This is a genomic window from Enterococcus sp. C65 (assembly GCF_040887165.1).
Taxonomy (GTDB): domain Bacteria; phylum Bacillota; class Bacilli; order Lactobacillales; family Enterococcaceae; genus Enterococcus_B; species Enterococcus_B hirae.
Map to the genome: position 1 here is coordinate 230,686 of NZ_JBFOFG010000002.1, position 57,671 is coordinate 288,356.

General features: G+C 35.7%; 50 protein-coding genes and 1 other annotated feature (1 of these 51 running past the window's edge). Of the genes, 37 read left to right on the top strand and 13 right to left on the bottom strand.

Annotation, left to right across the window (positions count from 1 at the left end; all coding sequences use genetic code 11):
* From AB3I12_RS03195 to AB3I12_RS03210, 4 genes are all read left to right on the top strand, one after another.
* Positions 1-282 carry the 3' end of an amino acid permease gene (locus AB3I12_RS03195; RefSeq protein WP_010720326.1) on the top strand. 1,542 nt of this gene lie to the left of the window's left edge, so the window shows 282 of its 1,824 coding nt (coding positions 1,543-1,824); its start codon lies beyond the left edge, outside the window; its stop codon occupies positions 280-282.
* Positions 283-441: 159 nt separating this feature from the next.
* Positions 442-1,152, top strand: coding sequence for a hypothetical protein (locus AB3I12_RS03200; RefSeq protein ID WP_063626444.1), 711 nt, complete (start codon positions 442-444; stop codon positions 1,150-1,152).
* Between the two features lie 128 nt (positions 1,153-1,280).
* Positions 1,281-2,312 carry a tRNA preQ1(34) S-adenosylmethionine ribosyltransferase-isomerase QueA gene (gene queA, locus AB3I12_RS03205; protein ID WP_010736867.1) on the top strand — a complete coding sequence of 344 codons (1,032 nt, stop codon included), beginning with the start codon at positions 1,281-1,283 and terminating at the stop codon, positions 2,310-2,312.
* 746 nt (positions 2,313-3,058) lie between these two features.
* Positions 3,059-5,695 carry a cation-translocating P-type ATPase gene (locus tag AB3I12_RS03210; protein ID WP_063626445.1) on the top strand — a complete coding sequence of 879 codons (2,637 nt, stop codon included), beginning with the start codon at positions 3,059-3,061 and terminating at the stop codon, positions 5,693-5,695.
* Between the two features lie 105 nt (positions 5,696-5,800).
* On the opposite strand, the gene AB3I12_RS03215 is transcribed toward AB3I12_RS03210, so the two are convergent.
* Positions 5,801-8,437, bottom strand: coding sequence for a putative mucin/carbohydrate-binding domain-containing protein (locus tag AB3I12_RS03215; protein ID WP_063626446.1), 2,637 nt, complete (start codon positions 8,435-8,437; stop codon positions 5,801-5,803).
* A 32-nt stretch (positions 8,438-8,469) separates the two neighbouring features.
* Complete coding sequence (locus AB3I12_RS03220) at positions 8,470-9,678, bottom strand: immunoglobulin-like domain-containing protein (protein ID WP_063626447.1); 1,209 nt, start codon at positions 9,676-9,678, stop codon at positions 8,470-8,472.
* Between the two features lie 169 nt (positions 9,679-9,847).
* Here AB3I12_RS03220 and AB3I12_RS03225 point away from each other — a divergent pair, with 169 nt between their 5' ends.
* From AB3I12_RS03225 to AB3I12_RS03275, 11 genes are all read left to right on the top strand, one after another.
* Entirely contained in the window at positions 9,848-9,973 is a 126-nt protein-coding gene (locus tag AB3I12_RS03225) for a phosphatase PAP2 family protein (RefSeq protein WP_081248796.1), read from the top strand.
* 148 nt (positions 9,974-10,121) lie between these two features.
* Positions 10,122-12,290, top strand: a complete 2,169-nt coding sequence (locus AB3I12_RS03230) for an immunoglobulin-like domain-containing protein (RefSeq protein WP_196763504.1) — start codon at positions 10,122-10,124, stop codon at positions 12,288-12,290.
* A gap of 214 nt (positions 12,291-12,504) precedes the next feature.
* A complete protein-coding gene (locus AB3I12_RS03235; RefSeq protein ID WP_063626449.1) occupies positions 12,505-13,269 on the top strand; it encodes a WecB/TagA/CpsF family glycosyltransferase in 765 nt (254 codons plus the stop codon).
* Positions 13,270-13,290: 21 nt separating this feature from the next.
* Positions 13,291-13,914 (top strand): hypothetical protein, encoded by a 624-nt coding sequence (locus AB3I12_RS03240; protein WP_063626450.1) that lies wholly within the window; start codon positions 13,291-13,293, stop codon positions 13,912-13,914.
* 18 nt (positions 13,915-13,932) lie between these two features.
* Positions 13,933-15,192, top strand: coding sequence for an O-antigen ligase family protein (locus AB3I12_RS03245; RefSeq protein WP_063626451.1), 1,260 nt, complete (start codon positions 13,933-13,935; stop codon positions 15,190-15,192).
* Positions 15,193-15,231: 39 nt separating this feature from the next.
* Positions 15,232-16,305 (top strand): glycosyltransferase, encoded by a 1,074-nt coding sequence (locus AB3I12_RS03250; protein WP_063626452.1) that lies wholly within the window; start codon positions 15,232-15,234, stop codon positions 16,303-16,305.
* Position 16,306: 1 nt separating this feature from the next.
* Positions 16,307-16,861, top strand: a complete 555-nt coding sequence (locus AB3I12_RS03255; RefSeq protein ID WP_063626453.1) for a DapH/DapD/GlmU-related protein — start codon at positions 16,307-16,309, stop codon at positions 16,859-16,861.
* A gap of 19 nt (positions 16,862-16,880) precedes the next feature.
* Positions 16,881-18,035: a polysaccharide pyruvyl transferase family protein gene (locus AB3I12_RS03260; protein WP_063626454.1), complete on the top strand. Its 1,155-nt coding sequence runs from the start codon at positions 16,881-16,883 to the stop codon at positions 18,033-18,035.
* Positions 18,036-19,547 carry a lipopolysaccharide biosynthesis protein gene (locus tag AB3I12_RS03265; RefSeq protein WP_081248798.1) on the top strand — a complete coding sequence of 504 codons (1,512 nt, stop codon included), beginning with the start codon at positions 18,036-18,038 and terminating at the stop codon, positions 19,545-19,547.
* Complete coding sequence (locus AB3I12_RS03270) at positions 19,544-20,545, top strand: nitroreductase family protein (RefSeq protein WP_063626455.1); 1,002 nt, start codon at positions 19,544-19,546, stop codon at positions 20,543-20,545. Before AB3I12_RS03265 ends, AB3I12_RS03270 begins: the two co-directional genes overlap by 4 nt.
* Before the next feature lie 438 nt (positions 20,546-20,983).
* Positions 20,984-21,175 (top strand): hypothetical protein, encoded by a 192-nt coding sequence (locus AB3I12_RS03275; RefSeq protein ID WP_063626456.1) that lies wholly within the window; start codon positions 20,984-20,986, stop codon positions 21,173-21,175.
* Positions 21,176-21,270: 95 nt separating this feature from the next.
* Here the strand turns inward: AB3I12_RS03275 and AB3I12_RS03280 are convergent, their stop codons facing one another.
* Positions 21,271-22,713, bottom strand: coding sequence for a helix-turn-helix domain-containing protein (locus AB3I12_RS03280; RefSeq protein ID WP_063626457.1), 1,443 nt, complete (start codon positions 22,711-22,713; stop codon positions 21,271-21,273).
* 321 nt (positions 22,714-23,034) lie between these two features.
* On the opposite strand from AB3I12_RS03280, the gene AB3I12_RS03285 reads away from it, so the two are divergent.
* From AB3I12_RS03285 to AB3I12_RS03305, 5 genes are all read left to right on the top strand, one after another.
* A complete protein-coding gene (locus tag AB3I12_RS03285; protein ID WP_063626458.1) occupies positions 23,035-23,622 on the top strand; it encodes a hypothetical protein in 588 nt (195 codons plus the stop codon).
* Positions 23,615-24,286: a class D sortase gene (locus AB3I12_RS03290; protein WP_081248799.1), complete on the top strand. Its 672-nt coding sequence runs from the start codon at positions 23,615-23,617 to the stop codon at positions 24,284-24,286. Before AB3I12_RS03285 ends, AB3I12_RS03290 begins: the two co-directional genes overlap by 8 nt.
* A 15-nt stretch (positions 24,287-24,301) precedes the next feature.
* Positions 24,302-25,156 carry a hypothetical protein gene (locus AB3I12_RS03295; protein WP_063626459.1) on the top strand — a complete coding sequence of 285 codons (855 nt, stop codon included), beginning with the start codon at positions 24,302-24,304 and terminating at the stop codon, positions 25,154-25,156.
* A gap of 77 nt (positions 25,157-25,233) precedes the next feature.
* Positions 25,234-25,905: a sugar transferase gene (locus AB3I12_RS03300; protein WP_063626460.1), complete on the top strand. Its 672-nt coding sequence runs from the start codon at positions 25,234-25,236 to the stop codon at positions 25,903-25,905.
* Between the two features lie 318 nt (positions 25,906-26,223).
* Positions 26,224-26,640, top strand: a complete 417-nt coding sequence (locus AB3I12_RS03305) for an Ohr family peroxiredoxin (RefSeq protein WP_063626461.1) — start codon at positions 26,224-26,226, stop codon at positions 26,638-26,640.
* 272 nt (positions 26,641-26,912) lie between these two features.
* Here the strand turns inward: AB3I12_RS03305 and AB3I12_RS03310 are convergent, their stop codons facing one another.
* A complete protein-coding gene (locus AB3I12_RS03310; RefSeq protein ID WP_063626462.1) occupies positions 26,913-28,091 on the bottom strand; it encodes a hypothetical protein in 1,179 nt (392 codons plus the stop codon).
* Between the two features lie 369 nt (positions 28,092-28,460).
* Between AB3I12_RS03310 and AB3I12_RS03315 the strand changes: the two genes are divergently transcribed.
* Positions 28,461-28,886 (top strand): hypothetical protein, encoded by a 426-nt coding sequence (locus AB3I12_RS03315; RefSeq protein ID WP_063626463.1) that lies wholly within the window; start codon positions 28,461-28,463, stop codon positions 28,884-28,886.
* Complete coding sequence (locus AB3I12_RS03320) at positions 28,874-29,083, top strand: PepSY domain-containing protein (RefSeq protein WP_223609961.1); 210 nt, start codon at positions 28,874-28,876, stop codon at positions 29,081-29,083. The genes AB3I12_RS03315 and AB3I12_RS03320 overlap by 13 nt, the downstream gene beginning before the upstream one ends.
* 101 nt (positions 29,084-29,184) lie before the next feature.
* Here the strand turns inward: AB3I12_RS03320 and AB3I12_RS03325 are convergent, their stop codons facing one another.
* Positions 29,185-29,886: a DUF975 family protein gene (locus AB3I12_RS03325; protein ID WP_063626464.1), complete on the bottom strand. Its 702-nt coding sequence runs from the start codon at positions 29,884-29,886 to the stop codon at positions 29,185-29,187.
* 208 nt (positions 29,887-30,094) lie between these two features.
* Here AB3I12_RS03325 and tgt point away from each other — a divergent pair, with 208 nt between their 5' ends.
* The 4 genes from tgt (at position 30,095) to AB3I12_RS03345 (ending at position 36,090) form a co-directional block, all read left to right on the top strand.
* Positions 30,095-31,240 (top strand): tRNA guanosine(34) transglycosylase Tgt, encoded by a 1,146-nt coding sequence (tgt, locus tag AB3I12_RS03330; RefSeq protein WP_010720296.1) that lies wholly within the window; start codon positions 30,095-30,097, stop codon positions 31,238-31,240.
* Between the two features lie 92 nt (positions 31,241-31,332).
* A complete protein-coding gene (yajC, locus tag AB3I12_RS03335; RefSeq protein ID WP_010720295.1) occupies positions 31,333-31,722 on the top strand; it encodes a preprotein translocase subunit YajC in 390 nt (129 codons plus the stop codon).
* Between the two features lie 273 nt (positions 31,723-31,995).
* Complete coding sequence (gene adhE, locus AB3I12_RS03340) at positions 31,996-34,593, top strand: bifunctional acetaldehyde-CoA/alcohol dehydrogenase (RefSeq protein ID WP_063626465.1); 2,598 nt, start codon at positions 31,996-31,998, stop codon at positions 34,591-34,593.
* Between the two features lie 360 nt (positions 34,594-34,953).
* Complete coding sequence (locus tag AB3I12_RS03345; RefSeq protein ID WP_063626466.1) at positions 34,954-36,090, top strand: hypothetical protein; 1,137 nt, start codon at positions 34,954-34,956, stop codon at positions 36,088-36,090.
* Positions 36,091-36,334: 244 nt separating this feature from the next.
* On the opposite strand, the gene fni is transcribed toward AB3I12_RS03345, so the two are convergent.
* Genes fni through mvk form a run of 4 tightly spaced genes read right to left on the bottom strand, consistent with a single transcriptional unit; the run spans position 36,335 to position 40,393 of the window.
* The gene (gene fni, locus AB3I12_RS03350) at positions 36,335-37,381 is read right to left on the bottom strand and encodes a type 2 isopentenyl-diphosphate Delta-isomerase (RefSeq protein WP_063626467.1); all 1,047 of its coding nucleotides are present in this window, start codon (positions 37,379-37,381) and stop codon (positions 36,335-36,337) included.
* Positions 37,378-38,463 (bottom strand): phosphomevalonate kinase, encoded by a 1,086-nt coding sequence (locus AB3I12_RS03355; protein WP_010720289.1) that lies wholly within the window; start codon positions 38,461-38,463, stop codon positions 37,378-37,380. Before AB3I12_RS03355 ends, fni begins: the two co-directional genes overlap by 4 nt.
* A 12-nt stretch (positions 38,464-38,475) precedes the next feature.
* Complete coding sequence (gene mvaD / locus AB3I12_RS03360) at positions 38,476-39,453, bottom strand: diphosphomevalonate decarboxylase (RefSeq protein ID WP_063626468.1); 978 nt, start codon at positions 39,451-39,453, stop codon at positions 38,476-38,478.
* Positions 39,446-40,393, bottom strand: coding sequence for a mevalonate kinase (gene mvk, locus AB3I12_RS03365; RefSeq protein WP_010720287.1), 948 nt, complete (start codon positions 40,391-40,393; stop codon positions 39,446-39,448). The genes mvaD and mvk overlap by 8 nt, the downstream gene beginning before the upstream one ends.
* Before the next feature lie 314 nt (positions 40,394-40,707).
* Between mvk and AB3I12_RS03370 the strand changes: the two genes are divergently transcribed.
* The 7 genes from AB3I12_RS03370 to AB3I12_RS03400 all read left to right on the top strand — a co-directional run bounded on the left by AB3I12_RS03370 (position 40,708) and on the right by AB3I12_RS03400 (position 48,740).
* The gene (locus AB3I12_RS03370; RefSeq protein ID WP_025480266.1) at positions 40,708-41,367 is read left to right on the top strand and encodes a deoxynucleoside kinase; all 660 of its coding nucleotides are present in this window, start codon (positions 40,708-40,710) and stop codon (positions 41,365-41,367) included.
* A 224-nt stretch (positions 41,368-41,591) separates the two neighbouring features.
* Positions 41,592-42,497, top strand: coding sequence for a magnesium transporter CorA family protein (locus AB3I12_RS03375; protein ID WP_010736889.1), 906 nt, complete (start codon positions 41,592-41,594; stop codon positions 42,495-42,497).
* A 183-nt stretch (positions 42,498-42,680) separates the two neighbouring features.
* Positions 42,681-42,806, top strand: a sequence feature (ribosomal protein L20 leader region).
* 44 nt (positions 42,807-42,850) lie between these two features.
* Positions 42,851-43,375, top strand: a complete 525-nt coding sequence (infC, locus tag AB3I12_RS03380) for a translation initiation factor IF-3 (RefSeq protein ID WP_010720284.1) — start codon at positions 42,851-42,853, stop codon at positions 43,373-43,375.
* A 71-nt stretch (positions 43,376-43,446) separates the two neighbouring features.
* Positions 43,447-43,647, top strand: coding sequence for a 50S ribosomal protein L35 (gene rpmI, locus AB3I12_RS03385; protein ID WP_002289309.1), 201 nt, complete (start codon positions 43,447-43,449; stop codon positions 43,645-43,647).
* A 54-nt stretch (positions 43,648-43,701) separates the two neighbouring features.
* Positions 43,702-44,061: a 50S ribosomal protein L20 gene (gene rplT / locus AB3I12_RS03390; protein ID WP_010720283.1), complete on the top strand. Its 360-nt coding sequence runs from the start codon at positions 43,702-43,704 to the stop codon at positions 44,059-44,061.
* Between the two features lie 1,086 nt (positions 44,062-45,147).
* Positions 45,148-45,861 carry a type II toxin-antitoxin system PemK/MazF family toxin gene (locus tag AB3I12_RS03395; RefSeq protein ID WP_178286916.1) on the top strand — a complete coding sequence of 238 codons (714 nt, stop codon included), beginning with the start codon at positions 45,148-45,150 and terminating at the stop codon, positions 45,859-45,861.
* Between the two features lie 1,058 nt (positions 45,862-46,919).
* Positions 46,920-48,740 (top strand): DUF6056 family protein, encoded by a 1,821-nt coding sequence (locus AB3I12_RS03400; RefSeq protein WP_063626470.1) that lies wholly within the window; start codon positions 46,920-46,922, stop codon positions 48,738-48,740.
* A gap of 132 nt (positions 48,741-48,872) precedes the next feature.
* Here AB3I12_RS03400 and AB3I12_RS03405 read toward each other — a convergent pair whose 3' ends face one another.
* The 3 genes from AB3I12_RS03405 to AB3I12_RS03415 all read right to left on the bottom strand — a co-directional run bounded on the left by AB3I12_RS03405 (position 48,873) and on the right by AB3I12_RS03415 (position 50,455).
* A complete protein-coding gene (locus tag AB3I12_RS03405) occupies positions 48,873-49,040 on the bottom strand; it encodes a hypothetical protein (protein ID WP_010720280.1) in 168 nt (55 codons plus the stop codon).
* Between the two features lie 132 nt (positions 49,041-49,172).
* Complete coding sequence (locus AB3I12_RS03410; protein WP_063626471.1) at positions 49,173-49,604, bottom strand: thioesterase family protein; 432 nt, start codon at positions 49,602-49,604, stop codon at positions 49,173-49,175.
* A gap of 2 nt (positions 49,605-49,606) precedes the next feature.
* Positions 49,607-50,455: an NAD(P)H-hydrate dehydratase gene (locus AB3I12_RS03415; RefSeq protein ID WP_063626472.1), complete on the bottom strand. Its 849-nt coding sequence runs from the start codon at positions 50,453-50,455 to the stop codon at positions 49,607-49,609.
* A gap of 147 nt (positions 50,456-50,602) precedes the next feature.
* Here AB3I12_RS03415 and pepV point away from each other — a divergent pair, with 147 nt between their 5' ends.
* Positions 50,603-52,021, top strand: a complete 1,419-nt coding sequence (pepV, locus tag AB3I12_RS03420; RefSeq protein WP_063626473.1) for a dipeptidase PepV — start codon at positions 50,603-50,605, stop codon at positions 52,019-52,021.
* A 1,251-nt stretch (positions 52,022-53,272) separates the two neighbouring features.
* Here pepV and AB3I12_RS03425 read toward each other — a convergent pair.
* On the bottom strand, positions 53,273-53,437 hold the full coding sequence (locus AB3I12_RS03425; RefSeq protein ID WP_368015525.1) for a YqaE/Pmp3 family membrane protein: 165 nt from the start codon (positions 53,435-53,437) through the stop codon (positions 53,273-53,275).
* A 1,626-nt stretch (positions 53,438-55,063) separates the two neighbouring features.
* Here AB3I12_RS03425 and AB3I12_RS03430 point away from each other — a divergent pair.
* The 3 genes from AB3I12_RS03430 to AB3I12_RS03440 all read left to right on the top strand — a co-directional run bounded on the left by AB3I12_RS03430 (position 55,064) and on the right by AB3I12_RS03440 (position 57,492).
* A complete protein-coding gene (locus tag AB3I12_RS03430; RefSeq protein ID WP_063626474.1) occupies positions 55,064-56,308 on the top strand; it encodes a hypothetical protein in 1,245 nt (414 codons plus the stop codon).
* An 88-nt stretch (positions 56,309-56,396) separates the two neighbouring features.
* Positions 56,397-56,726: a hypothetical protein gene (locus AB3I12_RS03435; RefSeq protein WP_063626475.1), complete on the top strand. Its 330-nt coding sequence runs from the start codon at positions 56,397-56,399 to the stop codon at positions 56,724-56,726.
* The gene (locus AB3I12_RS03440; protein WP_231105529.1) at positions 56,698-57,492 is read left to right on the top strand and encodes a hypothetical protein; all 795 of its coding nucleotides are present in this window, start codon (positions 56,698-56,700) and stop codon (positions 57,490-57,492) included. The genes AB3I12_RS03435 and AB3I12_RS03440 overlap by 29 nt, the downstream gene beginning before the upstream one ends.
* Positions 57,493-57,671: the final 179 nt, after the last annotated feature.

A 57,671-nucleotide genomic window follows, 5' to 3' on the forward strand; every position in this document is an offset into this window, starting at 1 on the left:
GAAATTGAAGCAGACTTTAAGAAACATTTTCCTGATGTCCGTTTTTCAGTTGTTCATTCTTCTTATCGTTCCATTGAAAATCCAATTATCCGCTACGTTGATCTGGTAAGTAAAAATGCCGCAAAACAAAACTATACGACGACAGTATTGATTCCACAGTTTGTACCAAACCGTCGTTGGCAAAATATCTTACACAATCAAACAAGTTTACGATTAAGACTTCGTTTATCTTGGCGAGAAAATATCGTGATAAGTACGTATAGTTATCATTTGAAGAAATAAATGTTAAAGACCAAAAAATGCTTGAGTGAGAAACTCAGGCATTTTTTTATTTATTTATTTTCTAATTACAAAAAAAATAAATAAAAAAGTGTCACTTAATTGATGTATTTTTTTAGTAGAACATGTTTATCCAATTTATTTGAAGGAGCTGAAAAGACAATGGCACAATATTATAGAAATACTGAAAATGGGAAAGTCTTGACGGAAGATCAATATAAAGAAATCAAGGATCAAATGGGCAACTTTCAAAAAGTATCTGACGATCAACTCAATAAGTCAGAAATGTTGATGGCTAAAATTGCTTCAGGGGATCTAAATGATTATTCTTCTTTTTATGAAATGGAAGATCTAGCTCTGGATCCAAACATCGAAGTAGAGCCGGAAAATACACTAATAGTGATCAACATGGCGGAAGATGTTCACTGCTTAGAAGTGTTCAATAAACTTAAAAGAAATGATCTAAAACCAGATGTTGAGGTTCAACAAGTAATGTTAGCTCAACGCGCGTTTGACGAAAGAGGATTTACAGTGATGGATTTTGAGAATCTTTCAGGCGAAAAGAATGAGTGGCGTGATAGTATTTTAGGTATTATCATTGGTTTTATCGGTGGTCCATTAGGGGCGATCTTTGGCTGGGCAATTGGCGATGTCATTGGTTTTGGGCAAGCGCATCATGCAGAGAAAAAATCTAAAAATGTTTTTCATTATATTGCTAACTGTATCCCAGAAGGACAAGAAGGGGTCTTAGCGATTGTCAAAGAAATGGATGCAAAGAAATTGAATGACTTAATCACTACGGAATTTGGAGGCACAATTGAACGTTTTGAACTCAATCATATCAATGAGGCAATCAAATCTATAAAAAAATAAAACGATCATTTGCAAGAAATCGGTTTGTTCGTTCGTTTCTCTTTCTTCTTTTTTCGAGTGCGGGTTTTGCCAAGGCAACAGTAAAAATGTTAGAATGACAAGGCAGAAGATAGAAAGTGAGTGACGATATGTTAACAACAGAAGATTTTGACTTTGATTTACCAGAAGAGTTGATCGCTCAAACACCACTAAAAGACCGTGACCATTCTCGGCTACTAGTTTTAGATCGTACAACTGGGGAAATGTCGGATAAACATTTCCATGACATCTTAGAAGAATTGCATCCAGGAGATGCGCTAGTGATGAATAATACACGTGTGTTGCCAGCTCGTTTATATGGTGAAAAAACTGAAACAGGTGCACACCTCGAAGTATTACTTTTGACAAATACAGAAGGAGATACTTGGGAAACGTTGATCAAACCGGCAAAACGAGCGAAGGTAGGTACACGAATTACATTTGGTGATGGTCGTTTACAAGCAGTTGTCAAAGAAGAATTAGAACATGGCGGAAGAATCATTGAATTTGAATACGAAGGTATTTTTCTTGAAACGTTGGAATCATTGGGCGAAATGCCTTTACCTCCTTATATCAAAGAACGTTTAGAGGATCCAGATCGTTACCAAACTGTTTATGCAAAAGAAAACGGGTCAGCAGCAGCTCCTACAGCTGGATTACATTTTACCAAAGAATTGTTAGCAGAAATCGAAGCAAAAGGGGTAGAACTCGTCTATTTGACACTTCACGTAGGCTTAGGAACATTCCGGCCGGTCAGTGTGGACAAGATTGAAGAACACCACATGCACAGTGAATTTTATCGTCTAACAGAAGAAGCAGCAAGTCGCTTAAATCAAGTCCGTCAAAATGGTGGCAAGATCATCGCCGTAGGAACGACTTCGATCCGTACACTTGAAACGATTGGAACTAAATTTGATGGTGAAATCAAAGCAGATAGTGGTTGGACAGATATTTTCATCACACCAGGTTATCAATTTAAAGTAGTAGAGGCCTTTTCAACAAACTTCCATTTACCAAAATCAACGTTAGTCATGTTAGTGAGTGCCTTTGCTGGACGAGAATTAACATTAGCAGCTTACCAACATGCTATTGATGAACGTTATCGCTTCTTTAGTTTCGGCGATGCAATGTTTGTCAAATAAAGATAAAAAAGCTGTTTCAATACGATTAAACAAAATGGCAGTAATTGCCCATTATAAATTATCAGTCAAAGAATCCTCAACTAGAAAAATGGGTTCTTTGACTGATTTTTTTCTATTCTTTGTTTTAGTTGGAATTAAAAAGTGTAGGAGACATGGATTCGTTTCTTGCAGAAGATAAATAAACTCAGGCGACAAAAAAAGCTAGGCTCTCGATAAGCCCAGCTCTTCGTATGCGGAAGGAATCAAATAAACAAAATAAGTGTAACTTTCCATGACCCATGCAAAGTACCGTGTTGAATTTCTTCTTGATAAACAAAAAATCTTGTTTTTGTTACATCTTCAACAGTTGAAACATCTCTTGATTCTATTCAGTTTTCAGATATTCATGTTCTTCTTTTTTACGTATCATGTTACTTCTGGTTTAGATACTGCACGATCTAACGCCTCATACGCATTCACTATTTGTAAAAGATTATACTTCACATGACCTCATTGGTGAAACCTGTACCTTTTAACAACTTTGTTTGCTTATACTAATCTATCGAGAAATTCTTTTGTTTATTTGATGGTATCCTCCTTCCTTACACTTATAATATAGCACACTTTGTTAGCGGTTGCAAAAAAGAAGCTCACGAGATATGCTTATTTTAGAGAAGCAACAAGCGGTATAGTTGAATAAGGCAATTTAACAATGGTATAGTAAAATAAGTACCTTTTTTGTGTGCTTAAAATAAAGGAGGAATAGGATGGATGATTTTAAGAAAACAGTGAAAGAAGTGGAGAGTGAAACAAAAACAACAATTGAACAGGGGTTAACGACCCAAGAAGCAGAAAAAAGAAGTCAAGAACAAGGGAAAAACAAATTTGAGGAAGCGCCTAAAGAGTCATTGGCAAAAAAGTTTTTACGAAGTTTATCTGATTTTACTACGATTATTTTACTTGTAGCAGCAGTCATTTCTTTTTATACTGCCTTTGCCACCGAACATGGGGATTTATTTGAAGGACTGTTGATTATTGCGATCGTAATCATTAATTCAGTATTAGCTATCGTACAAGAAGGAAATGCCGAAAAAGCGTTGGAATCTCTTCAGGATATGAACAAGCAAACTGCCACAGTCATCCGAGATGGCAAAGTTGAAAAAGTGGATGCTGAACACCTAGTTGTGGGAGATATTCTGCTCTTGGAATCTGGCTCAGCCATTGCGGCGGATGCTCGATTAGTTGAAACCTCTCAATTAAGAGTAGAGGAATCGGCACTGACTGGTGAAAGTGAAGCGGTCGAAAAAGATGCAGATTATGTGAGTCAAGAAGATGATGCCTTAGGTGATCAAATCAATATGGTGTTTAAAGGGTGTACAGTCGCAGCTGGTCGTGGGAAAGCGATTGTGACCGCTATCGGGATGAAAACCGAAATGGGTAAGATTGCTGGACTTTTAAATGACAACACTGCTCAAAAAACACCATTACAAATTCGATTGAATCAACTAGGCAAACGCATCAGTTTTATCGCATTAGCTGCTGCAGCGTTAGTGTTTATTATTGGTGAACTCCAAGGAGAACCCTTACTGGAAATGTTTATGACATCCATTTCTTTAGCCGTCGCTGCGGTACCAGAAACATTGACAGTTATCGTTACATTGACTTTAGCATATGGTGTCCAAAAAATGGCGAAGAAACATGCCATTATTCGTCAGCTCCCAGCAGTTGAGACTTTAGGAACAGCCAATGTGATTTGTTCAGATAAAACGGGAACGCTGACACAAAATAAAATGCGTGTCCGCCGAGTTTGGAGCAAAGAAGATGAAGTGACTGATGTAGAGGACTCAATGACCAACAGTGCGATGGAAATCTTGAAGATGGCTGCTCTTTGTACCGATGTGACGGTCGAAAAAGAAAATGATGAATTGATTGTCAAAGGAAACCCTACAGAAGCCGCGATCGTACGAGCGGTTGAAGAAAATTATCACACAAAAGAGGAATTAGAAGAAAAGTACCCGAGAGTGGCAGAACTACCCTTTGATTCAGACCGTAAGATGATGACAACGGTTCATCAAATGGGTGAAAAATACATTTCAATTACGAAAGGCGCTTTTGACGTCCTAGCTTCGCGTTTTACTTCAGGAGACATTGAACAGGCCACGATCGTCAATGACAGTTTTGGGAAAAAAGCTTTAAGGGTCATTGCGGTAGGTTATGCTACCTATGAAGAAGAACCGCAAGAAATCACTTCAGAAGCATTAGAAAAAGATTTACGTTTGATTGGTTTGATCGGCATGATTGATCCGCCTCGTCCTGAAAGTAAAGGAGCAATCAAACGAGCGAAAAAAGCAGGAATCAAAACAGTGATGATCACCGGAGACCATGTGGTAACGGCTAGCGCAATTGCCAAAGAATTAGGGATTTTATCGAATCCAGCCGAAGCACTGTCGGGCTCAGAACTACAAGCACTATCTGATGATGAATTAGACGAGCGTGTCAAAGACCTTTCTGTTTATGCTCGTGTTACGCCGGAAGACAAGATCCGGATCGTTAAATCATGGCAACGAACTGGTGCCGTGGTGGCTATGACTGGAGATGGCGTCAACGATGCACCCGCCTTGAAGGCAAGTGACGTAGGGTGTGCAATGGGAATCACTGGAACTGACGTGGCACAGAGTGCATCAGATATGATCTTGACCGATGACAACTTTGCAACGATCGTCGATGCGGTTAGTCAAGGACGTTCCGTCTATCAAAACATTCGTAAAGCAATCAACTTTTTGTTGAGTTGTAATGTCTCAGAAATTTTTATTGTGTTGATTGCAATGCTAGTGGGCTGGGGAGCACCGTTTACAGCAGTTCAATTGTTGTTTGTCAACGTGGTTGCTGATGGGTTGCCTGGATTTGCTTTGGGGCGTGAACCAGCAGAAAAAGGGATCATGGACGAAGCACCGATTCCTAAGAATGAAGGGATTTTTGCTCGAGGATTACTACAAAAAATTGCGATCAATGCGACTATATTTACGATCGTGACTTTGTTTGGTTATTATTTGGGAAGCTATGTCGATACCATTAGCCCTTGGGTCGATGCAGGACAAGAAGTTGGACAGACAGTTGCCTTTTTAGTGTTAGCATACTCGTCAATCCTCCATGTATTCAATGTGCGTAGCAGTCAGTCAATTTTCAAAGTGAACTTAGCAACGAATAAATCGTTATTGGAAATGGCGGTACTTTCATTGGTCATCACTACGGTCATTGCACTTTTACCGTTTACCCAAGAACTCTTTGGCTTAGTGCATGTTAGCTTAAACCATTGGTTGTTAGTAGGCTTTTTATCAGTCGTACCTGTGGCTGTGAATGAGTTGATCAAATTTCATCAATTGCCTGAAGCAGAAGAAGAGTAATATGGGCGTACAAAGAGCAAATATTCGCTTGATTCTTACTAAATAGCAAAAAACGGTCAAAACAGCTATGGATGTTTTGACCGTTTTTAGTTCGCGTTCTTTGTTTTATTTATTTAAAACAAGTATTCCGTGTTGTACCGTATAGGTATATATTCCAGAACTGTTGGATTTTAAATCTGGATGATTGACTATGAAGCGTGTACCAGCTTCTTTATGAGTGATTGTCACTGTATCGCCATCTTGCAAATGAATCGTGTCCACTTTGGCTTGCTGATAGAGATTGCCAATGTAGTCTTTATCAAAAATGATGTTGTTGCCATGTTTGATCGTAATGCGCGCATATTGTCCTGTAAAGTAGGCGTGAGGCTGTCTAGCGTTTGTGCGTAATGTGGCAATGCCGTGAGTAACATCTAAGGTAGCGAAGATACCATCGCCTAAACCTCTCAATGACAATTCTTGTAATTGGTTGAAGGCACTGGTCAATTTTTGCAAAATAGTCTGTTTTTGTGGACTCTCAGGCAAAGCATTGACTTGTTTCGTCGCATGATCAATATCTTTTTGCATAATCGTTGGTTTGATTAGCGTATCACTGTTGTTTTCAAATAACTGATTGACTGTATTTGTTACAGGAGTCAGATCATCAATCACTAGCTGTCCTTTTTCAACGCCATAATAGTATGTTCCCGAATTATTTGGTTTTAAATCTGGGTGGTTAACTGTGAAACGTGAACTAGCTTCTTTGTGGGTGATGATCACTGTATCGCCATCTTGCAAATGAATGGTGTCCACTTTAGCTTGTTGATTGATAGTACTAATATAGTCTTTTTCAAAAATAATGTTGTTGTTATGTTTGATCGTACTGTGCGCATATTGTCCTGTAAAGTAGGAGTGAGGTTCCCCAGCGTTCGTGCGTAATGTGGCAATGCCGTGAGTAACATCTAAGGTAGCAAAAACACTATCTCCTAAGCCTGACAATGACAATTCTTGTAATTGGTTGAAGGCATTGGTCAATTTTTGCAAAAGAGCTTGTTTCTGTGGACTCTCTGGCAAAGCATTGACTTGTGTCTTCACCTGATCAATATCTTTTTGCATAATTGTTGGTTTGATTAGCATATCACCGTTGTTTTCAAATAACTGATCAACTGCTACAGATGCTTCTTTAAGATAGCTAACTAAGTCGATGTTAATCATGCCATTATCTCTGACAAAGATATAAGGATTTTTAAGGTAGCCGGTAGTGGTCTCCAATTCAAGAGAGTAAACACCATTTGGCATATCGTTTAAGACAACTGGACCTTTATTTAGTGTGATTTCTTTATAAACCTTGTCACCATCCATAATACGCATTTTTACCCCGTCAAATAGTTTTTCATCAGTAAACTTTAAAGTAACATTACTTTTTAGATTTAAAGTACTTAACTCTTGATTTGTAACTAGCGATAAAACCGAACTTAATCGATTGTTTTGTGTGAGTTGTTGGATCGCTTCACTTAGTTTGTTATTGGGAACGACTTGTGCCAGGTGTGATACAAGCGCATCTCCATTTGCTTTAGCTTGTTGCTTCGTTTTTTTAGATACATTTAATCCCCATGAAGTTAAAACGGCTGAAAAATCGTATTTTTTAGGTGATCCTAGGCTAGTGACTAACAAATCTGGAAGTGAATGAGCAGCAGGATCAAATCCAGTAGTATTTGCGAGTTCACGATATTTTACGTAAAAATTCTGAAGTCCTTCATTTCCAGCTTTATCGATAATATTTGATAAAATAATCAATTTTTGTCTTAATCCTTGACTATTGAAACTTGCTGATGAACCAGTGATCGTCGCTTTTAAGCTGTTTTCAAGGTTAGCTTTATCCCCATAATCATATAACCAAGAGTGGTTATCGGCAGCTGCTTTCCCCATATGTTTGTAGTTATAAATGACCCCATAAATGTTATTCCATACTTCACCGACTGTCATCCCTTGATTCATAAAACTTCCTTGATATCCATGACCTGTTTCGTGGAGGACGCCCCAACCGTCTGATAGCCAATCAGCTGCAGATGTGCTCGTTTCAGCTGCCCAAAGTCCACCATAGTATAGTCCCCCAGCTCCATGAGCATCAGCTTTATAAAAATAGCGACGTTCAGAGGAACGGTTCAATGGATTTGGATTGTTGTCTGATAAACCAATCAATTCATTATAAAATCCGATAATGTCATTATCATATAAATCAATCAATTGATTTATATTAGTTTGATAAACTGCCATGCGGTTTTGGGCAGGTAAAAATGTTTGAAACCTTTTTCCTTGGATCAAGGCGTAGCCTTTTGTTTGATTCCAAGCTTTCTTAAATGTCTCTAAGTTTGTGTCTTTATTGTACTTCGGCAGTTTAAACGTTTGACCCTCTACAGAGAACTCAATAGTGGGTTTTTCTCCATTTGGTTGATTAAAAGGCGTATCAATGAAGGGGACTGCTAAATCTTTTGCTGTTAAAGAGACTTCATTTTTGGAAAAGTCAATCTCAGATTCTGTGTGAGAATCATTTGTTAATAAACGTAACGTCAAAGCTTCAGATAAATTTGGATTAGTCTGCTTAATAGTGATTTTTGCACCTTTGGCTAATTGTATACCCAAATCTTGACGATCATGTCCTTGTCCCATCAAGATACCGGCATTTGCAGTATTTGCTGGGTAAGGTGTTGTTTGAATGGTTTGTTTGTGGGTATCTTGTGAAACAGGAATTTCTTTAGAAGCCAATTGTTTATAATCACCATTGAACAAGATAACGACTAATTTATCTTTTTTTTAAAACCTGGTTGGTAATATTTGAATATCCCTTGAGGTAAGCCATTCATGGGAATCAATCCTTGTTTTTTTCCATTGACGATTACTTGCATATACGCTGCACCGTTTCCAGTATAATGACCAGAAATGAATTGAGATTTTCCTTCTATATAAGGATCAACCTGAGTGATTTTCACTACTTCAGGCTGTTTGATGGGAATGTTGGCTTCCCCGACCACTCGATAATCTCCATCAAATAATTCGATCGAAACCTTGTCTGTGATTTTTAAATTATTCTCGAAATAGTTAAAGGTACCTTTAGGTAAGTTATTAGTTGCCAATAATGGTTTTTTCTTACCGTTAACGATTAAGCGCATATAAGCAACTTCATCACCGGTGTAACTACCTGAGACGTATTGAGAAGTGCCCTCGATATATGAGGCAACGTGAGTGATCGTTACTTTTTCAGCGTTTTTGATTGGGATTTTTTCCGTAATCAATTGACGATAATTGCCATCAAATAATTGTAGTTCAACGGTATCAGTCGCTTTTAAATTAGTAATAAAGTACTTAAAGGTACCTTTAGATAAATTACTTATATCAATTAAAGTCATTTTCTTACCATTAACAACAAGACGCATGTAGGTCACCCCATCCCCGGTATAGGCTCCAGTGACGAAAGAGGTATTTCCTTCCACATAAGGATCGATTTTGGTTACTTTGACAGGAACCATTTTTTTAATGACGATAGCTGTTTCTGAAAGAATTTTATAAGTTGAATCAAATAGTTGCAACGTCACGTGATCAGTGGTTTTTAGTCCAGAAATATAATATTTAAAAGTTCCTTTTGGTAATCCTTTCATTGAAAGGAGAGTTTTCTTTTCCCCGTTAACGAGAATCCGAATATAGGCAGGTGCTTCGCCAGTATAAGTACCTGAGATGAATTGATTATCCCCTTCAACGTAAGGATCAATTTTGGTAACTTTAAATGATTGTTGTGACGGGATTGTTGATTGATTAGAAATAGAGGGGTTTTTTTGACTTGTGTTATTTTGATCTTTTTGATTCGTGTTAGCTAATGAGTGCGTTTCAGCTGCATAAGCGATAGCTGTACCTGAACTAACAAGACTAGAGAGTAGTAATATGCTAGTTGCAGATACTGAAATAAAGTGGTTTATTATTTTTTTTGATTTTGTTCTTTTTTGGTTAGGCATAAATATATCTCCTTTTATCGTATCTGTTTCTATTCTTTTTCTAGTTTTCAATAGGACTATCATAAAGGAAGACAATAAGATATTTTTTTATTTTTGAAGCTTTATTTTGGAACGTTATTCTAAAAAAACGTAATGTCACACACGTTGTTGCTAGCTGTGCTGGATAGAGATGGAAGTACTTCTTTTATTCGTCAGTTTAAGTCGGTTCTATGTCGGGGTTCATTATCCAACGGATGTCTTAGCAGCTATCTGTCTAGGTTTTTCTTCGTTACTTATTTCTAAATATTTTATATAAAAAGAAAAAAATAAAAAATAGATACGTTGTTTTTTTATTTTTTGAAACTAATCCTTACTTCTTTGTAAATACAAAGGAAAATACAGTGGTTAACAGGTGCTATTATTTGTCTTGTTAAAAAAATTTTATTTAAGGAGGATTCATGAAAATGAATTATAAGAAAAGTTTATTCATTACCTTGTTATCTGTTTCCGTGTTAGGGGCGACAACAACGACACATGCTTTTGCTGAACAAAATGAAAAAACGGGTGTTTCAGCCCCAGCAATACCAACGGAAAAAGCAAATACTTCAGGTATAGCTCCTACTTCTGGAAAAGCAACAACGCCTGCTAAACAAAACGTAACCATTACATTGGCTGACTATGTTGTTGGTCGTAGCTTATATATTACTGGTACGTATAATAACTCAAATGCAGTTTATGTACGTGCTGAAGTCAACGGACAAAAGAAAACACTCGTGTCTTCAAAAGAACTAGCCAGTGGCAAAATCAACTATTATGTAGGAAACTTGAAAGCAAACGATAAAGCTGAAATCGTCTTATTTAATAAAGACTATCAAGAAATTGGTCGTCAACAAGTAACGATTAAGGAACCAGTGAAAACACAAATTACTTTAGAGCCATATGTGGTTGGTCGTAGCCTCAATATCACTGGGAACTACAATGGAACCAATGCAGTTTACATGCGCGCAGAAGTCAACGGACAAAAGAAAGGACTTGTGTCTTCAAAAGAGCTAACTAGTGGCAAGATCAGCTACTATGTAGGAAACTTGAAAGCAACAGATAAAGCTGAGATCGTCTTATTCGATAAAAACTACCAAGAAATTGGCCGTCAACAAGTATCCTTTACGGAACCAGTCAAAACAGTGGTTACGTTAGACAAATATGTGGTAGGAACAAGTACAACGATCAGTGGGACTTATAACGGAACCAATGCGGTGTATATGCAAGCTGTTGTGAATGGTAAAAAAGAATCTTTGGTTCAATCAAAAGGGCTAGCAACCGGTAAGATCAGTTACTACGTGGGTAAATTAAATACAGGTGATCAAGCTGAAATCATCTTGTTCGATAAAAACTATCAAGAAATTGGCCGTCAACATGTTGAAATCGATGGTCCAGCGCAAGTATCAATGAAATTAGATAATTATACAATTGGTCGTAGTACAAACATTACTGGAACATATACTGGCACAGATGCAAAGTATATCCAAGCAGAAGTAAATGGACAAAAGAAAGTATTAGTTCAATCAAAAGAGTTAGCAAGCGGCAAAATCAACTATTATATCGGCAATTTAAAAGCAGGGGACAAAGTTGATATCGTCTTATACAACAAAGATTATCTAGAAATTGGTCGTCAACAAGTTACACTAGTAGAACCAGTGCCAATCAAATTCACTTTAGACAACTATGTATTAGGTGACAGTAATAGTATCACTGGTACGTACGATGGAACAAACGCTGTCTACATGCAAGCAGAAGTGAATGGTAAAAAAGAAGCTTTGGTAAAATCAAAAGAGTTAGCTAGTGGCAAAATCAACTATTATGTTGGCGAATTAAAAGAAACGGACAAAGCCGAAATCATCTTGTTTGATAAGAATTACCAAGAAATTGGCCGTCAACAAGTAAATATCGTCAAACCTGCACAAGTAAAAGTATCATTAAATAATTATGATATTGGTAAAAGTACAGCAATTACCGGCACTTACGAAGGAACCAATGCGGTTTACATGCAAGCGGTAGTCAATGGTGAAGCAAAAGATTTACAAACTTCAAAAGAATTAGAAACTGGTAAGATCAACTACAACCTTAGCGGATTGAAACAAACAGACAACGTACAACTTGTTTTATATAACAAAGGACATCAAGAAATTGGTCGTCAAGTGGTGCCGTTTTCTGTCAACCAAATATTTTATATTTCTGGGACAACACCAATAGGTAGCTCTAGTAATTCAAGATTATTAATTTCAACTGAAAATCAACACATGACTATTAGTAATAATGCTGCTATAGCTGCAGGAAGTACTGTTAAAATGAATGGTAATTTTGGACATACTAAATACTTCACTTTAACAGTAACTGGACCAAATGGTGAATCAATTTATAATAAGGTATGGTACGGAGATACCTCGGTTGGAAGGTCTGGTGTAGTTGCATCCTTTAATGTACCAAATGGTAGCACGGTAAGTATGTATCATGCAGAGGCTTCAGGTCGCTTTAGTACAAATGATAATGCTGCTTTAAAAAATAAAACGGGAAAGACCTACACTTATAAAATGGAAAATAATCGTTTAGTATTGGTAAATGTTGCACAAAGCTAATACATTTTATGTAAGTGATTAATGAAAAAGATCGAAGGAGTTGTTTCCTTCGATCTTTTTTTATAAAGGAAGAGTTCAGCTTATTAATCATCTACAGGGCATACAATATTTTTATCATAATCAGAAAAAAATATAAAAAAGAAAGAAAAAATATTTTTGTTTCTTTTTTATACTAAAAAGGTATTTTTACAGTACTGAAAGAGGAGGCGAAGAGATGGGGCATTTGACGAGAGAGACGTTATTTGATGTGCAAATTGATGCGGTAACGATGGAAGAATTGATAGTTCTCATTGATGAAAAAATAAAGACTAATAAACCAACACATATTTTAGGAATTAATGCAGACAAGATCAACGAATTACAGCAAAATGACTCTTTGCAACAAGTGGTTCAAAAAGCTGAGATCGTTCATGCTGACGGGGTATCGATACTGCTGGCTGCGCATCTATTGAATAAACAAGTCCCCGAAAGGATTGCTGGGATTGATCTAATGCAATGGTTACTAGATTTAGCTCAGGAACGTCAGTATACCGTTTATTTTTTAGGAGCAAAAGAAGAGACAGTCAATAAAATGAAAACAAAACTGTTAGAATACTGGCCTAAACTTCCCGTTGTGGGCATAAGAAATGGGTATTTCTCAGAAAGCGAATGGGAAAACGTTGCATTAGAAATCAAAGAAAGTCATCCACAATTGATTTTTGTGGGGATTTCTTCTCCTAAAAAAGAATATTTAATTGATTATCTCATGAATCAAGGGATCAATGCTGTGTTTATGGGCGTCGGAGGCAGTTTTGATGTGTTGGCTGAAGAAATAAAAAGGGCGCCACTTTGGGTCCAACACTGTCATTTAGAGTGGTTTTTTCGGATGATTCAAGAACCAAGAAGATTGTTTAAACGCTATATGTTTGGCAATCTCAAGTTTTTGAAATTAATAGCAACAGAAAAAATTAAAGCGAAAAAAAATGGAATTGTTAAGTAAAGAGAGTGGTGAACAGGAGATTTGGATAAAAAAGAAGTTATAGCATTATTAAAAAAAGCGATTATTCCAATTATTTTAGTTGCTTGGGTATCCGCTTTTGTCAGCGTAGTTGCAATCAAATATTTTAAACTACTACCAGAAAACTATGTGGTACAAAGCCAACTAGTAGTCAATCCGAAAACATCAGAAAAAGAAGACAGTGTAAAAAGTATGGATCTTTTAAAATACAACGAAAACTACAGCCTACTTGTCTATAGCTCTTCTTTTCTTGAAAAAGTGACCAAGCAATTTGACAGTTCCCAATATAATAAAGATCCGTTAAAATTAAAACCAAAAATCAAAGTCTTGTATTCTCCAACATCGCAAGTTTTAACATTGCAAGTCAACATGGATGATGAAAAAGAAGGAATTAAATTAGCCAATATCATGTTAGAAGAATTACGTAAAGAAGGAAACAAACTTTTTTCTCATAGTGATTTAACGGTATTAAGCCAGGCTGTAACGACCAATAAAATCAGTTATAGTACAAGTTTGCTTTTAATAGTATTAAGTTTCATTTTCTTTGCGCTTTATTTATCAGTTTTCTTGTTTTATCAATACAAGAAAAAGCACAAACATAGAAAAAATAAAAAACGAAGAAGATAAGAAAAATTGGTGTGGTAAATGACAAAATTAAGACTGAATAAAGTAATTCTAATCGTTTTTCTCCTCATGCCGATCATCGAGTCTCTCAATGGCTATTTTTACGGAAAAGGTATTTCTGATGCCTATCGTTTTCTTTTGATGGTTTTGATTATCGGTTATTTTATGCGATTTGGACAACGTTTATCGTGTTATATGCTTAAATTTATGTTTCTCACATGTATATTCCTTCTTGTTTTAGTTATCCAGCTTCTTTGGTTTCATAAAAATCAAGGAGTATTCATGACAGATATAAAAAGTGTTTTAAGAATATTATTGGCACCAATGTATCTAGTTTTCTTTTATGAAGCATTACATGCGAAAGATATCAGTTATACAGATCTTAGAAATTTACTTTTAGGTTATAGCCTATTGTATAGCTTATTAGTGGTTATCCCATATTTGCAAGGTGGAGGCTATGTTAGCTATGACTTTGATGGAAATGGGTTGGTGTCGAAAGCCTCAGAAGTAAAAGGGATTGGCTGTAAAGGCTATTTTATCGAACTCAACTCATTGATTGCTATATTAAGTGCGTGTTCTTTTTTCATAAAAAATATGATCATCAAGTTTATCAACAAAAAACAAAACAATCAGTTGTTGTTAGCCACTGTGATCTATATTTTATTGATTGCTGCTTTATTTATTACAGCAACAAAACTTGGGATCGTTCTAGCTTTTTTATGTTCGGGTATTCTGATTATCCAAATATTACAATGCAATATATTGATCAAGCAAAAACTGTTTATCGTGCTATTCATTAGTTCTTTTTTGATTATTCTCCGATTGTTACTAGGGAATTTATTTACAGAAGTTCTTTCTAGGTTGGATTATTTTTATGGGCAATCAGACGGTGATCTTTTAAACGTGATTACCAGTAATCGATATAATTACTTGATCGAAAGTTTGAAGGAAATTGATCAATCGGGTCATAGCACATTTATTGATTTCTTTGGAGCAGGTTACTATTCTTCCTTTTCTTTAAATGGCTTTAAGCGAAGTATTGTCGAAATGGATTGGTTTGATTTGTATTTTTCATATGGAATTTTCGGATTCACTTCATATTTATACTTTTTTAAAGATGCCGTTTTCGCGTTGTTTTCCTCAAAAAGGAATGAGATGAAAAGTATGTTGCTTATTTTTCTTTTGTATAGCTTCTTAGGAGGGCACATTATTGTTAATTCTATGACCGCTACTTTTTTAGCTATTTGTTTGAGTTATTCAAGCGATAGCTATGGAATTTAGGTTCATTCTTTTATAAAAAATATAAATGAGGTCCAGAGCATGATACTGATTATATCGAATATGTATCCATCAAAAAAATATCCTAATTATGGTGTGTTTGTGAAAAATTTTTATGATGAATTGTCACAAACACAAGAAACCAGAATCGTCTATATGACGAAGACCACGAACAAGTGGAAAAAAATAATCTATTATTTAAATTTTTATCGCAAGGCTTTTAGCCAATATGTGTTTGGTCATTATGAAGTCGTTTATGTACATTACGCTGGTTACAATGCACCACCTATTTTGTTGGCAAGATTATTCAATCGAAAAACGAAGTTGATTGTCAATGTTCATGGTAGTGACGTCACACCAGAAAAAAGATTAGAAGAAAAAACCAATTTTTTAACGAAACATCTTGTAAAACAAGCCGATTTGACTGTAGTGCCTTCTAGCTATTTTGAAGAAGTAGTGAAAGAAAAGTATGGTGAAGTAGCCCCCTTATTCATCTCACCTTCCGCAGGCATTGATCTTCGTCTTTTTAATGATCAAAGTAAATCAACCACGCAAGAACGACCATTCACGATTGGGTATGTCAGTCGCATTGATAAAGAAAAGGGCTGGGATCTTTTATTGTATGCTTTCCAACAATTACTTCAGGAAAATCAACGATTACGTTTGATCATGGTGGGCGATGGTGCCCAAAATGAAGAGGCAATCGCTTTGATCAAACAACTAAAACTGGAAAATCATGTTGAAAAAACCAATTGTTTGTCTCAACAAGAATTAGTAGATATCTATTCTTCTTTAGATGTCTTTGTATTTCCAAGTACTCGTGCAGGAGAAAGTTTAGGCTTAGTTGGTTTAGAAGCAATGGCTTGTGGGACACCGGTCATCGGTAGTGAATTAGGTGGGATCAAGACTTATTTGGAAGATGGAGAAAATGGTTTTCTATTTAAACCAGGTGATCAAGTGGCGTTGGTAGCTGCAATTAATAAATATCAAGCATTGCCAATGGAGGTCAAGCAACAGTTTTCGAAAAATGCTGTAGCGACGGCAAAGAAATATGATCGTAAAAAAGTAAATGATCAATTGATTGACAAAATTATTGAAGTTTCTGAGAAGAGGTAAGATGTTGAAAAGCATTTACTATTTATTGTTTTATTTGACTAATTGTTTTACAGTTCCTTATCGATTGACTTCGATTGATTTTTTTTATCGGAAGACAAGAGAATGGCTAGCTAGAAAGTTATTTTGTTTTGCTGGTCAAGATATTGTGATCCGACCAAAATTAAAAGTATCCTATCTAAGTGAAATTTCTATTGGGGATCGGTCTTCTCTAGGAGATCGAAACATGATCGTTGCTGCTGGTGGGCTTGAGATCGGTGTAGATGTGATGATCGGTCCTGAAGTGATGATTTTTACCCAGAATCATGAGATTACGCCAACTGAAGTGAAATTGATTGAAGGAAACATAGAAATGAAAAAAGTAACGATTGCAGATGATGTTTGGATCGGTGCTAGAGCAATTATTTTACCAGGTGCGAAGATTGGACGTGGAACAGTGATAGCGGCAGGAGCTGTGGTTCCTGGAAAAGAGTATCCAGAGAATGTCGTTTTAGGTGGAAACCCAGCTAAAATAATCAAAAAAAGAAGTTCGATGAAAGAAAATCAACGGAAGAACTAAGAACGAAAGGAGTATTCATGTGAAGAAAATAGGTATTATCACGCTAAATGGCGAATTTAACTATGGCAACCGACTCCAAAATTTTGCTTTACAAAAAGTTTTGGAAAGTTATGGGGTTGAAGTCGACACAATAGTTATCAGACCAAGCAAATTCGGTAAGTTGAAAAAAGAATGTTGGTTCGGTGAAATCCGCAGTATCGGTGATCTTGGACAAATGCTCAAGAAAAACATGTCAAAGATTACGCTAAAAAGTATCAAACGAAGAAAAAATTATCAAGCAATGCAAGCAGCAAAATGGTCTACGATTGAACAATTCAGTCAAAAAAAAATCAAGACGTTGCGAGTAGATAAAAAATACTTGAACCAATTATCGCTTCATTTTGACTTGTTTATCGTCGGGAGCGATCAAGTCTGGAATCCCAATATTATTGAGTTTGATCCAACCCATTTCCTCGACTTTGCACCATCAGAAAAAAGGTATAGTTATTCTGCCAGTTTTGGTGTGGATCACTTATCCTCTAAACCAACGCATTTAAAACCTCATTATGCGAGTTACCTAAAACAAATGAATTATATTTCCGTAAGAGAAGCTTCTGGAGGGATGATCGTCGAAGAATTGATCGGCAGAAAAGTTGATGTTGCTCCTGATCCAACGTTGTTATTGAGTAAAACTGAATGGCAAAAAGAGTTGGCGATTACTGAAAGTCAAGAAGAACAGTTTGTGTTGATTTATTTTGTGAGCGAAATCTCTGTAGAAATCATGCAAGAAATCAAACGGTTTGCGAAAGAAAAAAATTTAAGGATCTTTCAAATCATGGGCGATACTTTTGGCAGTGATCGAATCATCGTCGACCCGCAACAATTTGTCTCGATGATTGCCAAAGCCCAATATGTATTCACGGACTCTTTCCATGGAAGTATCTTCTCAATCATCATGCAAACGCCGTTTTTCGTTTATGAGCGAACGGATCATAAAGGAACGTATACTCGTATCGAGCATTTGGTAGAAAAATTTTATATGAGAGGTGCACTGGTTTCTTTAGGCGATCATTTAACAGAAAAAGAAACGTTGTTTGACTTTGATCGTGCAAAGCTCGTCCTTGAGAAAGAACGAGAACGCGGAAAGCAGTTGATTGAACAAAATATTTTGACTCCTAGCAAGGTTGAACAGTAGATGACAAATCGAAGTAAAGGTATTGTTTTATCTTATCTGACAGTAGTTGTAAAAAATCTTTCATTATTGTTTTATACTCAAATATTATTAAAATTTTTAGGGAAAAGTGAGTATGGACTCTATCAAATCGCAAATTCTGTTATTAGCAATTTAACGTTACTAAATTTAGGTTTTTCATTTGCTTATATCAAATTTTATACAGGATTTGCGGTGAAAAACGAGGCAAAAAAAATCCAAAAACTGAATGGGACCTATTTGCTTTTTTTCACCGTGATTTCTCTATTGGCTGGGGTGATTGGCGGAATACTTGTCCACAATAGTCCTTATTTTTTAACTTCTTCTTCCATTGAAGAACAGACAAAATTAAAGAATTTGATGCTGTTTATGATTCTTAATGTCGTATTGACTTTTTTGAGCGCTACCTTTGAATCGAATATCTTAGCTAATGAACGTTTTGTTTTTCAGCAGATTAGACAAATGTTCCAATCAGCTTGTTTGCCATTACTTACTGTCCCAGTTTTGTATTTTTTTCATACCGATATCGTCACGATCGTGATTATCCAAACGGTGATCACGTTAGTGAGTTTGCTATGTAATGTTTACTTTTGTATCCAAAAACTTCGGATGAGAATAACATTTAAACAGTTAGAATTTTCATTTATGAAAGAAATCGGTATTTTCTCATTTTTTATTTTTTTGAATCAGTTGTTCAACCAGATCAACGATAGTGCACCAGTTTTTACGCTGGGAGTTTTAGCAAATACTAGACAAGTAGCGGTTTATTCGATCGTGAACCAGTTAAAAGCCTTGTTTTTAACATTTTCTCAAGTCTTGACAACCATTTTTATTCCAAAAGTCAATCGGTTAGTTCATCAATCTAATGATGATCGTGAGTTAACACATCTCATGATCAAGATTGGACAGTATCAATTGTTAGTTCTCGGTTTATTTTTAGGTGGTTTCATTCTATTAGGGAAAATGTTTCTGTTCTTATGGTTAGGTAAAGGGTTTGACGAATCCTACTACTTATTGATTTCGATCGTGATTCCATTACTGATTCCTTTATCACAAAATATTGCGATTGAAATCCAACAAGCACGAAATCAACATTTCTTTCGTTCGATCATGTTGACGATTTTTTCTTTTTTGAATATCGCTATCACTGTCGTTTGTGTCAAGCAAGTCGGCATCAACGGTGCAACAATTGGGTACATTTTCAGTTTGGTCGTCGGTTATGGTTTCGTCATGAACTGGTACTATCATAAAAAAATGAATTTGGATATGGTGTTGTTTTGGAAAAAAATGATACCAGCTATTATTCCCAGTATACTAGCCGTCTTTATTAGTCAACTACTTTTAACAATTGTTCCAATCAGTAATATTCCAACATTCTTGTTCATGGGTATAGTCTATTGCAGCATTTATGGTTGTAGTGTCTTTTTGTTTATGCCCCATGTGTTTCAACAACTCCTTGGGTTACTTACTAAAAAAGAAAAGAGGCATCAGCGATGAAAAATAAAATAAAAGAGAGTATGCCAAAACCAATGTGGGAAAAGCTTAAGATTATTAGGAACTATGGCAGAAGTATCTCATTATTTAGGAAAGACAAGCAACGTTTTCTACGTTATTTTTCAAAGATAAATACTCATGAAGAAGATCAATTAAAAGCACGTTTACTGTTTTTTAGTCATTCAGTTGAAAAAGGCTTATCTAGAGAAAATTTCCGGTTTGGATTTGGTCAAACAGTCATCCCGGAACTATATGGATTGATCCAAACGTATCACGAATTAGGCTATGATCAAGAAGATGAGATCTATTTAAATGCAGTGTCTGTAGTGGACGAATATATCAAGGTCCATGAAGAGAAAAATTACGATCTAAGCGATCGAATCAATGCGGTTGAATTTAAAAAAAATTATTGTCTGAATAAAGTGGAGTTTGGAGGAGTAAAAGCAGTTCGCCGTGCTGCTTCAAATGAAAACCAAACGAAGAACTTTAAAGAACTAGCACTTAACCGTAATAGTGTAAGAGATTATCAAGATACTGCTGTGGACTTAGAGAAAATCAATGAAGCGATTCAGATCGCAACGAAATCTCCTTCCGTTTGCAATCGGCAAAGTACACGCGTTCGTGTCATTCGTGACTGTTCGCTCATCAAGAAAGCATTAGACATCCAGAGTGGATTTAAAGGGTATTCTTTACCTCCTTGTTTACTGATGATCACCACAGATACACGCTATTTTATTGATGTGACTGAACGTAATCAAGTATACGTAGACGGTGGATTATTTGCAATGTCCCTTTTATATGCGCTAGAGTATGAGGGGCTAGCTGCCTGTGCATTGAATACGATGTTCGATCCCAAAAGAGAAAGCGCGACGAGAAAGTTATTAGGGCTCAATGAATCTGAAAATTTAATCATGTACCTGACGGTGGGGAACTTTAAAGAGGATTATCAGGTACCTAAATCACACCGATTGAGTGTAGAGCAAATCGTAAAATATTTATAATAAAAAAAAGTTAGATTTCATTGACATAAAAATAGTAAGACGAAAGAGACACTTAGTAAATACTAGGTGTCTCTTTCGCCTCGTTAGATGAGATGGTGTGAAGAAAATTGACCTTAGTCTGTAAATCAAAAATATCTCAAGTGAGAGAAGCTATAACTATATTTTTTGACAGATCAGGTAGGCTCTAATTAAACCTATAGTGTAAGATGTGACTCTTACACTATTAGTTTAAAGATTATGTTTCTTCTTTTTTTCTTTCTTTTTAAAAGACAGTGGAGATATCAACAAAAATAAAAAATAATCTTAGGAATATCCATAGGAAACTAAAAAATTTCCATTCTTTTAATTGTAAAAGTTAAAAAATAAAAATAAAAAAATGATGTCATTCTATATAATGAGAAACATAAAATCATAAAACATGAAGGGGAATGATAGATAATGGAAGTAAAAATTGGCACAGTCATCTCGGCACCTTCAGTGTCAGGAACGCTTGTTAAAGGAGAAATCATCGATATATTGAAACGTGTCGTCGTAGTTTCGACAGATGTGGATCATTATGTCGTAAAAAAAGAAAAATTACTTGCTAACGGTTATACATTAAGTACTGAAGATGTAATCAGTAATAGTTAATTTTGTATATTAGACATAAAAAGAAGATGCCAAGGAAATAATTTATCACAAAAAACAAAAGATGGGAGAAGCCATCTTTTGTTTTTTGTGATCTTTTACTCGAAATTCATTACGCATGAAGCAATATCTTTGATATCAGAGAGTAAGGAACTTAATGAAATCGGATAAACTTTCTCGTTTTTCATACTTTCTTCATCAAGTAAGGTACGTTCACAAATAATTAAATGGTCAGATTTCATGATATATTGTGGGACATCTTCTAGGGAATAGTACAGCGTCGTATCGAGAATCACGTCACTTAATGAGAGCTTTTTCTCCAATGATTTCCTAAATGTAATATGAGAGAGTTCACTTTCTGCGACGATGATGACTCCAATTTTATGTTTGCTACCGTTCGTCAAAACAAAAGAAGTCAGTTGACAAAAGGCTTGTAAATGGAAATAAGGAATATAGCGAATAGGGGTTTCCAACTCTTGCCCCCATTTTTTAAAAATCTGCTTCACACGTTGTAGCAATTCCATTTGCTGAGTACTTAAAAAGGTATGTTTTGTTACCAAAAAGTTGCCGATATTCAAGGCACATGTATAAAGCAAATTAAATAGCGGCACCTCAAACAAAATATCTCCATATAGATTGACCCCAAACTCTTTTTCAAATAGTTCAATCAGTACATCGATTTCTTTAAATTCCGCGACTAATCGATTCCGAACGTACTGATAATCTAAATCAATCATAAAATAGTTCGGTGAATTATAAGGTAACGTACGATAAATAATGGATAAATAAGCAATTTCTTCCTTTTTCAATGTTTCATCATCTTCAGGTTCATTGAATATATCTTGGAACATATTAAAAATGAGACCATTTTCCAGAATGTTCATTGTTTCTGAAGGGATAACAATGGGATTACTTTTTCGGCGAGACAGTGCTAAATAAAGCGATAGTTTTAAAAAGGTATATTGTGTTTTATTGAGACGATTTGACAAGATATTTAGAACAGTATCTGTGTAATGTTCTGCTTTAGCCATAATGTCCCAATTAACTTCTGAGTTTAAATAATCACAGCGCATCCAAATCGATAAAATCAAAAAACGATATTGCAATTCATAAGTTTCTTCAGGATTATCGGACAAAGGTGAAAGCGCTTCTGAAAAATAATTTTCGACATCTTTCTTGATTTTAAAAGCTTTGGTTACTGATAAAAACTCTTCATCAACGAGCGTTATATAATCATATTCGCCAATGATGTAGCGGGAACAAACCTTTAAAAAATTAGAATCTTGATAGATGATTTTGATCAAATCATAACGTCGGATATTCGGTTTAAAGAAAATCAGGATATGACTACTTGTCATTTTATAAAATTTTATTTCATTTTCTAGTAAAATAGATAACTTCTGGAAATCTGATTTGATCGTGTTAAATGTGACCCCTAATCTCTCTGCGGCTTCCCCTACATTTATTCGTTTTAGTTCAAAAGCAAATTCAATTAATTTCACTTTTCTAATAATATCTTTTTCGATGTAATCTTCAATCACTTTGGGACCTCCCTAAGTTTTTCATTTACTAACTATAAAAATACGCTATTCAAATAACGTTGTTTTTTTTACTTTTTATACTGTTTCATCCAATTTAAGAAATAATAAATAATTTTTTATGAGAGAACGAAAATGGAATCATAGTCTAAAAATAAAAATAAGTGTTTTTATAGGAAATGGGGAGAAAATTCACTAAATAATAATTTTTTTTGGTTATTTTAAGATAATTTCATCTTTTATAAAAAACAAAGAAAAATGGATCTGCAGATGCTAGATAGAATAAATAATGTAACAAATATAGAAAAGAAGGAGAGAAATTCTATGGAAAAATTGAAAAATACACTTTGTGTTGTTGCAACGATTTTATGTTTGTTGTTACCAGCAGCGGTTCATGCAGATACGCAAGGGGCAATTACCAATGCCGAAAATGGAATACTGAAAGAACTCCAAGAAGGGGTCACTGTTAAAGGGAAAGCCTTTCATTTCGATCAGACAGATATCACTCAAGCTGAAAATTATTTAAAAGTACATGACTTGTCAGATAACGTTGCAGTTGAAGTGACTAATTATTTAAAACAAGCACGAACATTAATTATGGATAATGCGCAAGTTGTTGAGGTTCAATCCGTTAATTCATTAAAACAATTGATTAAATCCTTGCCAAGACCCATTATTGAACAATTAAAACAAATTGTTATCGAAATTGGCAAACTGCTAAATCTAACTGTTACATTCTATCGAGATGGTGTAACGATCGTAGACTCATCAGGCAATCCAGTTTATTCGACGGGGAATGCAATTAAACAAACGGGTGGGAATTATACAATGAGTGCGATCACAGCAGGAGCATTAGCAATGGTTTCTATTATTGCTTATGTTGTAGCGCGTCGGCGTGAGTATCGTGTGTAAAAAGCAATTAGTGAAACAGATTGGGCTAGGATGCTTGATTTCGATCTGTTTCTTTATCCTAAATTATTGTTTTGTTTATCTTGTTGCAAGGCCAGTGATTCAATTTGTTTCATCGTCTATTCAGGTGTTATTACTCTCAGAGGCGCCTAATTTTGAACGAACGTTTTCAACCGGCAACATTAAAAAAACTTCGACAAATCAAGCGGGAATCAATTCAAGTCAAATTCAATTTCCTAAATACGGTGAACACTATGGTGAGATTAGTATTTCTACCCTTAAATTAAAGGTGCCCCTTTACTTTGGCGATTCAGAATCCATTCTTCGTGAAGGAGCGGGGCAGTATATGGGGTCTGTTTTTCCTGGAGAAATCGGGACAACTTTGATTGGTGGACACAATATTGATTCTTTTGGAAAACTATTGAATATCCAACCAAATGAACAAATAGACATCCAGACAACTTATGGAAACTATCACTATACAGTGACCGATAAAAAAGTGGCTAATAAAGCGGATTGGCAAATTGCAAAGGAACTAAGGCAACAAAAAAATCGTGAATTAATTCTTTATACGTGTTATCCAATCAATAGCCTCGGTTTGACAAACGAGCGTTTATTTATAACAGCAAATTTAATTTCTGGACCTAAAATCAATGAAAATAACTAATAAAGGACTTTAGCAATGAAGAAAAGTTTGACGAAAAGAACCGCTCAATTGTTTTTAGCGTTTGTGTGCTCATTTGTTTTCTTTGTTTTTCTGTCACTGATTGGCATACGAATGACACTGATGCGGCCAACATTTATGCAGCAACAAGTAAACCATTCGCAGTATGCATCCAATGTTCAAAAAGAAATGAATAACAAAATCCAAGATTTGGCACGAGGAAGCAATATCCCGCCAGAGGTAGTCAAAGATGTAATTCCGTCCACTCTGATCGAAAAAAATATGACGCAATACGTTAATACATTATATAGTGGTCATTCTTTCACCTTACAAGGTGAAGAAGAAGTGAAAAAAGAACTATACAAAAAAATAAACCAATATGCAGTAGATAAAAAAATGAAAACAGATGAACAGATGAATAAGGGAATTGCTCAATTTGTTGATTCTTCAATGCAGGTAGTGAAACAAGCCATAGAAATCCCCTATTTAGCTAATTTTGTCCAAAAGGTCAATCAATATAAGTCAACATTAAATGCTTTTATGATTGGGGCAGGGATCACTTGGTGTGTGATTAGCGGGATGTTGTTCGTGACCTGTCGTTCAAATAGAGAAAGAATCTCGTATGCCAGTATGATATTGGCTGGGACTGGTTTCTCTTTAGTAGTCGGACCACTAATCATCTATTTTAATGGTTGGATGAGTAGGATAGGGATCATGACACAAAGTATCTATGAATTTGTCCAAACTTATTTACGGACATTTGATCTGCTCTTTATAAAGATGGGTATCATATTATTGGTTCTATCGATACTGTTCTTTGTTACTTTTGTTGTATTGACACATAAATCAGGAACTACAAAACAGAAAACCTAACTTGCTTGTAGCACTTGGTTTGCAAAAATAAAAAATAGACATTATCTAGCTGATTATCAGAAAAGGTGGTTAGTCATATGGAGTTGAAACTAAAAGAAAATATCTCTTTCGAAAATAGCGTTTATGTAACGATAAAACCAAAAAAATGTTATGAAATGGTCAAACGACTATTAGATATTCTTTTAAGTATCATTGGACTGATCCTCACTTCTCCTATTCTCCTTTGGGTTGCTGTAAAGATCTACTTGGAAGAACCAGGAGCTCCCATCTTATTTTCTCAAGAAAGAGTGGGGAAGAACAAGCGTACTTTTAAAATGTACAAGTTTCGATCAATGTGTACGGATGCGGAAGAAAAACTAGAGAATTTACTAGACAAGAATGAAATAGAAGGTGCGATGTTTAAAATCAAAGATGATCCACGCATCACTAAAGTTGGTAAATTTATACGCAAAACCAGTTTAGATGAATTACCTCAATTATGGAATGTTTTAAAAGGTGAGATGAGCTTAGTTGGTCCTAGACCGCCTTTGCCTAGAGAAGTACGCCAATATTCCCATCATGATGAACAACGTCTTCTAGTAAAGCCTGGATGTACGGGTATATGGCAGGTAAATGGTAGAAGTGATGTCAACTTTAAAGAAATGGTTGCGATGGATCTCCAATATGTGCAACAACGTAGTATCATAATTGACTTTAAAATCATTTTAAAAACCATATGGAAGATGCTTTACACAAAAGGTGCTTGTTAAGATCAAAGAAGCACATCTGAGTGTTTCACTGATAGATAAGAAAAAATGTTTAAGTAGCTTTCTCTGATTTCAAAATTTTGTTTTATTTTTTAAGGGAATGTTTTTGAATAAGGTCATAAACAGGACGAGCTGTTTATGGCCACTTTTTTGTCAATAAATTAGTTAACGAATACGTAGCCTATTTTTTATTTTTGCAGTTTGGTTATTCACGGCTTCTTTTAAAAGAAAAAATGTAGTAAATCAATGAGGTAGAATTTTGATAAATAAAAGATTTACTGGATCTTTTATTTTACTTATCATTTTAGGAGGTTGATTCATATGAGTAAGATCTATGAAGCAGTAACCATCAATACTGGTGGAAGAGAAGGAAAAATCTATTCAAAAGAGAAGGATTTTCTATATAATGTAACTTCGCCAGGCTCAGGTGTAGCAGATGCAACAAATCCTGAAGAGCTTTTTGCTGCTGCGTACAGCGCATGTTTCAATGGAGCTTTGGAGCTAGTAATGTCAAGAAAAAAACTTGATAATACAACTTCTGTCCGAGCAACTGTTGCTTTGATGAACCATGGAGATGCTAATTTTTCTATTGAAGTTTTATTAGAGGTATTCATTGAAGGAATGTCAAGAGAAGAAGCTGTGCGCTTAGTGGGAGAAGCAGATCAAGTTTGCCCTTATTCTAAAGCGCTGAGAGGAAATACAAAAGTAATCATAGAAGTTGTTAATGAAGATTTCTAAAAAATATAGTTTTAATATATAAAAAGGGATCCATCCATTCATTCATTTATTTCAAGTTAATCTTAAACTAGAAGCCTCTTGGGGGAAGCTTCTAGTTTTTTTATCTGGAAAAAATAAGACAAGAACTAACTTTTGAAATTTCGCTCATTCCTAAAAAGACTGTAAGAATAGAGCTCAAAAAATATAGCCAAACAAAAAATCCGAATCATCTAGAAATGGCTTTAGCCTATTTTTAAATGATTCGGCTGTTGAAGTGAGAAGCGCTTTGATCATTATTCTGTGTGTGAAAATTGATAGGATCCTTTTGCTACAAAGCCTTGTCCTTTTACTAGGCGCAATGGAGCCAAGTCTTTGGTAGCAATTGGGTTAAAGTATACTTTACCATAGGAACGATAAAACCAAATACTGTCTGTAGGATTATATTGATAGTTGCCAATTCCAACAGTAGGATCAATTGTTAAACTCAACTGATTGGAACCGTCAGATAAGATGAGTTCATTAGTTTCAGAATGTTTTCTCGAAGATCCCCAAATATCTTTTGTAAAGTTCCTGATTTCATAAGGGTAAAGTGGATCGCCTGGTGCCAGTAAACTATTATTAAAATCATTTGTTGTAGCTTGCAAAAAAGCATAATCTTTTAATGTTACGTCTTCTAAAGGAATAGCTTCCACTTCCACATCAATTTTCCCACCGATGATCGTATAGATGACTTTTTCTCGTAACACAGGTCGCCCAGTGCCATTTCTTTTTTTTGTATTGACCGCTTGGACTAAGTTTGTGGTGACTATTTTAAGTTCTTCAGTCGAAAAAGTACCGTCTCCGACAATTTTTTTTCCATCTGCATATACTTCTAAACTTTTAGAAGAAGCTGTCGGCGTATCAACTAATTCATCGTAAGTATGCCATCCGCCAGTATAGCCTTCATAGTCAGGATCATCGCCATCAATAGCTGATACGGCTCGTAAATCATGATAAGGCGAGACATAATCTGTATAAACTTTATTCAGAACTTCTTTTCTACTAGCAAATTTATTGGTGGTATTTTCTGTCGAAAGAGGGAGTAAATAAGCATTAGATATTTGCCAAGTTTGATTTTTAGAAACTTTTCCAATCGTTAACATCAAATCATTCAGCTGATCGTAGTGGCTGATAGCTTCGATTTGATTTTCTGTTTTCCTTACTTCCAACATTTCTTTTTTTATTGATACTTTTTGTTCATCTAACTTTTGTAAGTTCTCATCGTAAAATTCAACTGACACATCATCTGATGTAGTTAAACCAGGTAAATAGTACTTAAAAAGATTTAATAGATCAAGATCTTGAGAAGTAGTAGACGTCTTTTCTTCAGTAATGGTTTGAGAAAAGGCGGGAATAGATAAGCAGATCGCTACGACGAGCAGTGAGATGAAACTAAGTAAAAAATAAGATTGAATTTGCTTCTTTTTTTTCATAGATGATACGATTAACTCCTTATTGCTTTTTTTCTTGTAGTACCTAGGTTATTTTAATCCTTCCTTCAATTTTGTTTTTTTTCTTTTTGAGTCGAAGTCATTAGATTTTAGAATTCTAATGAATAGAAGGTTTGAACAACTATTTTTTTGTTTTATTTCTTACAAAAAAAACATTTGAAAAAAAATAAAGAAATTTTCTTCGTTTGGATTCAGTAGAATAAGTACATAGAGATGATTTGCTAATTTTTATCTCTTAATATTCTCTCACGAGGCTGGAGCAAGAAACTGTCCCAGCCTCAAACTCCTAAAAAAGAACGATTAATCGTTCATTTCAAGAATCTAACAATTGATTGTGAAGGAGCGGAAAAGATGAAGTTGTTTGTATGGTGTTTAACGGTATTAACTAGTTTTAGTTTGGGGATGTTGGTGATGTTTGTTTTTAATTTTCCGCATGAAAATTATGGGAATGAAACGAAAGAAATCAAGGTTGCCAATGTTTCTAGTTCGTCCACATCTGCGGATGAAATTGAGGAGCCGGAAAAATTCAATGTATCATTAAAAGAAGCACTTGAAACTTATCAGACTTGTTATCCTAATCAAGCGATTACTTCTGTTAAAGTTAGTCAGACTGTTGGTCCTTACTATTACGAAATTACTGGTAGAGATGCAACTGAAGAATGCAGTGTAAGAATTTCAACTAAAACAGCGAACATCAAAAAAAACATCGCAGACGAAACAAACACGAACAAGCCACTACCGAGAAATCCGCAGATCTGTTCAATATCAAAAACTTAAAAAGTTTATCGGAAGTTACTAAAGTAGCTGAAAATGTAGCTGAAAAAACGACTGGGACAGGAAAAGCAGTAATGTGGTATCTCGAAAGACAATCAGGAAAATCGTATTGGACAATTACTATTAAAGAAAAAATAAAAAAAGTGACAGTCAAAGTTGATGCGTATACTGGCGAAGTTCTAAAAGCTGAGCAGAAGTGAGCGAAATGAAAAAAGCGACTGCGGCTGAAGCATGTGAAACGACCCTCAAAAGTTAGATTTTTGGTCTAACTTTTGAGGGTCGTTTCATTGGACATTGATTTTTATACGTTTTTTGGCAATTGTTCATAAAAAGCTGCTTTAGTTGCTGTAATATAAGGATTTAACCATAAATAACCAACTCCAGCAGTTAACATGGCTAAAATATGCCAGCCAATAAAGGATAAATCAAGCCAGAACAATTTACCTTTGTAGCCATCCATTAATTTACGACTAGCAGTGATCGTATTGAGAACACTCGGTTTTTCCCCTGTTTCAGTGATAACATCATAGTAAATGAAGTAACTTTGGGAATAAGAATAACTTTTGATGATACCAGGAATAACGAATAATAACGCCCATAAAGTAGTGAAGATCGAAATCAAAATAGCTAGTAAAATCACACCACCAAGAAATAATCCTGTAAAACCACGAAAGGCATCTTTAAATGGTTCGATGGTCGATTTGGTTCCACGCAGGATATCTAGATAGGTCCATGAGATCCCACTCATAAATAGTGCGCTGATAATACCAGACACAATACCACCACCGCTAGAAGCAGCACCTCCGTTGGTATTGTTTGCCATATCTTGGACAGCTGCAGGATCATTATAAGAATGAGCCAATAATAAAGCAGTCGGGATAGCAATGATCATAATGAGTGCAATTGTGATTAACGTTGGGACTAAATTCAATAATACAGCTTGTCCCCAGCGTCCTTTTAAACTGTCTTTTGCTTGTTGTTTCAGTTCTTTTGAAGATAGCATGAGTTTCACTCCTTTTTATTTATGCCATAAGTATAACAAAGAAGAAACAATTTAGCTTTCTTTATCTTTTATCTGTTATTATAATTTTTTTAAAAAATGAAGGTTAAATAAACACCTGTCACCCAATGAACCCTTGCAAAAAAGAGTTAGAACGATTATGATGATGGGAGTTGTCAATGCGATTATTATAGAGAAAGTAGGGAATTGAATGACACAACCTGCCATTCGTTATCGTTTAATCAAAAAAGAAAAACATACCGGTGCCCGTCTTGGTGAATTGATTACTCCTCATGGGACATTTCCCACACCAATGTTTATGCCTGTGGGAACACTAGCAACTGTCAAAACCATGTCACCTGAAGAATTAAAAGCAATGGGTGCGGGAGTCATTTTAAGTAATACGTACCATTTATGGTTACGACCTGGAGAAGACTTGGTAGAAGAAGCAGGCGGCTTACACAAGTTCATGAATTGGGATCAACCGATTTTGACAGATTCAGGTGGTTTTCAAGTGTTCTCGCTAAGCGATATGCGTAACATCGAAGAAGAGGGCGTCCATTTTAAAAATCATTTAAATGGTTCTCGGATGTTTTTATCACCAGAAAAAGCAATTAATATCCAAAATAAATTAGGATCAGACATCATGATGAGCTTCGATGAATGTCCTCCTTTTGATGAAAGCTATGATTATGTCAAAAAATCAGTGGAAAGAACCTCACGTTGGGCTGAGCGAGGCTTAAAAGCCCATCTGAATCCTGATCGTCAAGGATTATTTGGTATCATTCAAGGAGCTGGGTTTGAAGATTTACGTCGCCAAAGTGCAAAAGATTTGATTTCAATGGATTTCCCTGGCTATTCAATCGGTGGTTTGTCTGTTGGCGAACCTAAATCAGAAATGAACCGTGTGTTAGAGTTTACAACACCATTGATCCCTGAGGATAAACCACGTTATTTAATGGGTGTTGGTGCAGCAGATTCATTGATTGACGGCGTGATTAGAGGAGTCGATATGTTTGACTGTGTCTTGCCTACACGTATCGCAAGAAATGGTACTTGTATGACTTCACAAGGACGCTTAGTCGTGAAAAATGCACAATACGCACATGACTTCCGCCCAATCGATGAGAAATGTGACTGCTACACATGTAAAAATTATACACGTGCGTATATTCGTCATTTGATCAAATGTGATGAAACATTTGGGATACGGTTAACGTCTTACCATAACTTGTACTTCTTATTAAACTTGATGAAACAAGTGCGTCAAGCGATCATGGATGACAATTTATTAGAATTTCGAGCAGCCTTTTTTGAGGAATATGGGTTTAATAAAGAGAATGCCAAAAGTTTCTAATCTTTTTCACTAAATTTATGTAAAAAACTAGTGTCTCACGCCTTTTTCTGCTAAAGTTGAGTGTGTAGATACATGTTAGTGAGGTGAAAAAAATGGGATCATTACCAATGTTAGTCATGTTCGTTGCTCTTTTAGCAATGTGGTATTTTATGTCACGTTCACAAAAGAAACAACAACAAGAACGACAAAATTTACTAGACAGTATGAAATCAGGCGATGAAGTAGTTACAATCGGCGGATTACATGGTGTTGTTTCAGAGATCGACAATGAAAAACGCACAGTCGTTATAGATTGTGAAGGGATTTTTCTAGAATACGATCGAGCAGCCATCAAAACGGTTAAACCTGGAACTGTCGTAACCAATGATTCGACAGTAAATACGGTAGAAAAAACAGAACCAAAAGTTGCTGAAACAGTAGAAGTGAAAGAAGAAGCTACTGAAACTGTTGAAACACCTGAAGATAGTAAAGAAAACAAATAGGTAAAGCTTAGTAGTTGAGTCTGAGACGGTGTCTCGGGCTCTTTTTTTTATCCTAAAACTCTGACTTTGTTAAGTTTTGAATAAACTGTTTTTTTGATAAAATACTTTGGATAATTAGGATAATAAATAAAAATACTGATAAATAAAGGATTTAATCGAAATTTAAAAAACTGTGAAAAAAATCACAATAAAGGTTTACATCTGAAAAGGTTTGTTGTATGATGAGAATGTGAATTAATTAACAAACAACCATGACCCATTAGGAGGAAGACAATGGCTAAAGTAATGGAGAAAGAACAACCAAAAACTATTGATGTTCAAGGAATGATTGATGAATTAGCAACGAAAGCAAATGTCGCATTAAAAGAGATGGAAAACTTTGATCAAGAAAAAGTAGATCATATTGTGCATGAAATGGCAATGGCAGCATTAGATCAACATATGCCGTTAGCTAAAATGGCAGTTGAAGAAACTGGTCGTGGAATCTATGAAGATAAAGCGATCAAAAATATGTATGCTTCTGAATATATTTGGAATAACATCAAGCACGATAAAACAGTTGGTGTCATCAATGAAGATGTTCAAAAAGGCTTGATTGAAATTGCTGAACCAGTTGGTGTGGTTTGTGGGGTAACTCCAACAACTAACCCAACATCAACGACAATTTTTAAATCAATGATCGCGTTGAAAACAAGAAACCCAATCGTTTTTGCATTCCATCCAAGTGCTCAAAAATCTTCTGCTGAAGCAGCACGTGTCGTTCGTGATGCAGCGATCGCAGCTGGCGCACCTGAAAATTGTATTCAATGGATTGAACATCCATCGATTGAAGCGACTTCAATGTTGATGAATCATCCAGGGATCGCAATTGTTTTAGCTACTGGTGGGGCAGGAATGGTGAAATCTGCTTATTCAACAGGAAAGCCAGCTTTAGGTGTTGGACCAGGTAATGTACCAGCATATATTGAAAAAACAGCAAAAATCAAACGAGCAGTGAATGACTTGATCGTTTCTAAAACGTTCGATAACGGAATGATTTGTGCTTCTGAGCAAGCAGTAATCGTTGACAAAGAAGTCTATGCTGCAGTTAAAGCAGAATTCCAAGCACATCAAGTCTATTTTGTGAAACCAGCTGAACTTTCAAAATTAGAAGATGCAGTGATGAATGAAGGTAAATACGCAGTAAATCCAGCAATCGTTGGACATTCTGCAATGGACATTGCAAAACTAGCTGGCATCAAAGTTCCAGAAGGGACAAAAATGTTAGTAGCTGAATTAGAAGGTGTCGGAGCGGATTACCCTCTTTCACGTGAAAAACTTTCTCCAGTACTTGCAATGGTTAAAGCAAACAATACAGAACATGCCTTTGAATTATGCGAAGGAATGTTGAACTTAGGCGGATTAGGCCATACTGCAGTGATTCACTCAGAGGATGAAGAGCTTCATGTGAAGTTTGGTCTACGGATGAAAGCTTGCCGTATCTTAGTAAATACTCCTTCAGCAGAAGGTGGAATCGGAAATATCTATAACGAAATGATCCCTTCACTAACTTTAGGTTGTGGTTCATATGGTAAAAATTCTGTTTCTAGAAATGTAAGTGCCATCAACTTGATCAATGTCAAAACTGTAGCGAAACGGAGAAATAATATGCAATGGTTCAAATTACCACCAAAAATCTTCTTTGAAAAGAACTCTTTGCTTTATTTAGAAAAAATGGAAAACGTAGAGCGTGTCATGATCGTTTGTGATCCTGGTATGGTGCAGTTTGGTTACTGTGATACGGTTCGTGAAGTACTATCAAGACGTAAGAATGATGTGAAAATCGAAGTCTTCTCAGAAGTTGAGCCAAATCCTTCAACAAACACAGTCTATGCAGGAACGAAATTGATGGCTGATTTCAAACCAGACACAGTGATTGCATTAGGTGGCGGTTCTGCAATGGATGCTGCTAAAGGAATGTGGATGTTCTATGAACACCCAGATACTTCATTCTTTGGAGCAAAACAAAAATTCTTAGATATCCGTAAACGGACATATAAGATCGATAAACCAGAAAAAACACAATTTGTGTGTATTCCGACAACTTCAGGAACGGGTTCTGAAGTAACACCTTTTGCCGTTATCACAGATAGTGATACACATGTGAAATATCCATTGGCAGATTATGCATTAACACCAGATGTAGCAATCGTCGACCCACAATTTGTCATGTCAGTACCAGCTTCTGTCACGGCAGATACAGGGATGGACGTATTAACTCATGCGATTGAGTCTTATGTTTCTGTTATGGCTTCTGATTATACAAGAGGCTTGAGCTTACAAGCAATCAAATTAGTCTTCGATTACCTAGAAAAATCAGTGAAAACTCCTGATATGGAATCACGAGAAAAAATGCACAACGCTTCTACAATGGCAGGGATGGCATTTGCGAATGCCTTCTTAGGAATTTGTCACTCAGTTGCGCATAAAATTGGTGGAGAATATGGTATCCCACATGGTCGTACAAATGCCATTTTATTACCACATATCATCCGCTATAATGCAAAAGATCCACAAAAACATGCAATGTTCCCTAAATATGATTACTTCCGTGCAGATACAGACTATGCAGATATTGCTAAGTTCTTAGGGTTAAAAGGACAAACAACAGCGGAATTAGTTGAAGCTTTAGCAACAGCAGTTTATGAATTAGGACAATCAGTTGGAATCAATATGAGCTTGAAGGCTCAAGGTGTGACACAAGAAACCTTAGATTCAACGGTTGACCGTATGGCAGAACTTGCTTATGAAGATCAATGTACAACAGCAAATCCAAAAGAGCCATTGATCAGTGAGCTAAAACAAATCATTATTGATGCTTATAATAGTTAATTCAATACAATTATAGTTAATCAAGAGGTTGAGACAAAAGTGTTCAGCATCAAGAAATAAGAAGGAATTTCCGAAAATTGCTTCTCAAATTTTTGGTAAATTTCGGCTTATTTCCGAAGATGCTACTTTTGTCTCACCGTTTATTCGTTTTTAGAGATACTAGAAGAGACTGAGACAACTTTTGTCCCAGTCCCTTTTTTTTGTCGGAAAGGGGAACAATCTCGTTAGAACTAGCGTAGGAATTTCTTTTGTTAGAAAAAAACGATTAATTCGCTTTTTTAGAAAAAGTAGTTTTATCAAGACCAATGAACCATGTTACTTTAGATAAGTAAAAATGAAAAAAGAAAGGAAGTTGTTAGGATGACAAAACCAGTATTTGAGAAAACAAAAAATCAAGAAAATATGGGAAAAGAACAATTGATGTCAACCGTTGATTCATTAGAAGTCAAATTGCGGGAAAACTTAGAACCACTTGAAAACGTACACAAATACACTGAGCTATACATAGAGTTGAAACATGAACTAAAGAGAGAAATTGAAGAACGGGCTAAGAAAAGAGAGGATTGGTATAAGAAAAAGCATACTCAAATAAAAAAAAAGGAAGACTGTGAGCAGGAACTTCAAAACGCAGTGAAAGAACAAAAAAATGCATTATATAAAAGCACCAAGCGAGTACATGGTGAAACGATCAAGAGCAAAAAAAACGAGCTTAAAAAAATAGCAAAAGAAATCAAAAATTGCAAGTCTGAGATAAAAAAACTGACGAAGGAAATGCAGTATTTAACTGGTAGGAGAGGTGAAAAATGGATCGATCATTCTTTATTAAAGTACGTGGTGAACACTAAAGTTGTCGCAGATGAAAAAAATACACCGGAGGATGGCAAACTAAAAGAGGAAGCAGCAACAAAAAATAATGTAGTAACAGAAGAGGAAGCAGCAACCGAAAAAAATATAGCAGCAAAAGAAAAAGTAACAACAAAAGAACTAAAACTGGTTACTAAAGAATTGACTGAAAAACAACGAAAGCAACAATTAAAAAATAATCTCCACAATCTCAAGGAGTTAGATCAAACGTTAAAAAAATTAGGGAATGTAAAGAACCCTTGTTTTAATCAAAATAAAATAGACCATTATGTCATAATACGTTTATATCTTAAAAGAGCTATGCAGCTAGAAAAAAATATACGATTCAGGATTAGTCCTGGCGGAAAAACGCTCAATTTATTTAGTGCTGGTAAAGTGGATAAAAAGCGAAAAAAAATAGAACGAGATCTTCAGATGAGTCGGAGAGATATTTATAGTTATCTACTAACCAATCCAGATAACTTTAAGCGTGAAACAGCAGTTCAGGAAAAACAGCAGGGGAAAAAACAATTGACTGATCTAATAAGCAAAGAACTAGGGAAAGTATGTGAAACGAGTAATCCTGAGATAGGGAAGGGGATGGGTATAATAAAACCTAGCGCTCCGCCAATGATGCCAGGAATGGAATTATAGCCGTTTGTCAAAGATACATAGGTTTTATTTTTGTTTATCAGATGAAAAAGAATTGGTATCCTATTATTTATCGCATGAAAACTAGAACAAAAGTATGAGGCAATTGGTGAAGGGTAAAATAGAGTCAACGCCATAAGAAAATCTCATTCTTCATTCTAAGGGAACTTTGTATTTTTGTAGACAAAAAAGGTCGTCATTCATCTTTTCGATGATTGGACAACCTTTTTGAGTTGAATCGATTTGTTTATTTCTTTCGTGTGCCATATTTGGTCAGAGGTATTCCTCGGGCTTCGCACCAATTTTTAGTAGTTCCAGATAAGATCAAGGGCTGGTGATGAAGTTCTTTGATAGTTTTAGCTCCTACCATGGTCAATAGCCGTTGAAGTTCTGCTTGCCATTGTTGGACTAGTTGGATCGTTTCTGCCACGCCGTGTGTCATGAGATGCGTTAAGATCGTTCCAGAAACGCCTACTGCATTGGCACCAAGACAAAGTGCTTTGAAGAGGTCGAAGGCATTGCGAATACCACCAGAAGCAAGAATCTCTACTTGATGTTGGGCTTCGTTTGCCTCTAGCAGAGAAGTAACCGTTGATTGTCCCCAATCGACTAAATAATCTAACTCTCTTTTTTTGCGACGAGCATTTTCGATTTGAGTGAAGCTGGTTCCGCTTCGTCCACTGATATCGATTGTCTGAACCCCCAACTCGGCTAGTTCATCGATCGTTTCTCTAGTCATACCAAAACCGACTTCTTTCACGATCAAAGGAACCGAAATGCCTTCGCTGATTTCTTTGATCAATTCTTTCCAATTGGAAAAATCACGATCCCCTTCAGGCATTACCAATTCTTGTGGTGCATTGAGATGGAGTTGTAAAGCATCGGCTTGAAATAGTTCAATCGCCTCTTTTGCTCGTGCTAAAGAGGTGCCGGCTCCTACGTTGGCAAGGATCTTTCCTTCTGGATAAACGTCACGCATGATCGTGTAAGAGTCGCTTAAAGCAGGATCTTTTAAAGCTGCACTGACTGAACCCGTGGCAATCATTAAATTTGTTTCTTTTGCGATCATCGCTAAATCATGGTTGATTTTTTTAGTTTTTTCACTTCCACCAGTCATAGCATTGATATATAAAGGATAGTCTAAAGTTAAGCCAGCAACAGTCGTATGTAGATCAATCTCTGACATGGAAACTTCAGGTAAGGGGTTATGAACGATTCGAACCGTATCAAATTCATTTTTTTGTTTACTATGAAAAGCTTTAGCTAATGAGACATGTTCATCTTTTCGATTCATCCTTTTTCCTTTCGTTGGTTACTATAGACGTGTAATGGCAAGGGTGTAATTTCTGCTAATTCCCAAGCGCTCATCAAAGGCAAGATACCGGATTTTTGATCCACGATTACGATACCACAATCGCCACCACCTGCTCCAGATGATTTTGCTGCGCCCTCGTATTCTTCTGCTAAGCTACATAATTTATTTAAAGCAGGCGTTTCGATCAATACGCCCGTAATTGAAGATAGCTCATGGAGTAGTTGTCGGTTTTTTCTGATCATAGCTTGGATCAAATCAATATTATTCTCTTTGAATCCTTTAATCATTTCATGGACGCATAATGTACTGTCTTGTAAAAATTTTTGATAGGCTACCATTTTTTCCTTACGTGAGCGATGGACTTGATCGACTAAATCAGAAGTTGATGCAGGACTGCCAGTCCAACCAATCAGTAAACGCAGATCTTTCGGTGTCGGAAGAGACTCAATGGATAAACCAGGCCAATCCATTTCGATGAGTTCAACGATCGTATGTTGTTTTTCTTGTTCTTGGAGCCACTGGTGATCAAAGGTTGAAAAAGCAATCCAACCACCATAACAACTAGCTGCAATATCTCCACAAGAGCCATTATCTTGAACCGTTAAATTTGCTAGTGCAGCAATTTTGAAAATTTCAATCTGTGTAAGATTTAACGCATAAAACATATTCAATGCCTTGACTGTTGCGACAGTTACGGCGCCACTTGAGCCTAGACCGTATTTGCGTCCGTTAGAACTATCCAATTCACTTGTCACTTTTAGGTCATAAAAAGAAAGTAAAATATTTTTTTCTCGTGCGTATTTTTCAGTCAAACGAATGGCAGCAAGGATATAATGAAATGGATTTTCACGAATATCCAAGACAAGTTCACCATCACGCCGAGTCCAACGAATCGGCATGCCACTATATTGCTCAGATTGGATGCTGCCGACTTTTCGTGCGGTTTCAACAGTTACAGTAACAAATTGATCAATGGCTACGATGATAGCCGGATGTCCGGTTTCAACAACTGCGTATTCTCCAGCAATATAAAGTTTTCCTGGTGCAGATACTTCAATCATAAAAATCTCCCTTTATTCAATAATCGTCATTCCTGGACCTGCAAAAGCCGAAATGACTTGTTGGCTACTAAATAAGTCACTAAATGCTGTTTTGACCTTATCTAGATGGTCTTTTTGAACTAGCACTTTCACATTTGGGCCAGCATCCATAGTAAAGTAACAAGGAATCCCCTGGTTTCTTAAATCCCGCACCGCTTGCATGGCTTTTAAACTATCAGGAGACCAGTAGGTAAATGGCGGACGTGCAGCTAATGTCGTTCCATGCATTTTTAACCCATTTTGTTCCATAGTTTCGCCTAGAAGTTGAAAGTTCTTAGTTTTGATTGCTTGTTTTAATTGATAAAGATCGGCTTCGACAGAATCTAACCATCCTTGATAAAAACTTGAAGTTTCAACCGTTCGGCGCATACCATCACGACTTGAGACATCTTTTTTTTGCTCATTCAACAATAGAAAGACCATCGCTAAGTGATCTTCAAAACCGTCTGAGGAAATTGGATGAGCATACGAACTTTGATCATCGTGTCCTTTTTCCCATTCAACAAATCCACCAAAAATACTCCGACAAGCGGAACCTGATCCTCTACGAGCCAGTCTTGATAAAGCTTGGTCATCTAACCCTAATTTCAATGCCTCGTTGCATGCTCCGGCTAAAGCCGCTAAGCCGCTGGCAGAAGAAGCTAAACCCGCAGCAGTCGGAACGAAATTCTGGCTGATCACTTTTGCTTTTTTCGTGGTACCCGCTTTTTCTCTCACAATATCCAAAAAAGTACTGATTTTTTTGGTTGCTTTTTCATCTTGCAATTGATTATCTAAATAAAATTGGTCTTCCGTGTAAGCTTCTGAAAAGCTGACTTCAGTTTCCGTATAAAATGCATCTAATGTGAGTGATAAGCTGTTATTCATTGGGAGAATCAACGATTCATTTTTTTTACCCCAGTACTTGATAAGGGCGATATTCGTATATGCTCGTGCTTTGCCTTTAAACATAGGTATGTACTCCTAATCCTTGAATCCAAGTTGCAGCTGCTCCCGCTTGTAAGAGGGCTTCGCTGATTTCTTGGGCTTTTGTTTTTGTTTGAGCTAGCGCAATCATGCAGCCACCTCGACCACCACCAGTTAGTTTTGCTCCCAAAGCGCCTGAATCTCTAGCGGTTTCGATCAATACATCAAGAAAATCGTTGCTGATCGTTAAATTTTTTAAAATTAGTTGGGCTTCATTCATCGCTTGGGCTAAATGCTCGGGGTTATTTTTAACAATGGCTTTTTTGGCTTGCCTTGTTAAGTATCCTAGTTGTTGGATTTTTTGTCCAACTTTCTGCTGATCTTTTTCAAATAAATGAGCAACGTCTTTGACCACTGCTCGCGTCTGACCTTTGATTCCGGTATCAGCGACAATCAAAAAAGCGTCGATATTTAAAGAGAAATAATCAAACGGGTGTCCTTTCACAAAGTAGATTGGTTCTAAACTGCTTGTTGCCGCAGCATCGATACCGCTAGGATTACCATGGGCAATTTTTTCTGAAATTTGGACATTTGTCAAGAGCTGTTCGCGAGAAAGTGGTTGTTCGAGATAATCGTAAAAGGCACGAGTAACTGCCGTAGCTACTGCAGCGCTTGAGCCCATTCCACGTTCGGCAGGGATAGTGCTGTGAATAGTTAACTCTAATGATTGCTCAATTTGCAGTTCCTTTTTTAAGTTGAATACTAACTGCTTGATGTTTTTTAACGAATGTGGGGCATCACGCAGTATTCCTGTATAGTAGGAAGAAACAAGCTGATCTCCTGACGAAGTGATGTGTTCATTCAAGGAAGCAACTACTTTTGCTGCCTGAAAAGGAAAAGCGATTGCCGGTTCGCCGTAGACAACTGCATGTTCGCCCATCAGAATAATTTTACCATTTGATTCCCCTTGGCCATAATTTGCCATAATCTAACTCCTTCTTTTATTCCCATAACTTTTTTGAGCAAAAAATAAAGCGCCTTGGATCCTTTGCGCTAACGAACAGATTGTATAACATAGAAGTTCAAAAAACAATTCATCTTTATTTTACTAAAACCTTCCCAGAAGTAAAATAAAGAATACGTTTTCTGTTGAAAAACCTCTTTTTTCTTAAGATTTTATTGAATTTTATGAATGGAAATATCCTGTTATTCCTAATTGACACCACCAGATATTGGGGGTATATTTAAAAAGAATTGGAAAAAGACACAACATTTAGTGATAAAGTGAGTTGGAGGTTAATGAGTGTGATTGTTTTAGCAGGTACCATTGGCGCTGGAAAATCAAGTTTAACAGAAATGATGGCTGAACACTTTGGAAGTCGAGCTTTTTATGAGTCAATCGAGGATAATGAGGTATTGCCTTTATTTTATGCCAATCCTGAGCAGTATGCGTTTTTGTTACAAATCTATTTTTTGAATAAACGTTTTGAAAGTATCAAGCAGGCAATGAAAGAAGACAACAATGTTTTAGATCGTTCGATCTATGAAGATTCTTTGCTTTTTCATTTGAATGCTGATTTGGGTCGGGCAACTGAAACAGAAGTTCGAGTATATGACGAGCTATTAGCAAATATGATGGAAGAGTTGCCGTATGCCGCACATAAAAAACATCCGGATTTATTGGTTCATATTCGTGTTTCATTTGATACGATGCTTGAACGGATCGAAAAAAGAGGACGATCATATGAACAACTTTCCTTCGATCCAAGCTTATATGATTATTACAAAGAATTGAATCGTCGCTATGATCAATGGTATGACGAGTACAATGAAAGTCCCAAAATCCAAATTGATGGCGATCGATTCAATTTTGTGGAAGATCCCCAAGCAAAAGTAGAAGTGCTGAACATGATTGAAGCAAAGTTAGCAGAAATTCGTCAAGAAGTCTTTGTTTCTTGAGTCCAATAAAAAATGATAGTATAAAGAAGACAGGATCTAACTTCGATATCTAAGCCGAAGAAATTGAAAATAGGAGAGCTATTTTCGCTTTTCATCGGCTTATTTATTTTTAAAAGCGAGACAGCGGTCAGAAGTGCTAACGATTTGTAAATTCGCCAAGAATACTTAGAAGAATCGTCGTGAGATACCTAATGAATCTATCAGCACAGGAAGAAGGGGACGGTATGAGAGAAAAACATTTTTTTAATTTTGATCAAAATTTTTGGCTGAATGTGCCTAGAGATGATGTAATGGGAATCAAAAATCTTAAGGAAGAGTATGGCATTAGTGATGAGATGCTTACCTATTCTTTAGATAAAAATGAACGAGCTCGTGTGGAATATGATACTCTTGATGATATTTTACTTTTGGTCACTAATGTTCCTCATCAACAAAAAATCGAAAACCACTATGAAACAAGTCCAGTAGCATTTATTCTAAAAGAAAATGGTCTATTTACATTTACGACTCAAAATACAGAATATGTGATTCGCCTGATTCGTTCAATCTTAGATCGGGATTCCGAGATAAATGTATACAGTTTACTTTTTCGTACGCTCTTTCTGATTTCAGATTCCTTCTTCCCGTTGATCGAAGAAGTGAATAGTGAACGACAACGCTTAAACCAAAAGTTGCGAGAAAAAACTACGAACCGCAATTTACTAGCTTTATCTGACCTCGAAGTTGGTTTAGTTTATCTAGTGACTGGTACAAAACAAAATGTCGTATTATTAGAACAAATCAAAGCATTAGCGATTTATCGAAAGCTCACTGAAAAAGAGAAGGAACAATTGGATGATGCATTGATTGAAGCAAAACAGGCAGTGGAAATGACCAATTTGGCCTCCCAGATCCTTGATCAACTTTCGGGAACGTATAATAATTTGTTGAACAACAACTTAAATGACACGATGAAATTTTTGACAGTCTGGTCATTGATTCTGACCGTTCCTACCATTGTGACAGGCTTTTTCGGTATGAATCTACAATTGCCTTTTACACATTCTGTCTTTGGTTGGGGGATCGCCTTATTCATCAGTCTGATATTGTCAGTTTGGATGCTGATCGCATTGTGGCGTAGGATTCGGTAGTTTCAAGGAAGACGGTCACCAAAAAAGTTGAGTGTCTGATGAAGGGTGTGTTTCGATAGCTAAAAGTTTTTTATTTGGACAAGTATATAACTAAAGTAATTAACTGATTAGGGAATGTTTCGAGAGTCTCTAGTGAAAAAGATTGACAAAAAAATATAGATTTGCTATACTATTGAAGTTGAGAAATAAAAGCAGAAGCACCCGCTTCTCGCCTTAGTTGATTCAGTCACTGGGCTAGATAGTTTTCATCTATTGAATTAGGTGAAGTACGTGCGGGTTCTGGAAGAGAACTCGTTTTTTTTATTGCCGAATATTCGGCACGCTTTTCTTTCTCTCATAATATTTGGAGGTGAATGACCATAGCAAAGGATATGATGGTTAACGACGGCATTCGTGCACGTGAGTTACGATTGATCGGTTCAGATGGTGAGCAATTAGGAGTTAAGACAAAAGCAGAAGCATTGAAAATTGCAGAACAAGCAAATTTAGATCTTGTGTTAGTTGCCCCAAGTGCGAAGCCACCAGTTGCGCGAATCATGGACTACGGAAAATACCGTTTCGAGCAACAAAAGAAAGACCGCGAGGCGCGTAAAAAACAAAAAGTGATCAATGTTAAAGAAGTTCGTTTAAGTCCAACAATTGACGTGAATGACTTCAATACAAAACTTCGTAATGCACGTAAGTTCTTAGAGAAGGGCGATAAAGTGAAAGCTTCTATCCGCTTCAAAGGCCGTGCCATTACCCACAAAGAAATTGGTCAAAAAGTCTTGGATCGCTTAGCTGAAGAAACTGCTGATATTGCGACAGTTGAGCAAAAAGCGAAAATGGACGGACGCAGCATGTTCTTGACGCTGGCACCGAAAAACGACAGTAAGTAATTTGAATGACTCACTGACTGTTGGACAGTCGATAGTCGGATAACGAAAGATTTTGAGGAGGAAATATAGTCATGCCAAAACAAAAAACACACCGCGGATCAGCAAAACGTTTCAAACGTACTGGTAAAGGCGGATTAAAACGTTTCCGCGCGTTTACAAGTCACCGTTTCCACGGTAAAACTAAAAAACAACGCCGTCAATTGCGTAAAGCAAGCATGGTTTCTAGTGGCGACTTCAAACGTATTCGCCAACAACTAGCAAAAATGAAATAAAAAAAACAAAAAGATCGAAATTTGAAGATTTATTTTTATTAGGAGGAATTAAACATGGCACGTGTTAAAGGTGGAACAGTCACTCGTAAACGTCGTAAAAGAATGCTAAAATTAGCAAAAGGTTACTACGGTTCAAAACACACTTTATTTAAAACAGCAAAAGAACAAGTAATGAATTCATACAACTACGCATATCGCGATCGTCGTCAAAAGAAACGCGACTTCCGTAAATTGTGGATTGCTCGTATCAACGCAGCAGCACGTATGAATGGCTTGAGCTACTCAAAATTGATGCACGGTTTGAAATTAGCTGAAATCGACATCAACCGTAAAATGTTAGCCGACTTAGCTGTCCACGATGCAGCAGCATTTACTGCATTAGCTGACCAAGCTAAAGATGCTTTAGCTAAATAATCAAATAAACGTTGTTAAACCAACGTATACCCCGCTTTTATCGAGCGGGGTTTTTCTTTTGTCACAGAATTGACCCAGACTTTTCAAAAATAGAAGGTCATCTTTTCTTTAGTATCTTTAAAGACAGGAGACTGAACCAAAACTCCCCTCAGTCTCTTCGGGTGTCTCTAAAAGTGAATAAACGGCGTTCAAGAAACAACTCCTCAACAATAAGAGAGGAGCTAGTCGTTTCTTTCACAGTCGCTTGCTAAATGGCGTTCAAAGAGCTGACCTTCGGCAATAAGGATGAAACATAAAAGATAGGGAGCTGTAAGTTTCATCCTTATTACCTAGGTTAAGATGCTCTTTTCATGACCTCTTGTTCACGGTGAGACAAAAGTAGCATCTTCAAAAAACAAGTCCGAAATTTACTGGAAATATGAGAAGCATCAAGTAGTAACAATCAACAGCAAAAGCTAGTGTTTGTGTTTCTTGTCAATTCTCGGAATCTCCTTCTTATTTCTTGTTGCTAAACACTTTTGTCTCAACCTCATAGAATAAAGAGTTCTAACTAAACCGTAGATTGATAATTTATTCACATTTAAACATAGAAATGAATGCGCTCTTATGATAAAATTTATAGGAACGTTTGTTTGTTTTATTGCTTCTAAAGAGATGTTTAGTATACGAAAAAATTATTAAATAATGGGAGGATTGATGAAAAAATAAAGCAGAGCGTTCCTGTGTGGTCTAATTTTCAAGTGAAGGATGGATGTATAACAAGAATAATCCAATACATACAACTGACGAATCGTTAATAAACATTGTAAATTATGAAATCAATCTATAAAGTTTCAATACAAAGTAAAGAATAAAAGAAATAAGATGGAAATATTGACTGGCGGAAAATCGTGTAAATAATTAGATTCTAAGATAAAAATTGGAGATTCAGGAGTTAAGTGACTGGATTTTACAAGCGATTGAATAAAAAATATACCGTTATTTTTTGAAAATTTCTCGAAAAAGAGTATGCCTATGTAGAGAACAGGCTTGCATATGTGAAACCCAAAATATTAATTAAGATATTAAAAGGTTGTGAATATGTTTATGGATAGACAGTATTATAAACAAGTAGCTTCAAATCAATACCAAGCAGAATTAAAAGTAGGTTCTGATAAAAAATTAATGAGCGATATCTCTTTCAGACATTATAAATTGACCAAGCAAGTAGAAAATATGAAGATGAAAGATGGAATAAAATGGTGTTATGGATATTCAAACTATATTAATCATCAAGGAATACCCGTTTTAAAAGGTATTCAGCGACAAAAATTTCAAAGAGGACAAATAGTTTTTGTTGATTTTTTTGGAGGATTCGGGGAAGAATTAACTTTTGACCATAATGCTGTAGTGTTACAAGCTGGAATTAAAGGATTAGTAGTCGCTCCTATAACCTCATCTCCTAGATATTATCAAGATATAAATAATCCATTGTTAGTACAAATAAAACAAAAAACTAACAATCAAGGTAATTTATTGTATAACTCTACTATTAGAATAGACCAACTAAGATATATAAGTCGTAGTAGAATATTGAAAAGACACGGACTGATATCTGATGGAGCAAAGTTAGACGAAATATCTTTAAAAATATCTCAGTATCTTACTCCTTTTTTATTGAAACAGATGGAAGAGGATATAGCAGAAAGTAAACAAAAAGCTAAAGAAGATGTGGAGAAGTTGAATGAGCAAATCAAACTCTTACAAGAAGAAAATTTTAGATTAAAAGAATTAAATAGAAGAAGCCAAGAAGGTTTATAAGTGGCTTGACAAAAAAGAATTTAGAAAATACAATTAATTTGTAAATAAGAATTAACCGTATACAAATAATACTATTTTTCGGTGCATCAATTTAATTTTGATGGGACCCTTACACGAATGAAGTGTAAAAGATTTTTTATCCCTTGTGCTTTTAGCATAAGGGATTTATTTATGTTCTAAAAATTTGTGCGCTATGAAAAATGATGTGGGTGAAGAGAAATCTTAGAATAATTTGAACAGAAAGAAGAAAAGATTCTTTCACGATTTCTTGTTCTAGAAGGTGTTTATACATAGGCAAATTGAAATAAACCTTAATGTTTCAAAAAATGAGAAAGTATTTCGAAAAGTATTTTCTTATTTTCCTCGGAGTCCAAAAATCCCCTCAGTCTCTTCGGGTGTCTCTAAAAGTGAATAAACGGTGTTTAAAAAGCAACTTCTCAACAATAAGCGATGATTTTCTAAAATATGAGGAGCTATTTAAAAAAATCCTCTCTTATTTGCTCGGAGTTAGTCGTTTCTTTCACAGCCTTTTGCTAAACGGTGTTCAAACATCAGCTCCTTGAAATAAGCCTGAATTTTTCAAAACATGAGAAGCTGTTTCAAAAAATTCTTTCTTATTGTCATCAGAGCTACCCGATGTTTTCACGACCTCTTGCTAAACGGCGTTCAAGAAGCAACTCCTCAACAATAAGCGATGATTTTCTAAAATATGAGTAGCTATTTTAAAAAATCCTCTCTTATTCGCTCGGAGCTGAACGCTTCTTTCACGACCTCTTGCTATTACGATAATCTTGCTTATGATGTCTTTTTTCGAATAACGAACAGGTCAGGTGCTTGGTCTTTATCTCCCTTTTTCAGGGGCGGAGAATAGGGTTAGTCCTTTGATTATTCGTACATAACACGCATTCATGATTACTGATGGTTGTTTCCTTATTTGATCTATGTGGCAGTCGAATACAAAAGTAAGAATGTAAGTTGAATCAAAAAATGCTATAATTTTCTTTGTGAATCACAGGAACCCTTTTTATAGCAAAATTTAAGAAGAAAGTAGGAGCGAAGTGAAACAAATAAAAGAGACTATCCGCAATAATAAAAAAATTTTAGTTCTTATTTCTGCCTATGTTATCATGGTTGTTTTAAATTTTTTGACACCGTTAATTGCGGATGATATTGAGTATATGTATAAAACAAGTAGTTTTTCGTCTATTTTACATGATGAATACACACAATATATGACTTGGACGGGAAGATCCGTTGTCCATATCATTGCACGTTTATTTTTGTTGATGCCTAAAACAGTATTTAATTTGGTCAATCCACTGATCTATGTTTTATTGACATTATTGATTTATAAAATGACCACAAAAGATAATACTACGTTTTATTCCTTCAAATATTTTTTAATTAATGTATTTTTATGGTTATTTGTCCCAGCTTTCGGTCAAACAATTTTATGGGAAACTGGTGCTGCTAACTATTTATGGGGAGGTATCATCGTTGTCAGTTTCCTATTTCTTTACCACCGCTATTATGAGAAAGAGCAAGAATTGTCTTTTAATCCTATAGTAAATAGCATATTGCTACTCATTTTAGGAATCTTAGCTGGCTGGTGTAATGAAAACACTTCTGGTGGGATGATCTTGATCGTTCTTGGCTACCTCTATTTTTATTATCAAAAGAAAAAGCCTTTACGACCATGGATGTTCACAGGATTGTTAGGAGCAATTTTTGGCTTATACATGATGGTAACAGCCCCTGGAAATGCTGTTCGAGCTACTTATTTTGCTCGTAGCCAGTGGTCTTTACCTCGGAAATTGTATTCGGGCGTTTTTTCAATCACAAAAACGCTATATGAAAATAGTTTAGCTCTTTTTGTGTTGATGGCGGTTCTGATCGTGTTGGGAATTTTCTTTAGTAAACACAAAGAATGGTTGAGACTATCCTATATCTATCTCTTTGCAGGGATAGCCACGATCTATGTATTATCTCTTTCACCAGCTGGACTTGATTGGGGAAGATCATTTTTTGGTGGTGTTTTATTTATCATTATGGCGATGGCGTTTGAATGGCCAGATAAAGTGTTGAAATCTACCCAGGGAGCGTTTTATGGGGTGATTAGTGGCGTATTGATTACCCAATTTCTATTTACTTTTGCTTTAGGAGTCAATGACATAGCACTTTCTTATAGAGAGATCAATCAACAATACCATTACGTCAGAGAGCAAAAAAAACAAGGAAATTTGAATCCGGTGATTGCCAACTTTACGATTTATAATCAAACTGGTCATACTGCTTACTCGGGAGGACTATCCCACGTAAAAACGGATATAACGAAACAAGTCAATCGAGCGAATGCAAAATATTTTGGTTTAGAGTCCATTCATTCAGTACCAAAAGAGGCTTGGGAAACAATCTATCAACAGGGAGATCCAAAATGGATGAGTATTTGGAATGCTAACACCTATTTTGAAGCATTAAGTCAAACTGATCATTTGGTTGTGATGGCAGGTGCAGGAGATAAGGCACAAATGAACCAGCAGTTAGCTGAAGAGATCCGTAAGCTGTTCCCTGAGTTTAAAAATGGGGATTCAGAAAGTTCTTGGAATTTTTCGGGTATCCGTCTGTTAGGAAAAAATCCTGAATTTTCACAGACAAAGAACTATAATTCTGTTAGCCAAGAAATCAATGGGAAAGAGATCTCAGTATCTTCAAGTTTTACACCGTATGCTGACCAACAGTTTGCTGCGATAAAAGTGGGCGATATAAATGTTGCAAGAAATAAAGCGGGCATAAATATTGCTGTTTTGTCAAAAGAAGGAAAAATAGTAGATGCTGTTAATATTCAATTAACTGGTGACAAACTAACCCTCTCAAGATAGAAGAGAGAAAATAGTAAGAAAAACGAGCCTACCAAAAGGATCACTCTTTTTGGTAAGCTCGTTTTTTAAAGAAATTTTTTGGACAAGCAAAAACCTCAATCATGTTGACTAACTAATGATTGAGGTTTTATTTCAATCAGGGCGTACTTCGTGCAGTTGTTTGACACGCCCTCCGATCGATTTAGCAAAAGCTTCTGATGCTTTTTTTTCTTTGAAAATCAATAAGTTATCTGGATTTTTTTCTCTTGTGCGGCAGCCTGTTTTATCAATGTAACCGTGCAATACTTTCACAACATACATGATGATCACCTGCTTTTTATTTTATTATACGGATGAATCAAGCCAACACAAGAAAAAAGGCAGCTTTTTTGATTTTTTTTAAGAAAATCCGTAATGGAAATCCTAAAAAATACAAGAGTTAAATACTATTCTTCAGCTATCCAACTGTGCATACTCGTGGAATAAGCGATCTAATGCAGGAGTTACCCGTTCAAGTTTGGTTAACTTCTGATTGTCAGCGAGTAAAAAACAATGTTTGCTAGAGCCAGTTGTTCGTAATTTTCCGTCATCTAAACCGTAGATTTCATAACTAAAATTTAATCTTGTGCCACTATATTGTTCGATTTTAGGCAAAATACGAACAGTTTCACCATAACGAATCATTTCTTTGTACTGGCAAGTGACTTCTAAAACAGGGATGATCACCCCTAGTTTTTCAATTTTTGTATAGCTGAAACCTAAATGATCCAATAAAGCAACACGAGATTCTTCCATCCAACGGATATAGTTGCTGTGGTGGATGATCCCCATTTGATCGGTTTCATAGTAAAACGGCTCACGAATGTACCCAGTAAATTTTTCCATCATTAGAACTCCTTGTTTCCATCATTTTTCTGACTAAAATAGTGCATCCATTGAGGGATTGCTTGACTGATTTGTGTCGGTAAAACAACATATTGTTTTTTTGCCAGTTGATCTCCAATAAAACTATGCAGGTAGACAGCTGCTGCGATCGTTTCATCGTTTTTAGGAAATTGTGCCAAGAATCCAGTGATCATACCAGCTAATGTATCACCAGTACCTCCAGTGGCCATTGCGGCAGAGCCCGTGGTATTTTGATAACATTCTTGTTGCCCGTAGATCGTGGTTCGATGACTTTTTAAAACAATCGTTGCGCCTAATTTGGCTTGCTGCTTGCGGTTGTTCTCAGGTGTTTGTTCCTCGATCTTAAGTGAGCTTACTCTTTGCCATTCCATTTGATGAGGAGTCATAACAGTTTGCTCGGGAAAATGGAGGGTTAGATTTTCTTTAGCGAATAATGTTAATGCTGAACCGTCCATCACTAACCACTGATGGCTTTTTTGATGTGCTAAAGTGAATGCTAATAATTCTAAACTCAATGAGGAGTCCCCTAATCCTGGACCAATCAATAGAACGTCTGCCGTGTCCATCACTGCTAACAGTTGTTCTTTTTCTTGCCAGTCGATGCACATGGCTTCAGGTAAATGCGTGTGAAGTGGTGCTTGATTCCACTGGTCCGTAGCAACAGTCGTTAATCCTGCGCCACTGTGTACAGCCGCTAGTGCACTCATGATGATCGCACCACCAAATTGATGGTTACCGCCAATCAAGACAGTACGACCGAATGTTCCTTTATGTGACTTTTCTGGGCGTGGTTGAATTACTTTTTGTAATAAATCGCTATCTATTAACAATTTTTCCGCCTCCTTTCTTGTATTATAACTGAGTATTTTTAAATAAAATACCGTTTGGATAAGGAACCACAAATTTTTTTGCACGTTTTTTTGGCAGGATTTATGGTATGATGGACAGGTAGACTTAATGAGTGGAGGATTGATTTTATGACAATCGATTGGCAAAAAGAAGTAGAAGCACGTAAAGAAGAACTACTTGAAGATTTAAAAAATCTTTTACGTGTGAACAGTGAACGGGATGATTTAAAAGTAACTCCTGATGCACCTTTTGGACCTGGACCTCGAGATGCGCTAAAACATATGTTGGCTTATGGCGAACGTGATGGGTTTGTCGTAAAAAATGTTGACAACTATGCAGGACATATTGATCTTGGTGAAGGCGATGAAACTTTAGGGATTTTTGGTCATATGGACGTAGTACCAGCAGGGGATGGTTGGGATACAGATCCTTATGAACCAGTAATCAAAGATGGGAAAATCTTTGCTCGTGGTTCTAGTGATGATAAAGGACCGAGCATGGCTGCTTACTATGCCATGAAGATCATCAAAGATCTTGACTTGGAATTATCCAAAAAAGTTCGTTTTGTAGTTGGTAGCGATGAAGAAAGTGGTTGGGCAGACATGGCTTACTACTTTGAACATGAAGAAGAACCTGACTTTGGATTTTCTCCAGATGCAGAATTTCCAATCATCAATGGTGAAAAAGGAAATGTTTCTTTCGCACTACGTTTCCAAGGAGATAACGCAGGAGATTATGTCTTGAAGACATTTACTTCAGGTTTACGTGAAAACATGGTGCCTGGAACAGCAACAGCGACTCTTGAAGTACCAAATGTAGAAGCTGCGATCCAAATGGAAGAAGCTTTTTATCGTTTTGTTGAAGCAAACCCAGTAAGTGGTTCGATCGAAGCGGATAATACCTATGTGAAAATCGAATTGATCGGAAAGGGCGCACATGGTGCAAGTCCTCAATCAGGGATCAATGCCGGTTCATTCTTAGCATTATTCTTAGACGATTATGAATTTATCGGTTCTGCTAAACAATTCATCCATGTAGCAGCAGCCTATGTCCATGAAGATTTTTATGGAGAAAAATTAGGGGTTGCCCATGAAGACGAAAAAATGGGTAAATTAACCATGAACGCTGGATTGTTTGCCTTTAAAGAAAATGGGTCAGAAGAAGATAACTATATCAACATGAACTTCCGTTTTCCAAAAGGGGTTACCGTTGACGGCTTAGAAAATGACATTGCAACAACGATGAAAGCAGAAGGAGCAACAGTTACTCGTGGCGCACGCGTCATGGAACCTCACTATGTACCAATGGAAGATCCATTGGTAGCAACTTTATTGCAAGTTTATGAAGACCATACAGGCGAAAAAGGCTATGAACAAATCATTGGTGGCGGAACCTATGGCCGACTATTGAAACGTGGTGTAGCTTACGGCGCAATGTTCCCAGGCTATACAGATACAATGCACCAAGCCAACGAATTTATGAGTCTGGATGACCTTTTCAGAGCAACTGCCATTTATGCAGATGCTATCTACCGTTTGGCGAAGTAATAGTGAACGAAACTCATGCTGATTCAGCGGCTATCCTTGTTCTAAAAGATAATTTTTGAAAAGGATCGTTGGAAAAGTGAATGAAAAAGATGTTCTAACATGATATGGATGTGATTTTTTGCTTGATGAGGCGAAAAATCACATCCTTTTTACTTGCTAAATAATATTCTAAATATTCAACATCGAAGATTGTTCCAAAAAACAAACGAGTGATATTTTTTATGAAGGAAAAAATAATATTTGTAGTTAATGATGAGGAGATAAAGACAAAAAACAGTTATTGGTTCAGCGATTCTCATCAATAAAGAAAGTCGCTAGGAATAAATATCATTAGCATAGAACAAAAAATCTGTTATTTAGAAATTTTTGGCTAAAAAAACTCTACATTTGTGTTACATTCAGATTATTAATCAAATAAGAGAAGGGGATCTAATGACAGAAATAGCAGAAGGTAGAGGATTTACAAAAGCAGTGATTGATAAGCAAAAAAAAATAGTAGAGAACGCCTATAAAACAATGGATAGTCACGCTACCTATCCTCACGGAGAAAATTATAAAAACGCAACTCGTATTCATGAGAAAGAAGAGGAAAAGTTAGCAACGATGCTAAGACGCCCAATTAAAGCAACAGATATGGAATATAGTCGTGAAGAATTGAAGGCGCAAAAAAAATTGGTAGCACAGCTCTTCTCAACTTATGATGCTTATTCCATCCATCCTCATAATGATAAAGCAAGAAAAGCAGAGAATGACTACTTAAAAGCAAAGTGGGATTTACATATTATGAAAGAAACAAATAGAGAAATTCAAGATAAAAGAGAACGTGCAAAAATAAAACATTCTCCTAATCATGCAGAAGCGAGGATACCAGAAAGTAAGCAAGAAACTCAATCAATAGTCCAAGAAGGTAGATTATCAGTAGATGAAGAACGAGAATTTTTTAAACAAAAAGATTCTTCTCTTTATGAGACAGTAGAAACTGAAGTTATCGACAAATTAAGCCCGTTAGAAAGTAAAAAGGAAGAAGTACATACAAAGTTATCTAAACTAGACGAAGAAATTAAAAATATCTTAAATAGTATAAGAGAACGTGATGAAGCCAAAGAAAATTTTTTGGATAGCTATTTTGAAAAGTTATCTCTACAATCAGATGCTAAAAAAATAGACTCGAAAATTAAAGCGATTGATCAGTCGTTCTTTAGAAAAATCATTAATTTTTTTACTAAGGAACAGGCTGAATTGCGAACAGAGTTAGATACAAAAAAAGCTACAATTAATACTATGATTTCTAAAATAGAAGAAGCACAAACAGGTTACACAAGAAATGAGAATATCCTTAATGAAGTTTTCTCTAGTAATGAAATATTTGAGGGGTGGAAAGAAAAGTGTGCAAATATAGGATCCACTTTGAATGATTTAAATCAGAATTATGAAATAGTAAAGGAAAATATACCAAAAAAGGTAAATAGGGAAGCTTTAACGAAAAAAATAGAAAATTTACAGAAGAATTTAGAAGAAGTTAAAGGTACCGTGGGAGGTATAACACAAAATCTGCAAAAAATAGACGAATACCGTAAGCAAGAACAAAGTAAAGATCAACAAGGATTTATTCGTCTGATAAGCAAAGCGATAGATCAAACAGTAATCGAAACAGTAAATCAAACAAATGAAAGAAGGGAACAAAATGCTAAAAGCAAACATTTGAATGAAAGAGAAAATATTTTTACCAATCAACTTTCGGCTGAATTGGGAAATAAAAATGTACGTATTGAAGAATTAAATGCACCTGGTTTGTATCAATATTTAGTCCATAAAAGCACCGAATTAGATATGAAAGTTCAAAATATCTTTTCCAGTGACTTTAAACAATTATATGACTTAACGATACAAGAGCGTGATAAGGCAAGTCATTCTGTGAAAAAAATTATCCAAGAAATTGCGAAGATACATAAGGATTGGGAAAAATCAACGAAAAAAATGACTAATAGCGATCAGCCGAGAGTAAAACGATTTCTTAGTCGATTTACTAAAAAACATATAAAAGCTAGAGAAAAGTACACTGCCAAAAAAAGCGGGTTATCGACAACTTTTGAGAATAAAATAAAGGAACTCATTGAGCGAAAAAGGATTGAAACAGAAAAGAATGAGCAGGCTGAGAGAATTTTTATCAAGGCAAGAAAGGAAGTTGATCATGTTAACAATGGATTGGCAGATTTAAAAAGCCAGTTGAAACAGCTGAAAAATAAGTATCCAACAGGAGAAGAACAACCAAAGATTAATGATGAACTAGCTGCTCAAATAAAGAAAAGTTTAAAATTTATTAAGGAGCAACAACCAAAGATAAAAGAACAATTGGGTTTTTGGGTGATGCTGGAACTTAAAGATAAGGAACCTTCAGAAAAAGTGGATCAGTCACCGAAAAAATCTGTTGATTATCAAAAGTATAGAATATTGGTAACGAATGCTTGGAATAAGGAGTTGTTAAAAAATAACAAAAATCGCAACCAGCAATCTCAACAAGTACATAACCAAACGAATCAATCAATTGGCAAAGAAGTACATACATTATAGAGAATAAAATTTTGTACTCTCTAATATGTGGCGGTATCTTGCTTGATGTTTTACTAAGATATGATATACGTATCAAGTGATACAAGAGATTACTGAAGAAAAAAGTGGTCTGTTATTGAAGGAGCATCTTTTGAATCTGTAAATAAGAAAAATATAGGATTGGCATTAAAATCAAGAATGGAAAAGCAAAAATTGCTTTTGATCTTCTTGATTTTTTTGTTTGCTTTCGGAGGTGAAGTCAACGATTGGTAAATGCTGACGAGTAAGTACAGATAGAGGATCCTAAATGCTACTTGTTTCAAAAAACGTTAGTTTGATCTCTCAGAATTTTTAATGGTGCGATGAAGTGTCTTTTTATTCTAGAAGAATGAAACTATTTTAAAAATTTCCAAACAAAGAAATTATTAAAAAATAAAGTTTTTATTGTCATGTTACGCTTAATTTATCAATATACGAAGGAGTGAAATAAGAATGGGAAGGCCAGTTTTTCAGGAAGGAATAACTCAGCAATCAGCTGCAGAAGTAGCCGCAGAAGCTGAAAAGAAAAAAGCGATGGATAAAGCTATAAAAGAAATTGACCGACAACAAAATAAAGTTAATGGTGCATGGCAGGTATTGGATTATATGGAAACATATCAACCTTTTTCAGATAAGACTGTTGTTGCAAAGGCTGAACATGTAGCCGCAGAAAATAAACACGCTGAAATGGTGGATGAATTTTTAAAAGAATATAAAGTGATGCCTTCCAAACCAAAGAAACAGGAAATAAAACAGGAAATAAAACCAAAAAGTGAAATTGACGATAGTAAGCGAGATCCAGAAGTCGAGGAGTTCGGTCCTAACGCACGGAAGCAAAAGGAGGAAATAGATCAACAAATCAAGGAATCAGAGACTAGAGTAAAAAATATTATAAAAGACTTGTTTCCAAATAGGGATGTTATTAAGGAACTAAAAGAAATAAAAAAAGAAACAGAAGAAGACATAAAAGAAGAAATCGAAGAAATAAAAGAAATAAAAGAAGGAATAAAAAAAGAAATAAAAAAAGAAAGAAAGAATCAGCTTAGTAAATTGAAGACATCTTCCTTAGAACCCGTAAATAACAATCTAGTAGATAGCTTAAGTAGTAAAGTTGGTGAGAAACCGTCATTCTTTAAACGCTTGCTTGATTTTTTTACTGGAAAAAAAGAGCAACCAAGGAACCCCATACAGCAAACAACCTTGAAAACTAAGGATTGGGAAGCAGAATTTGAGAAACGCTTTGAGGCAAAACTTGAGGAACGCTTTCAGGAAAAACTTGGGGAACGTTTTCCAGAAGAACTTAAGGCACGCTTTCCGAAAGATCTTAAGGAACGTTTTAAGACAATAGAATCTACAGATGAAATTGCAAAACAAGTAAAAAAAGGCTTAGAAAAAGAAATAAAAATGTTCAAAAAAGAGTTAGATAAAGTAGAAAGGGAAAAAGTAAAAGCAGTTAAACCTTATGCAATGAAAGTATATGCTGAAATCATTAGTAAGGTGACAACGCTAAAGGATGGAATAGAACCTCTACAACTTGAAGCCCGAAAACTAATTAACGACAACTCGAAGAAACCTCAAAAAATCCGTAAAAAGATTAATCAAGCACAACAAAAAGCTACTATATACTTGGATCAATCGGACTCATTAAACATGCAAAATGGTCAGAAGCTTAATAGTAAAAAACATTCAAGGGCATAGTAACTTAGCAAGGCATCGTCAAAAATTCTCAAACAAAAAAATTATTAGTAAATAACATGAATAAACTCATAATACGCTTGTATTACATATGTTAGTACGAAAAACAGAGGAGTGGAATGAAATATGGAAAGTCACGATAAAAAAAGTTACTCAAGTACCATCAACCGCACGGTACAGCGATCAGGAGTTAGAAACTCTAAAGGGAAATTTTAAAGAAGCAAAAAAGTTTACAGATGAGAAAACTATACCGAATCAAAAAGCTTTTGAAGGTTCACAAAAACAATACAATAATGCATTAGAGAACAATAAAAGAATTAAAGAAAAAGTTTCTAAAGACATAAAAAAAAGTAAACAATATAAAATCAGCATAGCAAAAAACTCTGGAGAGAATGGCTGCAGCATCAGAACAACTCGATAATCCTCTAATTGATGATTTAGAGAAAAAGGTAAATAAATTTGAATCCCAATTTAAAGATAAGATTAGCCAAATAGAGCAAAAGCTATCGCCTGTTCAAAATGGCGATCAACAAATAGCTGAAATAGGTGAGGTAGATACATATATTGGGAAGGTAAATACGAGATTAAAAAAACTAGATACGGATCTCGTTACTAAGAACCAAGCCGTCACTTATTTCAACAATTCTTTTGTACGGAAGTTGTTTAACGTCTTTACAGGAGAAAAAACTAAATTAACACAGAATGTAAAAATAGTTACTGAGGATATTATAAATACGAATAATCAACTGATTGAAGATATTAATCAGAAGGGTAACTTAGAAAAAATGGTTACTTCGAATTTAGATAAGAATATAGCTGTCTGTGATCAGGTGAAAAGTGAAATTAACGTTCCTAAAGCGAAACTTAGTGAACTGTCAGCAGAGTATGACGTTGTTGAAGATAAGACAAAGGAACTACGAGATGTTAATAAACACAGAAGAGAACAACTTGAAAAAATTAGTGGGAAATTAAACGTCATGGAGCAAAAGGTTGAGGACTTAGAAAGAAATGTACAAGGTTGGAAAGGAAAACATGAAAAATTTAAAGAAGAGTTTCCAGTGAGAAAGCAAGAGATAAACCAACTAAAAGAGAATGCTCAACAGCGGGTAGAAAAGCTCAGCAACCGAGGTGATAAACAAGATCAAATGCAAAATAGCAATAAAACGAATCGAACTTCAAGAGGATAATCGGATGGTGAAATGCCAGCAATCATAGATAGTAAAACAGAAAATAATCCATTGATGAAAAGAGCAACGTACATAAATAATTAGATAGCAGTATCTTACTTGGATAATCAATTAAATTTAGGGAAAAATAGCATAGGTGTTCCCTAAAATTTAACGTTTTTACGTATATTTTTTAGGAA

What these genes read in the sequence shown, in the direction of transcription:
- AB3I12_RS03200 (WP_063626444.1), top strand. Translation starts at nt 442, where the DNA reads ATGGCACAATATTATAGAAATACTGAAAATGGGAAAGTCTTGACGGAA.
- queA (WP_010736867.1), top strand. Translation starts at nt 1,281, where the DNA reads ATGTTAACAACAGAAGATTTTGACTTTGATTTACCAGAAGAGTTGATC.
- AB3I12_RS03210 (WP_063626445.1), top strand. Translation starts at nt 3,059, where the DNA reads ATGGATGATTTTAAGAAAACAGTGAAAGAAGTGGAGAGTGAAACAAAA.
- AB3I12_RS03220 (WP_063626447.1), bottom strand. Translation starts at nt 9,678, where the DNA reads ATGCCTAACCAAAAAAGAACAAAATCAAAAAAAATAATAAACCACTTT.
- AB3I12_RS03225 (WP_081248796.1), top strand. Translation starts at nt 9,848, where the DNA reads ATGGAAGTACTTCTTTTATTCGTCAGTTTAAGTCGGTTCTATGTCGGG.
- AB3I12_RS03230 (WP_196763504.1), top strand. Translation starts at nt 10,122, where the DNA reads ATGAATTATAAGAAAAGTTTATTCATTACCTTGTTATCTGTTTCCGTG.
- AB3I12_RS03235 (WP_063626449.1), top strand. Translation starts at nt 12,505, where the DNA reads ATGGGGCATTTGACGAGAGAGACGTTATTTGATGTGCAAATTGATGCG.
- AB3I12_RS03245 (WP_063626451.1), top strand. Translation starts at nt 13,933, where the DNA reads ATGACAAAATTAAGACTGAATAAAGTAATTCTAATCGTTTTTCTCCTC.
- AB3I12_RS03250 (WP_063626452.1), top strand. Translation starts at nt 15,232, where the DNA reads ATGATACTGATTATATCGAATATGTATCCATCAAAAAAATATCCTAAT.
- AB3I12_RS03255 (WP_063626453.1), top strand. Translation starts at nt 16,307, where the DNA reads ATGTTGAAAAGCATTTACTATTTATTGTTTTATTTGACTAATTGTTTT.
- AB3I12_RS03265 (WP_081248798.1), top strand. Translation starts at nt 18,036, where the DNA reads ATGACAAATCGAAGTAAAGGTATTGTTTTATCTTATCTGACAGTAGTT.
- AB3I12_RS03270 (WP_063626455.1), top strand. Translation starts at nt 19,544, where the DNA reads ATGAAAAATAAAATAAAAGAGAGTATGCCAAAACCAATGTGGGAAAAG.
- AB3I12_RS03275 (WP_063626456.1), top strand. Translation starts at nt 20,984, where the DNA reads ATGGAAGTAAAAATTGGCACAGTCATCTCGGCACCTTCAGTGTCAGGA.
- AB3I12_RS03285 (WP_063626458.1), top strand. Translation starts at nt 23,035, where the DNA reads ATGGAAAAATTGAAAAATACACTTTGTGTTGTTGCAACGATTTTATGT.
- AB3I12_RS03295 (WP_063626459.1), top strand. Translation starts at nt 24,302, where the DNA reads ATGAAGAAAAGTTTGACGAAAAGAACCGCTCAATTGTTTTTAGCGTTT.
- AB3I12_RS03300 (WP_063626460.1), top strand. Translation starts at nt 25,234, where the DNA reads ATGGAGTTGAAACTAAAAGAAAATATCTCTTTCGAAAATAGCGTTTAT.
- AB3I12_RS03305 (WP_063626461.1), top strand. Translation starts at nt 26,224, where the DNA reads ATGAGTAAGATCTATGAAGCAGTAACCATCAATACTGGTGGAAGAGAA.
- AB3I12_RS03310 (WP_063626462.1), bottom strand. Translation starts at nt 28,091, where the DNA reads ATGAAAAAAAAGAAGCAAATTCAATCTTATTTTTTACTTAGTTTCATC.
- AB3I12_RS03315 (WP_063626463.1), top strand. Translation starts at nt 28,461, where the DNA reads ATGAAGTTGTTTGTATGGTGTTTAACGGTATTAACTAGTTTTAGTTTG.
- AB3I12_RS03325 (WP_063626464.1), bottom strand. Translation starts at nt 29,886, where the DNA reads ATGCTATCTTCAAAAGAACTGAAACAACAAGCAAAAGACAGTTTAAAA.
- tgt (WP_010720296.1), top strand. Translation starts at nt 30,095, where the DNA reads ATGACACAACCTGCCATTCGTTATCGTTTAATCAAAAAAGAAAAACAT.
- yajC (WP_010720295.1), top strand. Translation starts at nt 31,333, where the DNA reads ATGGGATCATTACCAATGTTAGTCATGTTCGTTGCTCTTTTAGCAATG.
- adhE (WP_063626465.1), top strand. Translation starts at nt 31,996, where the DNA reads ATGGCTAAAGTAATGGAGAAAGAACAACCAAAAACTATTGATGTTCAA.
- AB3I12_RS03345 (WP_063626466.1), top strand. Translation starts at nt 34,954, where the DNA reads ATGACAAAACCAGTATTTGAGAAAACAAAAAATCAAGAAAATATGGGA.
- fni (WP_063626467.1), bottom strand. Translation starts at nt 37,381, where the DNA reads ATGAATCGAAAAGATGAACATGTCTCATTAGCTAAAGCTTTTCATAGT.
- AB3I12_RS03355 (WP_010720289.1), bottom strand. Translation starts at nt 38,463, where the DNA reads ATGATTGAAGTATCTGCACCAGGAAAACTTTATATTGCTGGAGAATAC.
- mvaD (WP_063626468.1), bottom strand. Translation starts at nt 39,453, where the DNA reads ATGTTTAAAGGCAAAGCACGAGCATATACGAATATCGCCCTTATCAAG.
- mvk (WP_010720287.1), bottom strand. Translation starts at nt 40,393, where the DNA reads ATGGCAAATTATGGCCAAGGGGAATCAAATGGTAAAATTATTCTGATG.
- AB3I12_RS03370 (WP_025480266.1), top strand. Translation starts at nt 40,708, where the DNA reads ATGAGTGTGATTGTTTTAGCAGGTACCATTGGCGCTGGAAAATCAAGT.
- AB3I12_RS03375 (WP_010736889.1), top strand. Translation starts at nt 41,592, where the DNA reads ATGAGAGAAAAACATTTTTTTAATTTTGATCAAAATTTTTGGCTGAAT.
- infC (WP_010720284.1), top strand. Translation starts at nt 42,851, where the DNA reads ATGACCATAGCAAAGGATATGATGGTTAACGACGGCATTCGTGCACGT.
- rpmI (WP_002289309.1), top strand. Translation starts at nt 43,447, where the DNA reads ATGCCAAAACAAAAAACACACCGCGGATCAGCAAAACGTTTCAAACGT.
- rplT (WP_010720283.1), top strand. Translation starts at nt 43,702, where the DNA reads ATGGCACGTGTTAAAGGTGGAACAGTCACTCGTAAACGTCGTAAAAGA.
- AB3I12_RS03395 (WP_178286916.1), top strand. Translation starts at nt 45,148, where the DNA reads ATGGATAGACAGTATTATAAACAAGTAGCTTCAAATCAATACCAAGCA.
- AB3I12_RS03405 (WP_010720280.1), bottom strand. Translation starts at nt 49,040, where the DNA reads ATGTATGTTGTGAAAGTATTGCACGGTTACATTGATAAAACAGGCTGC.
- AB3I12_RS03410 (WP_063626471.1), bottom strand. Translation starts at nt 49,604, where the DNA reads ATGGAAAAATTTACTGGGTACATTCGTGAGCCGTTTTACTATGAAACC.
- pepV (WP_063626473.1), top strand. Translation starts at nt 50,603, where the DNA reads ATGACAATCGATTGGCAAAAAGAAGTAGAAGCACGTAAAGAAGAACTA.
- AB3I12_RS03430 (WP_063626474.1), top strand. Translation starts at nt 55,064, where the DNA reads ATGGGAAGGCCAGTTTTTCAGGAAGGAATAACTCAGCAATCAGCTGCA.
- AB3I12_RS03435 (WP_063626475.1), top strand. Translation starts at nt 56,397, where the DNA reads ATGTTAGTACGAAAAACAGAGGAGTGGAATGAAATATGGAAAGTCACG.
- AB3I12_RS03440 (WP_231105529.1), top strand. Translation starts at nt 56,698, where the DNA reads ATGGCTGCAGCATCAGAACAACTCGATAATCCTCTAATTGATGATTTA.